Below are 46,281 nucleotides of genomic sequence, written 5' to 3'. Positions count from 1 at the left end.
CAACAGCACGAGAGCGGCGGCCAGCGCCGCGGCTGCGCGGAGCAGCGCTGCGCGCCGCGGCGAGCCGCGCGGCAGCGCGGAGCGGGTGGCCGGAAAGCGCGGCAGCCTCATCCGTGCCCTTCCGCACCGCGCCCGAGTGCGAGGACCAGCTCGGCCTCGGCGAGGGTGATGCCGCAGCGCACGGCGATCATCTCGGCGTTAAGCCCCTGCCTGGCGAGCACCATGGCTTCGGAGTATTCGGGCGAGCTGGCGACGGACGACGCCTGGGCGTCCAGTTCGTCGCGCAACGCGGCGATGTCCTCCACCAGACGATCGATCTCGGTCTGCTGCAGCGCCACCAGGTCCCGCTGCGCCTGCAGTGCCTGGCGCAGCCGGGAGTTCTCGAGCTCGAGCTCGAAGCGCGCTGCGGCGGCCGCCTCGGCCTCGGCGGCGCCGGAAGAGGCGGCAGGAGCGGAGGTGGGGGCGGAAGGCGCAGCGCCTGCAGGCGCCGCGGAGGAAACGGAGGAAGGCAAGGGTGCATAGGCGAGGAAGTCGTCATCCTCGTCATCTCTCGCGTCGTGGGCTGCCGCGGCCGCCGCCGTCCGCGTCCCCGTGACGGGCTGCGGCCCGACGGCAAGCCCGGACGCCCCTTCGCGCGGCAGGCGCAGCGCGCGCAGGAACTCGAACGCGGCATAGGCCGCCAGCAACAGGGCCAGCGACCACAAGGCCTCACGCATGAGCGGCGATCCTCCACGAGGCACGGTCACCCACGCGGAATCGGCAGCGATCTCGCAGCGGGCGACGGCGGGAGTTCAGGAGAGGGCGCATGAGGGCAACAGAGGCTCGATGCACCGATAATACTTGGCCGCGGCAGCCGCCGCCAAACCCGCCCCGACCGACCATGGAACTCGACCCCGACACCCTGCTCTTCTGGCTCAAGAAGCTGGTCGCAGTGCTCGCGCTGCCACCGGTGCTGCCGCTGCTGCCGATCGTGATCGGCCTGATCACCCTGCGCCGACGGCCTCGGCTCGGCCTGGCGCTCGCGTGGGCGGGCGTGGCGCTGAACCTGCTGCTGATCTTCCCGCCGAGCGTGGGGTGGCTGGTGGCGCGCGTCGAATATCCGCAGATGCTCGATCGCGCGCGGGCGCGCGAGGCGCAGGCGATCGTGGTGCTCGGCGCCGGCAAGCGCACGCACGCGCCCGAGTTCGGCGGCGAGACGGTCAACCGGCTCGCGCTCGAGCGCCTGCGCTACGCTGCCGCGCTCGCACGCGAGACCCGGCTGCCGGTGCTGGTGAGCGGCGGCGCACCGGCCGGCGACACCCCCGAGGCCTACCTGATGGAGGCCTTGCTGCGCGACGAATACGGCGTGCCGCCGCGCTGGGTGGAATCGGCCTCGCGCGACACGCGCGAGAACGCACGTTTCTCGGCGGTTCATCTGCAGGCTGCGGGGGTGAAGCGGATCCTGCTGGTGACCCACGCGATGCACATGGAGCGCGCGCGCCCCGAGTTCGAGGCCGCCGGACTCGACGTGATCCCGGCTCCGACGGCCTGGCTGGGCGGCGGCGACAGCCCCGGCGACGCCCAGCCCCTGCCTTTCGCGCCAAGCCAGAACACCGCCTACGCGGCCTGGTTCGCGCTGCACGAGCTGCTGGGCCGGCTCGCCTACCGCTGGTCGCGCTGAGACCTGCGGGGAGGTCAGAACACGACGACCGCCCCGTCGTACCGCAGGGCGCCGGCAGACCGTCTCGCCGTTCATGAAAAAACCCGCGCCCGTCTCTGAAGGCGGATGCGCGGGCGGGTGCGGTCGCGGATGCGGCAGCCTTCAGCCGCCGAAGTCGTCGAGCATGATGTTCTCGCGCTCGACACCGAGGTCGAGCAGCAGCTTGATCACCGCGGCGTTCATCATCGGGGGACCGCACATGTAGAACTCGCAGTCTTCGGGGGCCGGGTGGTCCTTGAGGTAGTTCTCGTACAGCACGTTGTGGATGAAGCCGGTGTAGCCGGTCCAGTTATCCTCGGGCAGCGGGTCGGAGAGCGCGAGGTGCCACTTGAAGTTGGGGTTCTCGGCAGCGAGCTTGTCAAACTCCTCGACGTAGAAGGCCTCGCGCATCGAGCGCGCGCCGTACCAGAAGCTGATCTTGCGCTTGCTGTGCAGACGCTTGAGCTGGTCAAAGATGTGCGAGCGCATCGGCGCCATGCCCGCGCCGCCGCCGACGAAGACCATCTCGTGGTCGGTGTCGCGCGCGAAAAACTCGCCGAAGGGACCGTACACCGTGACCTTGTCGCCCTTCTTGAGGTTGAACACCCAGGACGACATCTTGCCGGGCGGGACATCGTCGCGCCCCGGCGGGGGCGAAGCCACGCGGATGTTGAACTTCACCACACCCTTTTCGTCGGGGTAGTTCGCCATCGAGTAGGCGCGGATCGTGGTCTCGTCGACCTTGGAGACGAAGCGCCACAGGTTGAACTTGTCCCAGTCGCCGCGGTACTCGTCCTGGATGTCGAAGTCCTTGTAATTGACCACGTGGGGCGGGCACTCGAGCTGCACGTAGCCGCCGGCGCGGAAGTGCACGTCCTCCCCTTCGGGCAGGCGCAGGGTGAGCTCCTTGATGAAGGTGGCGACGTTGGGGTTGGACTCGACGGTGCACTCCCACTTCTTGACCCCGAAGACCTCTTCCGGGACCTCGATCTTCATGTCCTGCTTGACCGGGGTCTGGCAGGACAGACGCCAGCCTTCCTTGGCGTCGCGCTTGGTGAAGTGGGACTCCTCCGTGGGCAGCATCGAGCCGCCGCCTTCCATGACCACGCACTTGCACTGCGCGCAGGTGCCGCCGCCGCCGCAGGCCGAGGGCAGGAAGAGACCGTTGCCGGCGAGCGTCTGCAGCAGCTTGCCGCCGGCGGGGACGACGATCTTCTTCTCGCCGTTGATGTCGATGGTGACGTCGCCCGACGAAACCAGCTTGGAGCGGGCAGCGATGATGAACACGGCCAGTGCGAGCACGATGGCGGTGAACATCCCGATGCCGAGGATGATTTCGGTATTCATCGTTGCACGGTCTCCTTAGAGCTGCACGCCCGAGAACGACATGAAGCCGAGCGACATCAGGCCGATGGTGATGAAGGTGATGCCCAGGCCCTGCAGGCCCTCGGGCACGTCGCTGTACTTGAGCTTCTCGCGGATGCCGGCGAGCAGCGCGATCGCCAGCGCCCAGGATGCGCCCGAGCCCACGCCATACACCGCGCTTTCAGCAAGCGTGTAGTCGCGTTCGACCATGAACAGCGAGCCGGCCATGATCACGCAGTTGACCGTGATCAGCGGCAGGAAGATGCCGAGCGCGTTGTAGAGGCTGGGCATGTACTTGTCGAGCAGCATCTCGAGGATCTGCACGATCGCCGCGATCACGCCGATGTAGGACAGCAGGCCGAGGAAGGACAGGTCGACCTCCGGCAGCCCCGCCCACGCCAGCGCGCCTTCGCGCAGCAGCAGGTTGTACATCAGGTTGTTGGCCGGCACGGTGATCGCCTGCACGACGACGACCGCCACGCCCAGGCCGATCGCGGTCTCGACCTTCTTGGAGATCGCGATGAACGAGCACATGCCGAGGAAGAAGGACAGCGCCATGTTCTCGATGAACACGGAGCGCACGAACAGGCTGATGAGGTGTTCCATTTCAGTAGGCCTCCTTTTCCACGACCTGCGGCGCCATCCGGAAGGCAGGCTTCTCGACCTGCTCCTTCTTCCAGGTGCGCAGGCCCCAGATGATCAGGCCGATCAGGAAGAAGGCCGAGGGCGGCAGCAGCAGCAGCCCGTTGGGCACGTACCAGCCGCCGTCCTTGGCGAGCGCGATGATCTCGATGCCGAACAGCTTGCCGGCACCGAAGAGCTCGCGGATCACGCCGAGCGTGATCAGCATCGCGCTGTAGCCGAGACCGTTGCCGATGCCGTCCATGAAGGACAGCAGCGGCGGGTTCTGCATCGCGAAGGCTTCCGCACGGCCCATCACGATGCAGTTGGTGATGATCAGGCCGACGAACACCGAAAGCTGCTTGGACAGGCTGAAGGCGTAGGCGCGCAGGAGCTGGTCCACCACGATGACCAGCGAGGCGATGATCACCATCTGCACGATCATGCGGATCGAGCTCGGGATCTGGCTGCGGATCATCGAGATGAACATGCTCGAGCACGCCGTCACCAGGGTCAGTGCGATCGACATCACGACCGCGGTCTTGAGGTTGGAGGTGACCGCGAGCGCCGAGCAGATGCCGAGGATCTGCAGCGCGATCGGGTTGTTGTTGAGGATGGGGTTGAGGAGGACTTCCTTGACGGTGGGCTTGGACATGATCAGACCCCCTGGGTGCGGAGTTTGGCGAGATAGGGGCCAAAGCCCTGTTCGCCGAGCCAGAACTGGAGCAGCCGGTCGACGCCGTTGCTGGTCAGCGTGGCACCGGCGAGGCCGTCGACCTGGTGCTTCGCGTCGGGGCTGGCCGGATCGACCCCGCCCTTGACGATGTGGATCGCGGGCTTGCCTTGCGCGTCGAACAGCACCTTGCCGGGCCACAGCGCCTTCCACTTCGGGTTGTCGACCTCGCCGCCGAGGCCCGGTGTCTCGGCGTGCTGGTAGAAGCCGAGGCCGACCACGGTGTTGAGGTCGCCCTTCAAGGCGACGAAGCCATGCAGCGTGGACCACAGGCCGTAGCCGCGCACCGGCAGGATCAGCGATTCGAGCTTGCCGTCCTTCTCCACCATGTAGACCGTGGTGAAGCGCTCGCGGCGCTTGATCAGCGCGATGTCTTCCTCGCCGTCGAGGGCGTCGGAGAGCTTGGGATCGCGCGCAGCCTTGAGCGGGTCGAAAAGCTGGGCATCGTGGGCGTCGGTGTATTCGCCGGTCTGCAGATCGACCACGCGCGCCTTGATGCGCCCGGCGAAGAGATCCTTGACCTCGCGCGAAGACATCTCGGCATCGCCCAGGCCGGCAATCGAAAGGATGCTGCGCTGCTTGTCGAGCAGGCGGTTTTCCACCTGCACCGGCTTCAGCGACACCGCCGCGCCGGCGACGAAGACCGAGCTCACCAGACTGACCGCGAGCGCCACCATCAGCGTTCGGCTTGTGGATTCTCTATTGGACATTGCGCGCAAGCCTCCGCTTGATGTTGGCCGTGACCACGAAGTGGTCGATCAGCGGCGCACAAAGGTTGCCGAACAGGATGGCGAGCATGATGCCTTCGGGGAAGGCGGGGTTCACCACGCGCACCAGCACGGTCATGATCCCCACCACCGCACCGAAGATCCATTTGCCGGTGTTGGTCATCGAGGCCGACACCGGATCGGTGGCCATGAACATCATGCCGAAGGCGAAGCCGCCCATCACCAGGTGCCAGTGCCAGGGCACGGCGAACATCGGGTTGGTGTCGGAGCCGATCGCGTTGAACATCAGGCTGGTGGCGACCATGCCCAGCATGACGCCGGAGACGATGCGCCACGAGGCGATCTTCATCACCAGCAGCACCGCACCGCCGATCAGGATGGCGAGCGTGCTGGTCTCGCCGATCGAGCCGTGCACCGTACCGAGGAAGGCGCGCATCCAGTCGATGCCCGCGCCGGTCACCGCCTCGATGCCGCCGGCGGCGCCGAGCGACAACATGGTGGCGCCGGTGAAGCCGTCGACCGCGGTCCACACCGCGTCGCCCGACATCTGCGCCGGGTAGGCGAAATACAGGAAGGCGCGGCCGGCGAGCGCCGGGTTGAGGAAGTTCTTGCCGGTGCCGCCAAAGACTTCCTTCGCGATCACCACACCGAAGCTGATGCCCAGCGCCACCTGCCAGAGCGGGGTGTCGGGCGGCAGGGTGAGCGCGAACAGCACCGAGGTGACGAAGAAGCCCTCGTTGACCTCATGCTTGCGGATCGAGGCGAACAGCACCTCCCAGAAGCCGCCGACGATGAAGGTCGTCAGGTAGATCGGCAGGAAGTAGGTCGCCCCGTGCAGGAAGTTGGCCCACAGGCTCGCGGGATCGAGCCCGGCCAGCGCGCTGGTGAGCGCGATGCGCCAGCCTTCCTGCGCGGCCATCAGCTCGGGGCTGCCGGCGAGGATGGTGTTGGCCTGGTAGCCGACGTTCCACATGCCGAAGAACATCGCCGGGAAGGTGCACAGCCACACCGTGATCATCATGCGCTTGAGGTCGAGACCATCGCGCACATGGGCGGTGTTGCGGGTGACCAGGGGCGGCTTGTAGAGCGCGGTGTCCACGGCCTCGTACAAGGCGTAGTACTTCTCGTACTTGCCGCCCTTCTCGAAATGATGCTCGATGCTGTCGAGCCAGGAGCGCAGACTCATGCTCAACCCTCCTTCTCGATGCGGGTCAGGTTGTCCCGCAGGATGGGACCGTATTCGTACTTGCCCGCGCACACGTAGGAACACAGCGCGAGGTCTTCCTCGTCCAGCTCGAGACAGCCGAGCTTCTGCGCCATGTCGGTGTCGCCCACGATGAGCGCGCGCAGCAATTGCGTGGGCAGGATGTCGAGCGGCATCACCTCTTCGTAGTTCCCGATCGGCACCATCGCGCGCGGCGAGCCGTTGGTCGAGGTGGTGAAGTCGAACAGCCTGCCCGGCGAGAGCTTGGAGATGTAGAGGTTCATCACCGAGTGCTTGTTCGCCCCGGCGCGCAGGTAGTGCAGCATCTCGCGCTCGGAGCCTTCTTCCAGGCAGGACACCTGCAGGTGGTAGCGCCCGAGGAAGGCGCAGGCTCCGCGCGAGGTCCGCCCGCCGAACACCGAGCCGGAGATCACGCGCACCTTCTTGCCGGTCTTCAGTTCGCCGGCGACGAGCTCGTCGAGGTTGGCGCCGAGGCGGGTGCGCACGAGGCGCGGCTTCGCGGCCATGGGGCCGGCGATCGACACCACGCGCTCGGTCCACAGGCGGCCGGTGGAGAAGAGCTTGCCGATCGCGATCGCGTCCTGGTAGTTGAGCGACCACACCGACTTCTCGGCATGCACCGGATCGAGGAAATGGATGTGCGTGCCGGCGAGGCCGGCCGGATGCGGGCCGGCGAAGGTCTCGGTGCGCACGTCGGCCAGCCCGGAACAGGGCATCCGGGTCCCATCGGCGTGGCACACGACGACCGGCGCGATGCGCGCGAGCACACGCACGCCGCGAGCGAAGTCGTCCGTGTGCTCGGCGATCACTACGGTCGGGTCGGCGGCGAGCGGATGGGTGTCGATCGCGGTGACGAAGATCGAGTGCGGATTCGCGTCGATCGCCGGCACCTTGCTGAAGGGCCGCGCGCGTAGTGCGGTCCACAGTCCGGAGTCGATCAGCTTGCTGCGCACCGTCGCGTCGTCGAGCCTGTCGAGTTCGGCGTCCGTGTAGCGCGTGAATTCGACCGCATCATCGCCGTCGAGGTCGATCACCACCGACTGCAGCACGCGCTGCTCGCCGCGATGGATGGCGCTGACGGTGCCGGCACCCGGCGCGGTGAAGACCACACCGGGCGTTTTCTTGTCGGAGAACAGGACCTGGCCGAGCTTCACCCGGTCACCGACCTGCACCGCCATGGTCGGTTTCATGCCGTGATAGTCGAAGCCGACGACGGCCACGCTGCGCACCGGCCTGCCGGCCTCGATGCGCTGCTCGGGCGCGCCGGCGATGGGCAGGTCCAGACCGCGTTTGATTCTGATCATGCGCTTCTCGCCCGTTGATTCCACTGGAGGCACGGGCGCCGTCAACGCATCCGGGAGCGCCAGGCGTCCGGACGCCGGAGGCGGTCCCGCGTCGATAAACGCGCGGATTATAAAAGATTGTTACCAGACGATCACGCCGGGGAATACCCGAAGGCAGCGAACTAGGTGAAATCCACAATACGCCGAGCGCGCCATCAACCGGCCAAGAAATTCCGTTCGCATGAGAATGCTGCAAATGGGATGCGCTCCCGAAGCACGCGAGGCGCCCTCCAAAACGACAGCTCACGCTCAGCATGGTAGAAGCTCGGCGCAAGGGAAGTCGGGGATGGACTTCCCGTGCGCCGGTCACGCTCACACGCGCTCGAACACCCCCGCCGCACCCATGCCGGTGCCGATGCACATGCTGATCATGCCGTAGCGCAGGCCGGGGTCGCGCTGCATCGCCGCCATCAGGGTGGCGGTGCGGATCGCGCCGGTGGCACCGAGCGGGTGGCCGAGGGCGATCGCCCCACCGAGCGGGTTGACCTTCGCCGGATCCATCCCGAGCTGGCGCATCACCGCCAGCGCCTGCGCGGCGAAGGCCTCGTTGAGCTCGGTCCAGCCGATGTCGGCCAGCGCCACGCCGGCACGCGCAAGCGCACGCGGGATGGCCTCGACGGGGCCGATCCCCATGACCTCGGGCGGCACGCCGGCGACCGCGAAGCTGGAAAAGCGCGCGATCGGGGTCACGTCGTAGCGCTTTAACGCGGTCTCGCTCATCAGCAGCACCGCCGCGGCGCCGTCGGACATCTGCGAGCTGTTGCCCGCGGTCACCGAGCCGCGTGCGGCGAACACCGGCTTGAGCTTGCCGAGCCTGTCGGCAGCGGCGTCCGGACGCGGGCCCTCGTCGTGCTCGACCAGGCGCTCGGTGATGCGCACCGTGCCGTCGACACCCGGGGCATAGGACTTCACCGCATAGGGCAGGATCTCGTCCGCGAACTGGCCGGCGGCGATCGCGGCGCAGGCGCGCCGGTGCGACTCGACGGCGAACGCATCCTGGTCCTCGCGGCTCACCTTCCACTGCTGCGCGACCTTCTCGGCGGTGAGGCCCATGCCGTAGGCGATGGAGAGGTTCTCGGCACGCGCGAAGATCTCGGGGTTGAGGCTGACCTTGTTGCCCATGATCTGCGGCATCGCGCTCATGCTCTCGGTGCCGGCGGCGATCATCACGTCCGCCTCGCCGAGGCGGATGCGGCTGGCGGCATCGGCCACGGCCTGCAGGCCGGAGGCGCAGAAGCGGTTGATGGTGATGCCCGGCACGCTGTCGGGCAGCCCGGCCAGCAGCAGGCCGATGCGTGCCACGTTCATGCCCTGCTCGGCCTCGGGCATCGCGCACCCGGTGACGACGTCGCCGATCTCGCGCGCGTCGAGATTCGGCACCTTGGCGACCACCTCGCGCAGCACCCTGGCCAGCAGGTCGTCGGGGCGCACGGCGCGGAAGGCACCGTTGCGCTTGGCGACCGGCGTGCGCACCGCGGCGACGATGTAGGCGTCCTGGATCTGTTTGCTCATTGTCTGTTCTCCCTCAGTTGCGCAGGGGCTTGCCGGTTTCCAGCATGTGCGCGATGCGCTGCTGGGTCTTCTCGGTCTTGAGCAGTTCGACGAACTGCGCGCGTTCGACCTCGAGGATCCACTGCTCGCTCACGCGGCGGTTGGTGTCGACCTCGCCACCGCACAGCGCGGTGGCTGCGGCCTTGGCGACGCGGTAATCGTGCGCCGAGATGAAACCGCCCTCGGCCATGTTCACCAGCATCATTTCGCAGGTCGCGATGCCGTTGCGTCCGGCCACGGTGACCGCCGGATTGACCAGCGCCGGCCGCCAGGCCGACTCGGCCAGCGCGCGCGCGCGGCGGATCGCGGCGTAGAGGATCTCGTTGGCGTTGAAGAGGATGTCGTCGCCGGTGCGGCCGAAGCCGAGCTGCACCGCCTCCTGCGCGCTCTTCGCCACGGTGGCCATGGCGATGGTCTGGAAGGCGTTCTGGATGTAAGGGAAGACGTCGCCCCCGGCCGCGCGCTGCGCCAGCGCATGCGCCTGCAGGGCGAACTCCTTGCTGCCGCCGCCCGCCGGGATCAGGCCCACGCCCGCCTCGACCAGGCCGACGTAGCTCTCGAGCGCGAACACCCGATGCGCCGCGTGCATCACGAACTCGCAGCCGCCGCCCAGCGCCATGCCCTGCACCGCGGCCACGACGGGAACCTGCGCGTGCTTGATCGTCATCGAGGTGCGCTGGAACTTGGCCACCATCCTTTCCAGCAGCTCGAACTGCCCGGCACGGCAGGCCTCGCCCACCTGCTGCAGGTTGGCGCCGACCGCGAAGGGCGCCGGCTGCCAGATCACCAGGCCGTCGAGATCCGTCTCGGCGCGCGCGATGGCCTCGAGGAGGCCATCCATGACCTCCTCGCCCACCGCGTGCATCTTCGAGGTGATCGACACGATGCCGATGCGCGCGTCCTGGTCGGCGCGCCGCCACAGGCGTACGCCGGCGTTCTCCCACAGTGTCTCGCCGCGATCGTCCGGCGCCTCGCCGAGCACGCGGTCGGGGTAGAGCTGGCGCTGGTACACCGGCAGCGCGGAGCGCGGCTTGAGCGAGTCCTCGGCCGCGCTGTAGGAGCCGGCCGGCGCATGCACGCCGTCGCGCTCGAACACCCAGGCCGGCAGCGGCACCGCGGACATGGCGCGGCCATGCGCGATGTCGTCGCGGATCATTTCGGCGACTGCCCTCCAGCCCGCAGCCTGCCAGGTCTCGAACGGCCCCTGCGCCCAGCCGAAGCCCCAGCGCATCGCGAGGTCGATGTCGCGCGCGCTGTCTGCGATGTCGCCCAGATGCACCGCGCAGTAGTGGAACACGTCGCGAAAGATCGACCACAGGAACTGCGCCTGCGGATGAGGGTGCGCGGCGAGCTGGGCGAACTTCTCCGCCGGGTTCTTGAGCTTGAGGATCTCGGCCACCTCGGGGAGCACCTCGCCGCCGCTCTCGCGGTAGTCCTGCAGATGCAGGTCCAGCACCTGGATCTGCCTGCCCTGCTTGCGGTAGATGCCGCATTTGGTCTTCTGGCCGAGCGCGCCCTTGGCGATCAGCGCCTGCAGCCACTCGGGCGTCCTGAAGTGCGCGCACCAGGGGTCGTCGGGCAGCGTCGCCTGCATGGTGCCGAGCACATGCACCAGGGTGTCGAGGCCAACCACGTCGGCGGTGCGGAAGGTGGCGCTCTTCGGACGGCCGATGCGCGGGCCGGTGAGCAGGTCCACCTCGTCGAAGGCCAGCCCGAGGCGGGCGGTGTGGTGCAGCACGGCGAGGATGGAGAACACGCCGACGCGGTTGGCGACGAAGTTGGGCGTGTCCTTGGCACGCACGATGCTCTTGCCCAGGTGCGTGGTCAGCCAGGCCTCGAGGCCGTCAAGCAGCGCCGCGTCGGTGGCGGCAATGGGGATCAGCTCCACCAGCGGCATGTAGCGCGGCGGGTTGAAGAAGTGGATGCCGCAGAACTGGCTGCGGCGATCGGCCGGCATGCCCGTGGCGAGCGCCTCGATCGACAGTCCGGAGGTGTTGGAGGCGAAGATCGCCCCCGCCTTCAGGTGCGGCGCGACCTTGGCGTAGAGGTCGAGCTTCCACTCCATCTTCTCGGCGATCGCCTCGATCACGAGGTCGCACTCGCCCAGGCGGGCGAGGTCGCTGCCGTAGTTGGCGGCCTCGACGTACTGCGCGCGGTCCTTGGCGGCGAAGGGCGCGGGGTCGAGCTTCTTCATGCCGGCGAGCGCCTTGTCGACGACGCCGTTGGCCGGGCCTTCTTTGGCCGGCAGATCGAACAGGATCACCGGCACGTCGGCGTTGGCGCAATGGGCGGCAATCTGCGCCCCCATGACACCGGCGCCCAGGACGGCGACTTTACGGATGATGAGACGGCTCATGCGGTTCTCCTGACAGGACACGGCCGGACCACCCGGCCCGGCCGCGCCCTACTCGGCGAGTCAGAAATTGTGGTTGTACTGAACAGAAAGGAGATCGGCGCTCACGTCGAACTTGCCTTTGATCTGCTGGATGGGCGTACTGCCGTTGTAGACGATGCGCTCGGTCGGCCCTTCCTTGAAGAAGATGTGTGCATAACCGACGTCGATCGATGCGTTCTTGTTCAGCGTGTAACGCGCACCCAGCGCCAGCCAGGTGCGATCCGTATCAGGCAGGGTCATCGTGCGATCAGCCGCCGAACGAACAGGCGCCTCGTCGAATGCGACGCCAGCCCTGAGCTTCCACAGGTTGTTCATCTGGTAGCCGACACCCAGACCGACACGCCAGGTGTCCTTAAAGTGATAGGGCAACTCGGGGTTCGTACCACCACGGACCTTGATGGATTCGATGGAGCTCCAGCCAGTCCACGTCAGGTCGGCGAGCAACTCGAGTTTCGAATCGACGGCATGGTGCATGCCAAACGAGAACTGATCGGGAGTCTTCAGCTTGGCTTTCACGTCGAAGGTGCGAACGCCGGAAATCTCCTGAGTCCCTTTCAGATCGAAACTGAGTTCCGAGCGATAAGTGACGCCGACGCGAGTCGCAGGTGTCGCTTGAATCATCAGGCCAGCATTCCAGCCGAACGCGGTGTCGTCTCCCTTGATGGTGACGGGGACGCCAATCGGAAAGCCTCCGGCAAGGGGCGCCATTTGTTTGAATTCGGTTTCGTTCTTGGCGAAATTGAGACCGAATCCCAAGGCGACCATGTCATTCACGCGGTAGGCGATCGACGGATTGATGTTGATCTGTTTGATCTCGGCAAAATACCCGGAGAAGCGCCCGATGAAATTCCGGTCGAACTCGGTCTTGTTGCCGAAGGTCGGCCCAACGCCCAGACCAACGGCCAGATCGGGACTGACCGCATACGACCAGTAAGCCGCCGGCACGATCGCGAGACTGCCGCCATCGCCACCGTCGCTACCCAGAGCAAAGCGCCCCAAGGGAGCCGTTCCACGATCGGAAAACTCCACGCTTCGGTCGAGGAAAGTGACGGCACCGGTAATGTTGTGCCCCTTGGGCAACAGCAGCATCCCTGCCGGATTGAAATAGACGGTCGAAGCATCTTCGGCCGCAGCGGACGCGCCAGCAAAGGCGTTCCCCGTCCCCGCACCGTTCTGGTTCTGCAGTGCGAAACCCGCAGCCATGGCGTTGCCGCCCGCGAGTGCGAGCGTTGCGCCAAGGATGTTGATCGCAAGTTTGTTCATCTGCATGAGTCGTCTCCTCGCCTTGTCGTCGATTACGGGGTAGCCCCGCGTTGGTCAAAAACTGAGTCCCGAACCGGACCGCTCCAGTTCGGATACCGAATGTCGTCGGCGGGGAATCCGGTCCGCGTCGCGGACACTGCCTGCCACGACGACACTTGCTCTTCCCCGAAGCCTCGGCCTATTCGGGCCGCCCTTTTACCTTGCAGCAGTGCAGCGGCCCGCCGGTATGCGGTGCGAACCCGGTGCCGAAGATCACGCCGGCATCGGCGAGATCCGCATCGCCCACCACGCCGAGCTCCACGCAGCGCCGCGTGGCCGCCAGCAGCGGCGCGAGCACGCGCTCGGCGAGCCCGGCGGGGATGGGCGGTGGCGGCGCGGGCCTGCGCTTGCGCCAAAGTCCACCCTTGCGTTCGTCCTCGTCGCCGGCCTTGACCGCCTTGCCATCCACCCAGCGGTAATAGCCTTCGCCGCTCTTGCGTCCGAGCTTGCCTTCACCGACCAGCTTCAGCAGCCGCGCCGGCGGCTCGGCGCCTTCGCCCGCCAGGGCCTTGCCCGCGGCCACGGCGATGTCCAGGCCCACGGTGTCGACCAGCTCGACCGGCCCCATCGGCATGCCGAAGGCGACCAGCGCGGCGTCCACCATCTCGGGCGCGACGCCTTCCTCCACGCAGCGCAGGGCTTCGAGCATGTAGGGGCCGAGCACGGAGTTGACCAGGAAGCCGGGCGCGCTCTTCACCGGCAATGGCAGCTTGTCGATGCGGCGCACGAAGCCGGTGGCGCGGCGCAGCACCTCGGCGTCGGTGGCCTCGCCCTGCACCACCTCGACCAGCGGCAGCATCGGCACCGGGTTGAAGAAGTGGATGCCGACCAGGCGCGACGGGTCCTTCAAGGCCGTGGCGATGTCTTCCAGGCGCAGGCTGGAGGTGTTGGTGGCGAGCACCGCGTCGGGCTTCGCACGCGCCTCGAGCTCGGCAAACAGGCTGCGCTTGACCTCGAGGTTCTCGAAGATGGCCTCGATGATCACGTCGGCGCGCGCCGCGCCCTCGCCCTTGGGGTCGGGGATCAGGCGGTCGAGGGTGAAGCGCACCTGTCGGGCGTCGCCCTTGTGGCGGCGCTCGAACAATTTGGCGGCGCGGGCGATCGCGGGCGCGATGCGCTCGACCGACTGGTCCTGCAGCGTCACCGTCATGCCGCGCAGCGCGCACACCGCGGCGATGTCGCCGCCCATCACGCCGGCGCCGACCACATGCACATGGCGCGGCGTGAAGTCGCTGTCCTTGCCGAAGGCCTTCAGGCGCTCCTGCAGGTGGAAGACGCGCACCAGGTTGCGCGCGGTGGGCGAACTGAAGATGGTGTCGAGCGAGGAGCGATCGCCCGCCGGAACGTCGAGCGCGTTGCCGCCGTGTCTTTCCCAGATATCGACGATCGCGAAGGGCGCCGGATAGTTTTCGCGCCCGACCTTGCGCGCCGCCTGGGCGCGCGCCTTGTCGGCGACCTTGGCGCGCGCGGGGCCGTTCATCGCCCAGCGCAGCGCGCGCTCCTTGAACGGCAGGGGCTTCTTCGCCACGCCGGACAGCGCCAGGATGCGCGCGGCGGACTCCATGACCCGCGGCGGAACGCAGTCGTCGGCGAGGCCGAGGCGTTTCGCCTTCTTCGCATCGACGCTCTTGCCGGTCAGCATCAGGTCGAGGGCCGCCGCAGGGCCGATCAGCGCGGGCAGGCGCAGCATGCCGCCCCAGCCGGGGACGATGCCGAGCATGACCTCGGGCAAGGCGAGTTTCGTACCCGGCTCGTCGACCACGATGCGATGGCGGCAGGCGAGCGCGAGTTCCAGACCGCCTCCCATGCAATGGCCGCGGATCAGTGCCAGCGTCGGGTAGGACACCGCGGCGAGGCGGTTGAACAGCAGCCAGCCGCGCTCGACCAGCATGCGCGCGGCGAGCACCGAATCCAGCCGCGAGAACTCCTCGATGTCCGCCCCGGCGATGAAGCCGGCCGGCTTGGCCGAGGCGATCACCAGCGCCTTGGGTGGCACGGCGTCGAGCACGTCGAGCACGCCGGCGAACTCGGCGAGTACATCGGCGGACAGCACGTTCGCGCTCGCCTCCGCCTTGTCCAGATCCAGCCAGGCCAGGCCGGTCTCCTCACGGCGCAGGCGCCAGTGTTTCCAGTCTTGTTGCATGTTCGCGCTCATAACACGGTCTCCACCAGCATCGCCCCGCCCTGCCCGCCGCCGATGCAGATCGACGCCAGACCGCGCCCGCCGCCCTTGCGGCGCAGCACTTCGAGCAGGTGAAGCACGATGCGCGCACCGCTCGCCCCGACCGGGTGGCCGAGCGCGACCGCGCCGCCATCCACGTTCAGCCGCGCGGCATCGGGCGCACCCGGCGCATCGACGCCGAAGTGCGTGCGGCAATAGTCGTCGTCCGCGAAGGCACGCAGGCAGGCGATGACCTGGGCGGCGAAGGCCTCGTTGAGCTCCCAGGCGTCAAGGTCGTCGGGGGCGAGACCGTGGCGCTGCAGGATCGGCATCGTGGCGTGCACCGGACCGAGCCCCATCTGGTCGGGCGCGAGACCCGCCCATTGGCTGTCGACAATGCGCCCGAGCGGCTGCAGCCCGTGGCGCTCGACCGCCTCCTGCGAGGCCAGCACCAGCCAGGCGGCGCCGTCGGTGATCTGCGAGCTGTTGCCCGGGGTGACACGGCCGTATTTCCTGTCGAAGAAGGGCTTCAGCTTGGCCAGGTTGGCCATAGAGGAGTCGCGCCGCACGCCGTCGTCGGCCGCGTAGACCTGGCCGTCGCGGTCGATCAGCGGGACGATCTCTTCGGCGTAGTGCCCGGCGTCCTGGCCCGCGCACACGCGGCGGTGGCTCTCGACGGCGAAGGCGTCCATGTCCTCGCGCGTGATGCCGAACTTCCACGCCAGGTTCTCGCCGGTCTGTCCCATCAGCTGGCCGACGATCGGGTCGGTGAGGCCCTTCATGATGCCGATCACCGGGGCAAGATGGCCGAGGCGGAAGGTCCTGAGCATGGCCAGCCTGTCGCCGGTGCTGCGCGCCGCATACCAGCCGGCGAGCCAGCGCACCATCTTTTCGGAGAACAGCAACGGCGCGTGCGAGAGTGCATCGACGCCGCCGGCGAGCACGAGCTGGCTGCGGCCGCACTGGAGGTTGGCGATCGCGGAGTCGATCGCCTGCATGCCCGAGGCGCAGTTGCGCATCACCGTCCACCCCGGCACCTTGTTGCCGCACCCCAGGCGCAGCGCGACCACGCGGCCGATGTTGACCTCGTCCGCGGAGGGGCTGGCGCAGCCGAGGATGACCTCGTCGAGCTGGTCGGGCGCGAAGGGCTGACGCATCAGCAGCGCACTGCCCGCCGCGGTGGCGAGATCGGACGCGGTGAAGGGGCCGGGCGCGTTCTTCGCCTTCAGGAAGGGCGTGCGTGCGCCATCGACGATGTAGATCGGCTTTGGCACCGGGCTACCTTCCTTTTTCCCTGCGGGACGCGAGCGCTTCCCGTCGGAATGCCGTGCGGTCGCGTTCATGCGCTCACCTGTTGCGCCGGCGAGCGCTCGGGCATGGCCCGGACGGCAGCACCGAGGTCGAGGTCGTAGGGGAAGTCGTCGACGCGGATCACCTTGTTGCGGAGTTGATTGCGGCGCTCGACCAGAGCGAACTCGCGCTCGTCGATCACGCCCGCGTGCAGGGCAACGCGCCAGATCTCGTCCACATCGCCGGAAGCGAGGTTCCTCGGATCGAAACGCCCTTGGCGACGCGCGTCCTTCAGCTTGGCCTCGACCGGCTCGGCGGCGATGGTGGCGGCGAGCGCGGCTTCGAGCGCGCCGACCGGCTCCTCGATGTCGGTGGGCAGATGCACGTCGGAGGTCAGGCGGTCGCGCGTCGGCGAGGGCTCGAGCAGCAGCGCGGCGACCTTGTGGCCGAGCCTGTCCGAGGGCACGACGTAGGGGCGGCCGAGCGGGAACACCACGACGCGGCGCAGCACGAAGGCGAAGAGTTTGTTGGGGAAGTTCGCGATCACCCCCTCGAAGGCCTGCTGGATGCGGAACATGCAGTCCCAGATCGCCCAGTGCATCAGCGGCGCGTCGGCGCCATGGCGGCCTTCGGACTCGAAGCGCTTGAGCGTGGCGCTGGCAAGGTACATCAGCGACAGGATGTCGCCGAGGCGGGCGGAGAGCTTCTCCTTGCGCTTGAGCGCGCCGCCCATGGTGCCCATCGAGAGGTCGGCGATGAAGGCGAAGGCGGCCGAGAAGCGGGTGAGCTGCTGGTAATAGCGCCGCGTCTCGGGCGCCACGTCGCCGGGCACCTTGACGAAGTGCGAACCGGTGAGGCCCATGATCAGCGCGCGCGCGGCGTTCGACACGGTAAAGCCGACGTGGCCCCACAGCGCCTTGTCGAAGGCCTTCATGTCGCCCTTCTGCGCGGAATGCATCTCGGCGAGCACGTAGGGATGGCAGCGGATCGCGCCCTGACCGAACAGGATCAGGCTGCGGGTGAGGATGTTGGCGCCTTCCACGGTGATGCCGACCGGGATCTGCTGGTAGGCGCGACCGAGGAAGTTCTGCGGGCCGAGGCAGATGCCCTTGCCGCCGATCACGTCCATGCCGTCGTTGACCGTCTGGCGGGCGCGCTCGGTGACGTGGTACTTGACGATCGCCGACACCACCGAGGGCTTCTCGCCGAGGTCGATCGCGCCGGCGGTCATCACACGCGCCGCGTCGCTCAGGTAGGTGTTGGCGCCGATGCGGGTGAGCGCCTCTTCCACGCCCTCGAAGCGGCCGATCGCGGTCTTGAACTGGTAGCGCACGCGGGCATAGGCGCCGACGGCGCGCGCCACCATCTTCTGCATGCCGGTGTTCGAGCCGGGCAACGAGATGCTGCGCCCGGCCGCCAGGCACTCCATCAGCATGCGCCAGCCCTGGCCCGCCATCTTCGGCCCGCCGATGATGAAATCGAGCGGCACGAACACGTCCTTGCCGCGCACCGGGCCGTTCATCCACACCGCGTTGAGGGGGAAGTGGCGACGACCGATGTCCACGCCGGGATGGTCGTGCGGGATGAGCGCGCAGGTGATGCCGAGCACTTCGTCACCACCGAGCAGGCGCTCAGGGTCGTGAAGATGGAAGGCCAGCCCGAACACGGTGCACACCGGGGCGAGCGTGATGTAGCGCTTGTCGAAATTGACCCGCATGCCGAGCACTTCCTCGCCGTTCCACATGCCCTTGCACACCACGCCGGCGTCGGGGATGGAGGCGGCGTCCGAGCCCGCCCATGGACTGGTGAGCGCGAAGGCCGGAATCTCCTGGCCGGTAGCCAGGCGCGGAAGGTAGTGCCGCTTCTGCTCGGGCGTGCCGTAGTGCAGCAGCAACTCGGCCGGGCCGAGCGAGTTCGGCACCATGACGGTGACCGCCGGCGCCGACGAGCGCGTAGACAGCTTGGTCACCACCTGGGAGTGCGCATAGGCCGAGAAGCCCTTGCCGCCATATTCCTTGGGAATGATCATGCCGAGGAAGCCCTTGGCCTTGATGTACCGCCAGACTTCGGCGGGCATGTCGCCGTGCCGGGTGCATTCCCAGTCATGGGTCAGGCGGCAGAGCTCGTCGGTCTCGTTGTCGAGGAAGGCTTGCTCCTCGGCGCTCAGCGTCGGCCAGGGATAGGCCTGCAGCTTCTTCCAGTCCGGCTTGCCGGCGAAGAGCTCGCCTTCCCACCACACCGTGCCGGCTTCCAGCGCGTCCTTCTCGGTCTGCGACATGGTGGGCAGGGTGGCGCGGAAGGCGCCGAAGATGCGCGAAGTCAGCCACTTCATGCGCAGCGAATCGACCAGGAAGACGCTCAGCACGCCGGCGAACACCGCCATCGCGAACAGCGTCAGCCAGAAACCCCAGCCGGCGGCGATGCCCACCGCCAGCAGCCAGGCCAACCCCGCCCCGAGCCAGGCAAAAAGTGGCGCTCGCCCGTAGGCGAGCGCACCTGCCAAGGGAGGGAGGGAAAACAGCAGAATCCAGGTCATCATCTTCATCTCCTCTTGCCGGCGCGCCGGAGGGCGTACCGTTCGAAATCGTCGTCAGCCTTGCAGACCACTGTCGGGCAGGGGCGCACGCAGGCCGCCGAGCAGGAAACTCATCAGGCGCGGCAGCAGCCGGGCGGGATCCTCGTCCTGCGGCCCCACTTCCATCAATTCGCTCAATCCGCCGAGTCCGGCGATCGCAAAGGCCATCGCACCGATCATGAAGTGGAAGCGCCACAGGATCTCTGCGCGCGGCACCTCGGGCAGGGCGCGGAAGAGCGCGCCAAGGAAGCGATCCATCACCTCGGCGTACTCCTCTGCGAGGAACTGGCGCACGAAGGCGTTGGGCTCATTGTAGGTACGCGCGAGCAGGCGCATGAAGGTGCGCCCGCCGTGCTCGGTGTCGGCGGCGAGTTCCAGCGCGGTGCCGAAGAAGGCCTCGACGATGCGGCTGGGCTTGAGCGGGGCTCCCGCGGCCTCGGCCTCCAGGCGGTCGAGTTCGTCGAGGCGGCGCGCGTTGAGGGCGGCGAGACGGCGGCGGAAGACCTCCTGCACCAGCGCGTCCTTGCCGCCGAAGTGGTAATTGATCGCGGCGAGGTTGGCGTTCGCTGCGCCGGTGATCATGCGCATCGAAGTGCCGTCGAAGCCGTTCTCCACGAAAAGGCGCTCGGCTGCATCGAGGATGCGGTCGCGGGTGTCGTTGGTCGGCGCGGGCGGGGTCGAAGTCATCGAGATCAGCATGTTTCAAACGTTTGTTTGAATCATACGTTTTCTTTATCGCCTGTCAAGCCGGGCTGATTCTGGAGCCTGCCGTTTGACTCGCAGCAGGGCTGCGCAACAGAATCGGGCGCCTTCCACGCACCGGCAGACCTCCGATGAGACGCGCCCCCTCCGCCGCCCTGCCCGCCCCCGCCACCGGCGAGCGCCACGACTGGCAGACGCTCAAGAGCCTGTTCCCCTTCATCTGGGCCTACAAGGGCCGGGTGCTCTTTGCGCTCGCCTGCCTGGTCGCGGCCAAGGGCGCCAACGTGTCAGTGCCGATCGTCTTCAAGCACCTGATCGACGGCCTCACGATCACGCCCGAGCAGGCCTTCATCGTGGTGCCGGCGGCGCTGCTGCTGGCCTATGGCGCGCTGCGCTTCTCCACCTCGCTGCTGACCGAACTGCGCGAGGTGGTGTTCGCACGCGTGACCCAGCAGGCGGTGCGCGAGATCTCGCTGCGCGTGTTCCGCCACCTGCACGCGCTGTCGCTGCGTTTCCACCTCGAACGCCAGACCGGCGGGCTCACGCGCGACATCGAGCGCGGCACGCGCTCGATCGGCTCGCTGATCAGCTACACGCTGTACTCCATCCTGCCCACGCTGATCGAGATCGGCATGGTGATCGGCATCCTGCTGGTCAACTACGACGCGGTGTTCGCGCTCATCACGCTGAGCGCGCTCACCATGTACATCGTGTTCACGGTGAAGGTGACGAACTGGCGCACCGCGCTGCGGCGCGAGGCGAACGAACTCGATTCCGCCGCCAACGCGCGCGCGATCGACAGCCTGATCAACTACGAGACGGTGAAGTATTTCAACAACGAAGAGTTCGAGGCCCGGCGCTACGACGAGCAATTGCAGAAGTGGACCAAGGCCCAGGTCACCAACCAGTACTCGCTGTCGGCGCTGAACGTCGGCCAGGCGGCGATCATCGCGGTCGCGGTGACGGCGATGATGTGGCAGGCGGCCGATCGCGTGGCCAGCGGCGAGATGACGATCGGCGACATCGTGCTGGTCAACGCCTTCATGATCCAGCTCTACATCCCGCTCAACTTCCTCGGCGTGCTCTACCGCGAGATCCGCCAATCGCTCACCGACATCGAGCGCATGTTCGGCCTCATGCACACGCACCGCGAGATCGCCGACGCCCCCGACGCCCGCACCCTGCCCACCGGGCCGGCGAGCGTGCGCTTCGAGAACGTCAGCTTCGCCTACGATGCCAAGCGCCCGATCCTCTTCGACGTCGATTTCGACATCCCCGCCGGCAGCACGGTGGCGGTGGTCGGCCACTCCGGCTCGGGCAAATCCACGCTCGCCCGCCTGCTGTATCGCTTCTACGACGTGCAAGGCGGGGCGCTGCGCATCAACGGCCACGACCTGCGCAGCCTGACCCAGGACAGCCTGCGCGCGGCGATCGGAATCGTCCCGCAGGACACGGTGCTGTTCAACGACACGCTGTACTACAACATCCACTACGGCCGCCCCGGCGCCAGCCGCGAGGAGGTCGAGGCCGCCGCGCGCGCCGCACAGCTGGAGGACTTCATCCGCCAGCTGCCCGAGGGCTACGAGACCCGGGTCGGCGAGCGCGGCCTGAAGCTCTCCGGCGGCGAGAAGCAGCGCGTGGCGATCGCACGCGCGCTATTGAAAAATCCGGCGATCCTGATTTTCGACGAAGCCACCTCGGCGCTCGACTCCCGGACTGAGAAGGCCATCCAGGCGCAGATCGAGTTGGCAGCAGAGGGGCGTACCGCGCTGGTAATCGCGCACCGGCTGTCGACGATCATGAACGCCGACGAGATCATCGTGCTGGACAAGGGCCGCATCGTCGAGCGCGGCCGCCACGCTCCGCTGCTGGCGCAGGGTGGCGCCTATGCGCAGATGTGGCTGCTGCAGCAGCAAGAGGAAGGCGCCGGCGAGGCCGCGTAAACGCGAACCGGCCGGCGCGCACGGATGCGGACCGGCCGGTGGATCGAACAGGGGCGCTCAGGCAGCGCGTGCGCGACGCCTGCGCAAACCCGCGACCCCGGCGAGCGCCAGACCGGCGAGGGCGAGCGTGCCGGGCTCCGGCACGGGGGCGCCGCCACCGTTGGTGGTCTTCACGGTACCGCTCACGGTGGCGATCTTGACGTAGTCGTAAGTCGCATTCGTGGTCTCACGAAGATTTACGCCCGTGCCAGCAGCGAAATTACCCGCGCCAATCAGCCAGAAGCTGGAGTAGGTGTTCGCGAAGGTGCCCGAGGTGGTCCCGAGACTGCGTTCCGTTGTGCCGATACCGCCGAGGTTGCTGACCAGTGTCCAGCCCCGGCTGGCGAGCGTCTTGAAATCACCCCCATCAAGGGCTGCACTCGCGGAACCGCTACCGGTGTACGCCATGACGAACACGTCCGAGTCCGTCTGCGTCCAGCCCGCCTTGACCGACTCGAGTCGCACCTGCTGATTGAAGCCGAGTAGCGCGACCTCGTAGCCATTGTAGTTGTCAAGGGAGTGCTGTCCGTCACTCGACGACTCCCCACCGATACCGATCCCGTTTCCGCTCCAGAAGTCGACGGAGGTGCTGTAGATGTCGGTGGTGTTGCTACCCGACTTCCAGCCGGTCACCAGCGGATTGTTGGCTGAAGAGTCGGTCAACGTCCAGGTCGCGGCCGAAACGGAAAGGGAGCAGAAGGCAAGGCTGCCGGCAAGCGCGGCCCGAAGGATCGATGGATTCATGATTTTTCTCGTTTCACTGCGGTATTCTCTACTCAGCAAAGAATATGCCTGTTTTTTGAATAAACATTAAATCAATGCCTTGCGAAAATTCACCGGAGCGAGCGGAAGGCAAGCGTAAAAACTTCCGACATCAGGGCAGGCGGCGGAGCAGGTCGCGGGCGGCCTCGACCCACTCGCCGCTCGGGTGCCCCTGCAATCCGCTCTCGAGCTCGGCGCGCGCTTCGCGGGATCGCCCCTGCTTCGCGAGGACCTCGGCCAGATGCCAGCGGATCTCGCCGTTTTCCGGCGCACGCAGGCGGGCATCGCGCAGGTGCCGGAGCGCCTCGTCCAGCCGCCCCGTCTGCGCGAGCACCCACCCGAGCGTGTCGAGGACGCGCGCATCCTCCGGCGCGAGCGCATAGGCCTTTTCCGCGGCCTGCAGCGCATCGCCCTTGCCGAGCGCGAGCCGGATATTGGCCAGGTTGTTGTAGACCCGCGCGCCGGCCTCGCCCGCGCCGATGATCCGCTCGTACTGCTCCGCCGCCGCCGTCATCCCGCCCGCTTGCATGTGCAGCTCGGCGAGCATCTCGCGCACGGTGGCGTCCTCACCACGCTCGCTCAGCCAGCGCTCCAGCTGCGGCATCGCGGCCCGCGGGGCACCACGCGAGACGGCCAGCGTGGCGATCCGGGCCAGCAGCACCTGCGAGGGCGCACGCGCATGCGCCTCGACGTAGAAGCGCTCGGCTTCGGCATGACGCTTCGCCCTCAGGGCCAGATCCCCCGAGAGCCGCAGCGCGTCGGCGGACGACGGATGGGCGGCGCGCAGCGCGGCGACCGCAGCCTCCAGCGCACGCGGGTCGACCTCGGGATCCGCCGCCATCGCATCCGCCTCCAGCACCATCGCGATTTCGTGCCCGGGCGAGGCCTGCAGGATCTTGCGTGCCGCGTAGGCGGCGCCTACCGGATTGCCGGCCCGCATCTGCAGCGCGCCGACGTGGAGAAGGCGCCGGGCATCGAAATCAGCCAGCCGGGTCATCTCGGCCAGGGTCTGCCGGGCCGCCCTCTCCTCGCCGGCCTCGATCTGCGCCTCGGCCAGCGCGGCCAGCGCGGCGCCATTTCCCGGATGCCGCGCACTCGTCGCCTTGGCGACGTCGAGCGCCGAGGCGCGCGCCCCCGCCACCGCGTGGAGACGGACCAGCGCAAGGCCGAAATCGAGCGATTCGGGACGTTCGGCGACCGCCTTCTCGAGCCAGCGCTGCGCCTCGGGGAGGTTGCCCGCACGCTGCTCGAGCAGTGCGGACTCGTGCATGGCCACCGCGTCGCGCCGGTTCTTGCGCAGCATCTCGGCGTAGGTCGCGCGTGCGGCATCGAAGCGGCCCTGCGCGACATCCACGCGGGCCAGGTTCAGGCGTGCGGGGGCGAAGCCCGGGTCGCGCCGCAGGGCCTCCTCGAATTCGAGCCGGGCGCCGGCAAGATCGCCCGCGGCCTGCCGCATGCCGCCGAGGAGGTTGAGCGCCACCGGATTGCCTGCGAGCGCCCGGCTCGCGCGCTCGGCGACAGCGACCGCCTCCTGGGCCTTGCCACGGCGCGCCAGCAGGTTCGCCAGCGCGCTGGCGACCACCAGATCCTCGGGCGAGCGCTCGAAGCTCGCCGAAAGGTCGGCCATCCCGCGCGCCTCGTCGCCCCTGCCCAGCCGGCTGAAGCCGAGAGCCGCGAGCGCTCCGCTCGCGCCCTCGCGGGCGGCCTGCTCGAGCAGCTCGCTCGCACGCACATAGCGCCGCCAGGAAAGCTGGATCCGGCCCAACAGGAAAAGCGCCTGCGCATCGTCTGGCGCGAGGCGAAGCACGTGCTCGAGCAATTCGGCCGAGCGCGCGGCATCGCCGAGCTCGTACAGCACCGCGGCCAGCAGGCGGCGACCGCCGAGGTTGTTCGGGTAGCGCGCGACCAGCGTCTCGAGGTAGCCGCGCGCCTTCTCGTTCTGGCGAGTGGCGTGATGGGCGAGTCCGCCGACCATCAGCAGCTGCTCGCGGCTCGCGAGCCATTCCGCAGGCAGCGCGTCGACCAGCGTCGCCGCGTCGGCAAGCAGACGCGCGGCACGCGCCGGATCCCCCTCGCGTTCGGCGAGCAAGGCGAGCAGGTAGGAGGCCCTCGGCTCCGTCGGTCCTTGCTCGAAACGCTTCAGTACCGTGCGCGCCTCCTGCGCACGGCCGAGATCGACGAGGATCCCCGCACGCGCGATCGAAGCATCGAACAGCCCCGGATCGAGTTCCTCGGCGCGGCTGTAGTCGGCCAGCGCGGCATCGAGCTCGCCGGCCGCGTGCGCGACCGAGGCGCGCGCGTTGTAGGCACCCGCGTCCTTCGGCCCGAGGCGCACGGCCTCCTCCGCAAGTTCGCGCGCGAGCACGCGCTCTCCCACGGCGATGAGTACGGGGACTTCGGCAACGAGCGGGACGGCGGACGCAGGATCGAGTGCACGCGCCAGGGCGAAGCTCTCGCGCGCATCGGCGATGCGGCCGAGCATCTGGTAAGCCTTGCCACGCAGCACCAGCAGCTCGACACGCACAGCGACCGGCAGGTCGTGGGACGCCGCGATACGCAGCACATCCTCGGCCTTGCCGCGCATCAGCAGGATCTGCGCCAGCGGCACCACCACCTCGGCGGTCGCGACCCCGAGCCGCTGCGCCTCGGCAAAGGCCACCTCGGCGGCACCGAGTTCACCACTGCGTAGGTAGGCGCGCGCCAGCAGCAGGCGGCCGGCGAGCATGTTGCCATCCTCGCGGAGTGCATTGTTGAGCTGGACGATCGCCCCCGCGGCATCACCGTCATCGTATCGGCGCAGCGCGTCTTCGTAGTAGCGGCTGGCGGCAGCGGGGTCGGCCAGCGCCGACGTGGAACACAGGAAGGTCGCTGCAGCGACGACGAGGGAGTGGACCAGCCTGGGGGGTTTCATTCGAGCCTTCGTTGGAGGAGCGCCTTCAGCGTCGCGAGTATAGAAGCAGCTGGCATGCCGCTCCTGTGCAATCCGCCCGCATCGACGGACGAGAGCGCGCCATGCCGCGAGGCAAATTCCACGGACGGGCGCTCGCGGCGGACTGGAAGTGCGCTCGTGGCGTAAACTGATCGGATGCGCCGTATACGAACGTGCTGATGGACACCCACGACAGCTTTCCCTTCCTCAAGGAAATCATCCTCTTCCTCGCGCTGAGCGGTGTGCTGATGCCGCTGCTGTCGCGCCTGAAGATCAACCCCGTGCTCGGCTTCCTGTCGGTCGGGGTGCTGCTCGGCCCCTACGGCCTCGCCTCGCTCGCAAAGGCCTGGCCGCCGCTGTCGTGGCTCACCTTCGCGCGCCCCGACCAGGTGGAGTTCCTCGCCGAGCTCGGAGTCATCTTCCTGATGTTCATGATCGGCCTGGAGATGTCGGTCGAGCGCCTGTGGTCGATGCGCCGGCTGGTATTCGGGCTCGGCGGCCTGCAGGTCGCGCTCTCGGCAGCGGCGGTCGGGGGGCTCGCGCTGTGGTTCGGCAACGGCATCGAGGCCGCGGTCATACTCGGCGTGGTGCTGGCCTTCTCGTCCACCGCGATCGTCATGCAGTTGCTGATCCAGCGCCACGAACTCGGCACGCCGCTCGGCCAGGCCTCGTTCGCGATCCTGCTGTTCCAGGACCTCGCGGTGGTGCCGCTGCTGGTGCTGATCAGCATCCTCGGTGCCGCCTCGGGCGAGGGCAGCTTCGCGAGCCTGCTCGGCCTCGCGATGCTCAAGGGCGTGCTCACCGTGGTGGGCATCTACCTCGTCGGTCGCCGCGTGGTCCGTCCGCTCTTCCACCAGATCGCAGTCGACAAGCAACCCGACACCTTCACCGCCCTCACCCTGCTGACCACCTTGGGCGTGGCGGCGCTGACCTGGGTGGCCGGCCTGTCGATGGCGCTCGGCGCCCTGCTCGCCGGGCTGATCATTGCCGAGACCGAGTTCCGCCACGAGGTGGAGATCACCATCGAGCCCTTCAAGGGCCTGCTGATGGGCCTGTTCTTCATGTCGGTGGGCATGGGCATCGACCTGCGCGCGCTGCTCGCCGAGCCCTTGTGGATTCCGCTCTCGGTGGTCGGTCTGCTGGCCATGAAGGCGCTCATCGTGTTCGTGCTGCTGCGCGTTTTCGGCCTGTCCTGGGGGCGCTCCGCCGAGGGCGGCCTGCTGCTCGGCCAAGGCGGCGAGTTCGCCTTCATCGTGATCGGCATGGCGCTCACGCTGGGCCTGCTCGAACGCGATGTGGGCCAGTTCATGCTGATCGTGGTCGGCGTGTCGATGCTCGCCGCGCCGGTGATCGCGCGCCTCGGGCAGAGCCTGGGCGACCGCATCGACCGCCGCATCGCGCCGCCTGCCGAGGCGGACGACGCCGAGCTCGGCGAGCTCGGCGGGCATGTGATCATCGCCGGCTACGGCCGCGTCGGCCAGCTGGTCGGGCAGATGCTGGAAGAGCAGGGCGTGGGCTACGTCGCCATCGAGAACAATGCCCAGCTCATCGCCCACCAGCGCAAGGCGGGGGTGCCGCTGGTGTTCGGCGACGCCAGCCGCCCGGAGCTGCTGCGCAAGCTGCGCCTCGACCAGGCGCGCGCGGTGGTGCTGACCATGGACCACACCGCCGCCGCGATCCACGCGGTGCACGGCATCCGCCGCATGGTGCCGATGATGCGGATCATCGCCCGCGCGCGCGACGAGAAGCATGCCCTGCTGCTGCGCGAGGCCGGCGCCTCGGTGGTGGTGCCCGAAACCCTCGAGTCCAGCCTCAAGCTCACCGGCTGGGTGCTGGAGACCCTCGGCATACCCCCCGATGCCGCGCTACGCCTGGTCGAGCTGGAACGCGAGCGGCGCATCGTCGCGCTGCGCGACACCGGCAACGCCTGACCGCCCCCTGACGAATCCCGCCCACATGATCCCGCAGCACAACGCCCTCCAGATCCTGCGCAAGCCGCGCATCGCGCTCCTCGCCACCGGCGGCACCATCGCCGGCACGGCCGGCTCGGCCACCGACACCCGCGATTACACCGCCGGCCAGCTCGGCCCCGCGGCGCTGCTCGCCGCCGTGCCCCAGTTGGCCGAGCTCGCCCGCATCGACGCCACGCAGATCTTCAGCGTCGACAGCAAGGACATGACGCCACAGCACTGGCTGGTGCTGTCGCGCCGGGTGCAGAGGCTGATGGACGACCCCGCGGTCGACGGCATCGTCATCACCCACGGCACCGACACGCTGGAAGAGACGGCCTGTTTCCTCAACGTCACCGTCGCCACCACCAAGCCGGTGGTGATGACTGCGGCGATGCGCCCGGCCACCGCGCTATCGGCCGACGGCCCGCTCAACCTCTACCAGGCGGTCGAGCTCGCCTGCCGCCCGGCGGCCGCACGCTCGGGCGTGCTCGCGGTGGTCGGCGACCGCATCCTGCCAGCCGCGGCCCTCGCCAAGCGCCACCCCTCGGCGGTCGATGCGTTCTCGTTCGAGGGCGCGCTCACCACGCTCGCCAGCGACGCCGCGCTGCACGCGCTCGCGCCCTCGCGCTACAGCCGTGTCGTGCTGCCGGACGAGTTGCAGCACCTGCCGCCGGTGGAGCTGCTCACCGTCGCTGCGGGCAGCTCGCCCGCACTCGCCTCGGCGGTGGCGCGCGCGCTCGCACGCGCCCAGCTGCTCAATGGCGCCGCAGGCCTGGTGCTGGCCCTGCCCGGCAACGCCAGCCTGCCCGAGGCCTGGCGACCCGCGCTGGAAGAACTGCCCAACGCGGTACCGGTGGTGCTCGCCAGCCGCTGCGGCGGCGGCGTACGGCGGCACCATGGCAACGCCCCCGCCAACTGGCTCGACGCCGGCGCGCTCGACCCGCTCAAGGCGCGCGTGCGCCTGATCGCGGGCCTCGGCGCCGGATTGCGCGGCGCACGCCTGCGGCGCTGGTTCGAGCGCGCCTGACGCGGCAGTGCTTGCGTCGCCCCGGCGCGCCCCTCACAGCCCCGGATCGGTGCCGCCGCCGGCGAGCGCGGTCTCGACCATGCGCCGCGACAGATGCGGCGCGAAGCCCTCGATGAAGGCGTACACATAGGCGCGCAGCCAGGCGCGACGGCGCAGGCCGATCCGTGTCGTGCTCGACTCGAACAGGTGGGCCGCATCGACCATGCCGAGCCTGCGATCCTCCGCGGGGTCGTAGGCCATGCGCGCGAGGATGCCGATGCCCAGGTCCATCTCGACATACTTCTTGATCACGTCCGAGTCGATCGCGGTGAGCACGACCTTGGGCTTGAGGCCGCGACCGAGGAAGGCCTTGTTGATCTGGCCGCGGCCGGTGAAGGCGTCGTCGTAGGTAATCAGCGGATAGCGCGCGATCGCCTCGAGCGTGAGCGGCGCGGCCTGCAGGATGGGGTGGCGCGGGGTGGCGACCACGCAGCGGTTCCACTGGTAACAGGGCAGCATCACCAGCTCGTCGTACTCGGCGATGGCCTCGGTGGCGATCGCGATGTCGGCGCTGCCGTCGAGCACCATCTCGCAAACCTGGCGCGGATTGCCCTGGTGCAGCTCGAGCTTGACCTGCGGGTAGCGCTGCATGAAGCGGCGGATCACGTCGGGCAGCACGTAGCGCGCCTGGGTATGGGTGGTCGCAATCGACAGGCGGCCCACGGCCTCGTTGGCGAATTCGTCACCCACCTGCTGCAGGTTGTCGAGGTCGCGCAGCACGCGCTCGGCGATCGCCAGCACCGCCCGCCCCGGCTCGGTGACCGCCACCAGGCGCTTGCCGTGGCGAGTGAAGATCTCGATGCCGAGCTCGGACTCGAGCTGGCGGATCTGCTTGGACACCCCCGGCTGCGAGGTGAACAGCGCGTCGGCCGCCTCGGAGACATTGAGCCCGCGACGGGCGACTTCATGCACGTAACGCAGTTGCTGCAGGTTCATGGCGCGCTAGATATAACAACCAGTTCTTAAAGTCTAACTGCAAACCGCTTCTTGCGCTTAACTGAAGTCCTTACGATGCGCCGCAACATCCAGGAGCGCGTTACATGGACTTCGCCTACACCATCGCCGGGTTCGCAGTCGGTGCCATCGTCGGTCTGACCGGCGTTGGAGGCGGATCCTTGATGACGCCGCTGCTGGTGCTGATGTTCGGCATCCACCCCTCGGTCGCCGTCGGCACCGACCTGCTCTACGCCGCGATCACCAAGGCCGGCGGCACCCTGGCGCACGGACTCAAGGGCACGGTGGACTGGAAGATCACCCGCCTGCTCGCCACCGGCAGCATTCCCGCGGCGGCGATCACGCTGGCGCTGATCGGACACTTCGCGCCCGGCGGCATCGAAGGCGCGGCCCACCTGATCCAGGTCTCGCTCGGCGTCGCCTTGGTGCTGACCGCGGTGGCGCTGATCTTCCGCAAGCGCATCCAGGCCTATGCCGCGACGCGCTCGGGTGGCCGCCCCGCCGATCCGGCGCGCACCGCCCGCCTGACCGTGCTCACCGGCGCCGTGCTCGGCGTGCTGGTATCGATCTCCTCGGTGGGCGCCGGCGCGCTCGGCGTCACCGCGCTGTTCTTCCTCTACCCGGCGATGCCGGCGCTACGCATCGTCGGCTCGGACATCGCCCACGCCGTGCCGCTGACCGCGGTCGCCGGCATCGGCCACTGGTTTCTCGGCAGCGTCGACTGGCTGCTGCTGGGCAGCCTGCTGGTCGGCTCGCTGCCCGGCATCTGGCTCGGCAGCCACATTTCCACCAAGGTACCCGACCGCGTCCTGCGCCCGATCCTGGCGACGATGCTGGTGCTGGTCGGCGCCAAGCTGATGGCGCACTGAGCCGCAGCGACCAAGCACGCGACGCCCCTCCCCGGCCCGAATCCACGCATACGACAGAGAGAGCCCATATGTACCAATACGACGAACACGACCAGCGCCTGCTCGACCAGCGCGTCGCCCAGTTCCGCGACCAGATGCGGCGTCACCTGGCCGGCGAGCTCTCGGCCGACGAGTTCCGTCCGCTGCGCCTGCAGAACGGGCTGTACATCCAGCGCCACGCGCCGATGTTCCGCATCTCGGTGCCCTACGGCCACCTCGCCAGCCGCCAGCTGAGGAAGCTCGCCCACCTCGCGCGCAGCTACGACCGCGGCTACGCCCACTTCACCACCCGCACCAACGTGCAGTTCAACTGGCCGAAGCTGGAAGACGTGCCGGAGATGCTCGCCGAACTGGCCAGCGTGCAGATGCACGCCAACCAGACTTCGGGCAACTGCATCCGCAACATCACCGCCGACCCCTTCGCCGGCGTGGCCGCCGACGAGGTCGCCGATCCGCGCCCCTTCGCCGAGATCCTGCGCCAGTGGGCGACCTACAACCCGGAATTCGCCTTCCTGCCGCGCAAGTTCAAGATCGCCTTCAACAGCGCCGCCGAAGACCGCGTGGTGCTGCGGGTGTACGACATCGGCCTCGACCTGGTCCGTAACGAGGCCGGCGAGCTCGGCTTCCGCGTGCTGGTGGGCGGCGGCCTCGGCCGCACCCCGATCCTGGGCGAGGAGATCAAGCCCTTCCTGCCCTGGCAGCACCTGATCAGCTACTGCGAGGCCATCCTGCGCGTCTACAACCGCTGGGGCCGCCGCGACAACCTGTGGAAGGCGCGCATCAAGATCCTCGTCAAGGCGCTCGGGCCGGAAGAGTTCGGCCGCCAGGTGGAGGAAGAATGGGCCAACGGCAAGGACGGCCCCAACACCATCACCGCGGCGGAGCTGGCGCGCGTGTCGGCCCACTTCGCCCCGCCTGCCTACGAGACCCTGCCCGCGCAGGACGCCGCCTTCGACGAACTCCTCGCCGGCAACAAGGCCTTCGCCACCTGGGTCAAGCGCAATGTGCGCGCCCACCGCCAGCCCGGCTACGCGGCGGTGGTCCTGTCGCTGAAGAAGACCGGCACCGCCCCGGGCGACGTCACCGCCGAGCAGATGGACCTGATCGCCGATCTCGCCGACCGCTTCAGCTTCGGCGAGGCGCGCATGCTGCACGAGCAGAACGTCGCGCTCGCCGACGTGCGCCGCACCGACCTCTTCGAACTGTGGCAGGCGGCGCGTGCCGCCGGCCTGGCGACGCCGAACATCGGCCTGCTGACCGACATCATCTGCTGCCCCGGCGGCGACTTCTGCAGCCTCGCCAACGCACGCTCGATCCCGATCGCCGACGCCATCCAGCGCCGCTTCGACGACCTCGACTACCAGCACGACATCGGCGAGATCGACCTCAACATTTCCGGCTGCATGAACTCCTGCGGCCACCACCACGTCGGCCACATCGGCATCCTCGGCGTCGATAAGAACGACGAGGAGTGGTACCAGGTCAGCATCGGCGGCACACAGGGCAACGGCACCACGCTCGGCAAGGTGATCGGTCCGTCCTTCGCCCTCGACGAGATCGTGGGCGTGATCGAGAAGCTGCTCGAAACCTACGTCGAACTGCGCCATGAGGACGAGCGCTTCATCGACACCGTACAACGCGTCGGCACCGAGCCCTTCAAGGTACGCGTGTATGCCGACCGCCAGCCGCAAAGGAAAGCCGCCCATGTCTGACAAGATCATCAAGAACGGCCGCGTCGTCGCCGACGACCGCCTGACCGTGAGCCTCGCCGAAGGCGAGGTGCCCGCCGACATCGCGGTGCCCGCCGGCCCCGTGCTGGTGCCGCTCGCCGTATGGCAGGCGCGCCGCGAAGAGCTGCTGGCGCGTGCGCGCAGCGGCGAGGTGGGCGTGTGGCTGGCCGCGGGCGAGGACGTCGCCGCACTCGCTGACGACCTCGGGCTGCTGCAGATCGTCGGCCTGCACTTCCCCAAGTTCACCGACGGCCGCAGCTACTCCGCGGCAACCTTGCTGCGCACCCGCTACGGCTACCAGGGCGAACTGCGCGCGATCGGCCAGGTCCTGCGCGACCAGTTCAACTACATGACGCGCTGCGGCTTCGATGCCCTGCAGCCGCAAGCCGAGCGCTACACCGACGAACAGCTCGAGGCGGCGGTGGCCAGCATCGACGACTTCACCCAGCCCTACCAGCGCTCGGTGAAGGACCCGCTGCCGCTGTTCCGCCGCGTCGAACGCGGCACCGGCCGCGAGGTGCAGCAATGAACGCCGCCGTCAGCCTGCTGCGCCCCGCCCCGACCAACGCCGCCACCCGCCCGCAGCTCACCGACGCACTGCGCGCCACCGTGGGTGCCAAGTCCGCAGCCACGCTCGCACTGCTGCGCGAGGCCGTCGCCGAGTTCGGCGCGCACGGCGAGCTCGCCTTCGCCAACAGCTTCGGCGCCGAGGACATGGTGCTGACCGACCTCATCCTGTCGAACGGCCTGCCGATCACCATCTTCTCGCTCGACACCGGGCGGCTCCCCGCCGAGACCTACAGCCTGATCGGCGAAGTCGAGCGCCGCTACGGCACGAAGCTCGAGATCTACTTCCCCGACGCGGGCGCGGTCGAAACCTATGTGCGCAGCCACGGCATCAACGCCTTCTACGACACGGTCGAGCTGCGCAAGGCCTGCTGCGGCGTGCGCAAGATGGAGCCGCTGCGTCGCGCGCTCACCGGCCGCAAGGCCTGGATCACCGGCCTGCGCGCAGCCCAGTCGGTCACCCGCTCCGGCCTGCCGGTACGCGAGACCGACACCGCCAACGGGCTGGAGAAGCTCAACCCGCTGTCGGACTGGAGCGAGACCGAGGTGTGGGCCTACATCCGCCTCGCCGAGGTGCCCTACAACGCCCTGCACGACCAGTTCTACCCCAGCATCGGCTGCGCCCCCTGCACCCGCGCGATCGCGGTCGGCGAGGACGTGCGCGCCGGACGCTGGTGGTGGGAAAACCCGGAGACCAAGGAGTGCGGTCTCCACGTCAAGGCGAGCTGAGCCATGAACGGCAAGCACCCCGCCCAGGGCACGCACAGCCCCGCGATCGGTGCCGGCCGCCGCAGCCTGCAGCAGCGCCTGCTCGCGCTGCGCGCCGGACTCAGGGCAGCGCTGCGCGCCTTCAGAACCCATCCGATCAAGCATCCGCAACGGTAACCGCACCATGTCCACGCTGACCAAACAGACGCTGTCCCACCTCGACTGGCTCGAGGCCGAAGCCATCCACATCCTGCGCGAAGTCGCCGGCCAGTGCGCCAACCCGGTGTTGCTGTTCTCCGGCGGCAAGGATTCGATCTGCCTGCTGCGCCTGGCCGAGAAGGCCTTTCGCCCGGGCCGCTTCCCCTTCCCGCTGATGCACATCGACACCGGCCACAACTACAAGGAAGTCACCGACTTCCGCGACCGGCGCGCCGCCGAACTGGGCGAGCGCCTGATCGTGCGCTCGGTGGAAGACTCGATGGCGCGCGGCACCGTGGTGCTGAAGCACGCGGGCGAGTCGCGCAACAAGCACCAGTCGGTGACGCTGCTCGAGGCGATCGAGGAGTTCGGCTTCGACGCCTGCATCGGCGGCGCCCGCCGCGACGAGGAGAAGGCGCGTGCCAAGGAACGCATCATGAGCTTCCGCGACGAGTTCGGGCAGTGGGACCCGAAGAACCAGCGTCCCGAGCTGTGGAACCTGTACAACGCGCGTAGCCACAAGGGCGAGAACATCCGCGCCTTCCCGATCAGCAACTGGACCGAACTCGACGTGTGGCAGTACATCCAGCGCGAGCAGCTGGAACTGCCATCGATCTACTTCGCCCACACCCGCCCGGTGGTGCGCAAGAACGGCCTGCTGCAGCCGGTGACCGAGCTGACGCCGGCGAAGGATGGCGACGTCGTGGAGGACGTGCGGGTGCGCTTCCGCACCGTGGGGGACATCACCTGCACGGCGCCGGTGGAATCCGACGCGGACACCGTGGAGAAGATCCTCGCCGAGACGGCGACCACCACGATCACCGAGCGCGGTGCGACGCGGATGGACGACCAGACCTCGGAGGCGTCGATGGAGCAACGCAAGAAGGAAGGCTACTTCTGAGCGCATCCGCGCTCGTCGCAGCCCCCACCCCCCACTCTTCGCACCTCACGCCTGACCTTTGCACGGAATCATGACCATGTCCGCCCTCGAGCACCTCCCCGAAATCGACAACGGCTTGCTGCGCTTTCTCACCTGCGGCAGCGTCGACGACGGCAAGAGCACCCTGATCGGCCGCCTGCTGTTCGACACCAAGACCATCCTCGCCGACACCCTCAACGCCATCGAGAAGACCTCGGCCAAGCGCGGCATGAGCGCGGTCGACCTGTCGCTGCTGACCGATGGCCTGCAGGCCGAGCGCGAGCAGGGCATCACCATCGACGTCGCCTACCGCTACTTCTCCACCGGGCGGCGCAAGTACATCATCGCCGACGCCCCCGGCCACGAGCAGTACACCCGCAACATGGTGACCGCCGCGTCCACCGCCAACCTGGCGATCATCCTCATCGACGCGCGCAAGGGCGTGCTGACCCAGACCCGCCGCCACTCCTACCTCGCCAGCCTGGTCGGCATTCCCCATCTGGTGGTCGCGGTCAACAAGATGGACCTGGTCGACTACGACCAGGCGGTGTTCGAGCGCATCAAGGGGGAATACCTCGAATTCGCCGCCAAGCTCGGCATCCGGGACGTGCGCTTCATCCCGATCTCGGCGCTGGAGGGCGACATGATCGTCGACCGCGGCGAGCGCCTGTCCTGGTACGACGGCCCGACCCTGCTCGACATCCTCGAGAACGCCCCCGCAGCCCACACCGAACAGGCCGAGGACTTCCGCTTCCCGGTGCAGTTCGTGTGCCGACCGCAAGAGTCCGCCAACCCCGAACTGCACGACTATCGCGGCTTCATGGGCCGGGTCGAATCGGGCGAGGTCGCGGTGGGCGACGCGGTCACCGTACTGCCCTCGGGCGCCAGCAGCCGGGTCAGGAAGATCGAGCTCGGCGGCGTCGCGCTGCCGCGCGCCATCCACGAGCAGTCGGTGACCCTGCTGCTCGAAGACGAGATCGACATCTCGCGCGGCGACCTGATCGTGAAATCCGCCGAGGCGCGGGAGCCGGTCAAGCAGATCGAAGCCACGGTGTGCTGGCTGTCCGAGACCCCGCTGTCGCCTGCACGCACCTACCTGGTACGCCACACCACGCGCGAGGTGAAGGCCAAGCTCGCGAAGATCGACTACCGCCTGGACGTGAATACCCTGGAACAGGAGGCCACCACCGGGCTGGCGATGAACGACATCGCCCGCGTCACGCTCAAGCTCGCCCAGCCGATCATCGCCGACCGCTACACGGAGAACCGCGCTACCGGCGCCTTCATCATCATCGACGAGAGCACCAACAACACCGTAGGCGCGGGCATGATCGGCTGATCGCCGCCCGCCCTCCGCAGCGAGCGAACCCCGGCCCCCGCAAGGGCGCCGGGGTTCTCCATTTTGGGGACGAAGAAATTCCTACCGCATCACAGAACATGACAATCGGGCATCAAATTTTCTATAATGAAATTCCATACGACTGTTTTCAGGTCTTTTCAGCACCTGCAAGAGTCATCCCCGGATCGCACCGAAACCCGCCGCCTGCCATCTTCATCCGTCCTCGAGGAGGTCTCCCGATGCTCAAGCGAATCACCCTCGTCACCGTCGCCACCTTGGTCCTCGCCGGCTGCGCCGCCACCCACGTCGCCATCAGCAAGCGCGACCTCGATGTGCAGACCAAGATGTCCGACACGGTCTTCCTCGACCCGGTCGGCCCTGACAAGCGCACCATCTTCCTGCAGATCCGCAATACCTCCGACAAGCCCGACCTTGCGGTGAATGACGAGATCGCCGCCGCGCTGCAGACCAAGGGTTACACCCTGCTGCAGGACCCGGAGGCGGCGCACTACGTCCTGCAGGCGAACATCCTGCAGGTCGGAAAATCGGCACCCACCGCGATCGAGGCGGCGATCGACCAAGGCTACGGGGTAGCCGCCTCGGGCGGCCTGGTCCTGGGGGCGGGAGCGGCATACGCCGGCGGCGCCAGCGGCCGTGGCATCGCCGCCGCCGGCCTGATCGGCTCGCTGGCCGAAGGCATCGCCGGCGCCGCGGTCAAGGACGTGTATTTTTCGATGATCACCGACCTGCAGATCAAGGAGCGCATCCGCGGTGCCGGCAAGGCAAGGGTGAGTTCGAACCACAGCCTGCGCCAGGGCAACAGCGGTGGTTCGCAGGTGTCGTACGACGAAGAGTCGTCCTACAAGACTTATCAGACCCGCATCGGCTCGACCGCGAACAAGGTCAACCTCGCCTTCGAGGAGGCGCTGCCCGAGTTGAAGAAAGGCCTGATCAATTCGATCTCCGGGCTGTTCTGAACGCTCGCGGGCTTCATCTGCCCCAGCACGCCGCCGGGTGTTCGATAATCACGGCGGCGCCTTGCCAATCCGGCGCCCTTCGACCGAGCGCCACCATCATGACCGACCGCAATCCCTCCGACACCGCGCGTACCCGCCTCGACAAGTGGCTGTGGGCGGCACGTTTCTTCAAGCACCGTACGGGCGCAACCGAGGCGGTCGATGGAGGAAAGGTCAAGCTCAACGGAATGGCGGCCAAACCGGCACGCGAACTCAAGGTCGGTGACCGCCTCGACATCACGATCGGCGAGGATACGCGCACGGTGATCGTGCGCGCGATCGCGGACAAGCGCGGCTCGGCCGCCGTGGCGCAGGCGCTCTACGAGGAGACCGCGGAAAGCATCGAGGCGCGCGAACGCGCCCGTGAATTGCGCAAGTTCGCCGCCGCGCCCGGCACCGACCTGCACGGCCGGCCGACCAAGCGCGACCGCCGCAGGATGGACCGCTTCGGGGGATGCTGAGCTCGCGTCCCCAAGCGCGAGCCCTCGCGGTGCCCGATCCGTACCGGCTCCGCTCCGACTCCCGTGCCTCAGTCGAGTACCAGCGCCAGCGCGATCGGCAGGAAAACCACCGCAGCGAGGTTGCCGATCAGCACCATCGAGGCCACCTTGTCGGGCTCCTGGTCGTAACGCTCGGCGAACATGTAGTTCAGCACCGCCGGCGGCAGGGCGCCGAACACGAGCAACAGCGCCTGCTCGCGCGGCGGAAGCTCGAGCATCTGCAGCAGGGCCCAGGCCAGCGCCATGCCCACCACCGGGCGTAGCACCGCACCGAAGAGGCCGAAGCCGACGGCGCTGATGCGCGAATCGGCCAGGCGCACGCCGAGCGCGAACAACATCAGGGGGATCGAGATGTCGCCGACCATCTCGATCGACATCAGCAGCGGCGGCCACACCTCGATGCCGAGGAAGCCGACCGCCAGGCCCGCGATCGTCGCCAGGATGGAGGGCGAGCGCCACACCGTGGTCAGCTTGGTATGGTGGTCCAGCAGCCAGGCGCCGTAGGAGAAGTGGATCACGTTCGACACCACGAACATCACCACCGCCGGAGCCAGCGCCGACTCGCCGAAGGCGAGCACCGCCAGCGGCAGGCCGAGGTTGCCGCAGTTGTTGAACATCATCGGCGGCACCAGCGTCTTGGTGGCGATCCCGGCCGCACGCGCGACCAGCCAGCCGGCCACACCGGAGCCGACGATGATCACCACGGTCGCGAACAGCAGCGGCAGGTATTCGCCGAGGCGGAAGTCCTTACCGACCAGCGCACCGAACACCAGCGCGGGCACGAAGACATCCATGTTCAGCTTGTTGGCGTGCGACAGGTCCGGCTTCATGCGCCGGCCGACGAAATAGCCCAGCGCGGTGATCGCGAACAGCGGGAACAGGATGGAGACGATTCGGATCAGCATTCAGGGCAAACCGGGAGCGGACTGAAGGGGGTGCGACGGATGCGGTCACGGACAAGCCCGTCGTCGCGCGGTCCCCGCGGACGAAGCGAGCTTGTCCGCGAACGGACGCGAGCCGGGATCAAAGCACGTAACGCGCCAGATCCTCGCGCTGGGCGAGCATGACGAGCCGGCTGTCGACATAGGCGGCGTCGACTACCACGGTCTGCTCCGCACTGCTGCGCCCGGCCTCGAAGGAAACCTCTTCGAGCAGCTTCTCCATGACGGTGTACAGCCGGCGCGCGCCGATGTTCTCGGTCTTCTCGTTCACCTGGTAGGCGATCTCGGCCAGGCGGCGGATGCCGTCGTCGGCGAACTCCAGCTTCACCCCGTCGGTGGCGAGCAGCGCCTCGTACTGGCGCGTGAGGCAGGCGTCGGTGCTGGTGAGGATGCGGGCGAAGTCCTCCACAGACAGCGACTCCAGCTCGACGCGGATCGGGAAACGCCCCTGCAGCTCGGGGATCAGATCCGAGGGCTTGGACAGGTGGAAGGCGCCGCTGGCGATGAACAGGATGTGATCGGTCTTGATCATGCCGTACTTGGTGGAGATCGTCGTGCCCTCGACCAGCGGCAGCAGGTCGCGCTGCACGCCCTGACGGGAGACATCTGCGCCCTGCACGTCGCTGCGCGCAGCGATCTTGTCCACCTCGTCGAGGAACACGATGCCGTTCTGCTCGACCGCGCGCACGGCCTCGAGCTTGACCTCCTCGTCGTTGATCAGGCGCGCGGCCTCCTCGTCGGCGAGCAGCTTCATGGCCTCGCGGATCTGCAGCTTGCGCTGCTTCTTCTTGCCGCCGCCGAGGTTCTGGAACATGCCCTGTATCTGCTGGGTGAGTTCCTCCATACCCGGCGGGGCGAAGATCTCGGCCTGCATCGAGGGCGCGGCGACCTCGATCTCGATCTCCTTGTCGTCGAGTTCCCCCTCGCGCAGCTTCTTGCGGAATTTCTGCCGGGTGGACGAATCCTGCGCCGGCTCGGGCTCGGCGTTGAAGCCGACCGGGCGCGCCGGCGGCAGCAGGGCGTCGAGCACGCGGTCCTCGGCGGCATCCAGCGCGCGGTCGCGCACCGACTTCATCGCACGCTCGCGCCCGTCCTTGACCGCGATCTCCATGAGGTCGCGGATGATGGTGTCGACGTCGCGGCCGACATAGCCGACCTCGGTGAACTTGGTCGCCTCGATCTTGATGAAGGGCGCGTTGGCCAGGCGCGCCAGGCGGCGCGCGATCTCGGTCTTGCCGACGCCGGTGGGGCCGATCATGAGGATGTTCTTGGGGGTGATCTCGCTGCGCAGCGGCTCTTCCACCTGAGCGCGCCGCCAGCGGTTGCGCAGCGCGATCGCCACGGCCTTCTTGGCCTTGTCCTGGCCGACGATGTGCTTGTCGAGTTCGGAGACGATCTCCGGCGGGGTCATCTGGGTCATGCGGTCAGCCTCAATCCAGCACTTCGATGGTGTGGTGGTGATTGGTGTAGATGCACAGGTCGCCGGCGATGGAAAGCGCCTTGGACACGATTTCCCTGGGCTCGAGCTCGGTATTCTCGAGCAGTGCGCGCGCGGCCGACTGCGCGTAGGCGCCGCCGCTGCCGATGGCCACGATGCCCTGCTCGGGCTCGAGCACGTCGCCGTTGCCGGTGATCACCAGCGAATGCTCGCGATCGGCCACCGCAAGCATGGCCTCCAGCCGGCGCAGCATGCGGTCGGTGCGCCAGTCCTTGGCGAGCTCGACCGCGCTGCGCAACAGGTTGCCCTGGTGCTTGTCGAGCTTGGCCTCGAAACGCTCGAACAAGGTGAAGGCGTCGGCGGTTCCACCGGCGAAACCGGCGAGGATCTGACCGTTGTAGAGCGTGCGCACCTTGCGCGCGGAGGCCTTGATGACGATGTTGCCAAGGGTGACCTGGCCGTCGCCGCCGAGCGCGACGCGGTTGCCGCGCCGCACCGACAGGATGGTGGTGCCGCGATACTGTTCCATGAAGGATTCTCCGTCCCCGCGGAAATCGGGGCTGGTGTGTTGTTCAATGACGCAGGGTGACGTGAGCCACCTTGTCGACGCTCATGACCCGCAGCAGGCCGGCGACCATGGCGTTCACGTCGCGAAGACAGACGAGTTTACCTTGAGCCTGCAACGTGGCGAGAATATTGAAGAGCGTGCCGGCGCAGACGAAATCGAGCCGGCGCAGGTGCCGGCAATCGATCCGGACCTCGCGGCGCTCGACCGCGAAGGCGGCGAGGCGCCGGAGGGTATCGTTGGCAGCCCCGCAGAGCTCGCCCTCGAACGCGAACGCCTCCGGATCGGTCGGCTGCGCCTCGTCCGCCTGCGCCGCGCGCGCCGTGGGAGCGTCGCCGCGCCCCTCCCAGGACGGCGGGGACTCCTCGAAGGTCACCGCATAGTCGACCGCGACATCCTCGAAGCGCGCCTGGTCGCCGGCGTACTGCAACAGCTCGAGCAGCATCAGCCAGGTATCGCGCGCCTGCGCCCTCCCGGGGGATACGGCCTGCGACAGGATGTCGGCGAGCGCGCGCACATTGACCAGCCTCACCTGAAGCCGCTCGGCCGCCAGCCCGGCAAGCAGGCCGCGCCAGACGGCGCAGCCCGCATCGTCCACCCCGCGCACCTTGGCGACGTCGATGCGCACCCCGCCGCTGCGGCGCGCGATCTTGGCGAGCTGGGCGAACTGGCGCTCGGCGGCTGCCGAGAGCTGCCCGCTCAGGTTGACCAGCGGCAGCTCGGTGCCCGCCGCCTTGCCCGCCACCCGCGACAGATCCTCCCAGGGCGGCGGCGAGCGCTCGAAGCGGGTGGCGTAATCGAGCACGCGCGACTCGAAGCGCTGGCGCTCCCCGCGCAGGCGGTAGAGATCGAGCAACATCAGCCAGGCACCCTCACCGCCCTCGCCACCTTCCGCGCCGACGGCGGCCTCGAGCACGGCGAGCGCGTCGTCGTCGCTACCGTTCGCATACAGCACCGCAGCCTCCTCGAAGGCCGCGCCGATCCCGCTTCCGCACTCGCGCACCTCGACCTGCCCGGCCACGCGTGCGAGCGCGCGCCCGTGGTCGGTGCCGGTGAAGTCGAGCGCGGACAACTCGGTAGGCGGGGGACGCTCGTCGCGCAGGGCGTCCGCTCCCGGCCCGGCTCGCGCGTCGCGCGGTGCGCCGGGCGCGGGCGAAACGGGTTTCTTGCCGAAGAAGGGGAGCGCCACGTCCGTATTCCGATATCGCGGACGCCCCATGCGAGCCGCCGCAACCAACGACATTCACAGAAAAGCGCTTTTGCAACAAGCAATAAGCGCGAGAAAAATCCATCGATCAAGAACGCGACAGACGTGCATTCGGTGCCGCGGCTCGGCTAGAATGCTGCAATGCAACCGAAAACCGTTTCCGACGCGGGCGGCGAATCGCTCCCCGCGTCGTCGCGTTTTTCCCTGTCCGTCCGAGTCTATTACGAAGACACCGACGCAGGGGGTGTCGTCTATTACGCAAACTATCTCAAATTCTGCGAGCGCACGCGCACCGAATGGCTGCGTGCGCTCGGCGTCGCCCAGCACGCCTTGCTCGACGAGCAGGGCGTGGGTTTCGTGGTGCGCTCGGTGCAGGCCGACTACCGCGCTCCGGCACGCCTGGACGACGCGCTCGAGGTGAGCGCCCGCATCGCCAGCCGGCGCCGCGCGAGTCTCGTGTTCGACCACGAGATCCGCCGCGGCGGCGAACTTCTCTTCACCGCGCAGGTCCTCGTGGCTTGCGTGGACATGCGGCGCATGAAGCCCGCAGCCCTCCCCGCCTCCCTGCACGCCCTTCTCGAAAGCCCAGCATGACCGTCACCCACGACCTCTCCATCCTCAGCCTGATCTCCCAGGCGAGCGTCCTCGTCCAGCTCGTCATGGCGCTGCTGGCAAGCCTGTCGCTCGTCTCCTGGTACTGGATCTTCCGCAAGGCCTTCCAGATCCGCCAGGCGCGTGCACAGACCGACGAGTTCGAGCGCGACTTCTGGAGCGGCGGCGACCTCAACACCCTCTACGAGTCGGCTGGCCGCCACCAGTCCGAAGGCATGGAGCGCATCTTCGAGGCCGGCTACCGAGAGTTCACCAAGCTGCGCGGCAAGGGCCACGACCACGGCGCCACGCTCGACGGCGCCCGCCGCGCCATGCGCGCCACCTACCAGCGCGAGATCGACGACCTCGAGGCCCACCTCGCCTTCCTCGCCTCGGTGGGGTCGGTGTCGCCTTACATCGGCCTGCTCGGCACCGTGTGGGGGATCATGAACTCCTTCCGCGGCCTCTCCAGCGTCGGCGCCGCCACCCTCGCGCAGGTCGCGCCCGGCATCGCCGAAGCCCTGGTCGCCACGGCGATCGGCCTGTTCGCGGCGATCCCGGCGGTGGTGGCCTACAACCGCTTCGCGCACGACATCGACCGCCTCGGCATCCGCTTCGAGAGCTTCATGGAAGAGTTCTCCAACATCCTGCAACGCAACCTGCGCTGACCCGGACGGAGTTCCAACGATGCGCCAACGCCGTCTCATGAACCAGATCAACGTCGTGCCCTACATTGACGTGATGCTGGTGCTGCTGGTGATCTTCATGGTCACCGCGCCGATGATCCAGCAGGGCACGATCAACGTGCCCTCCGCCGGCGCCGGCACGCCGCCGTCTCAGTCCGAGGCCATCTTCATCGAGGTCAAGGCCGACGGGGCCTATGCGCTGCGCGCCAGCAACAGCGGGAGCTCGCGCCCGGTGCGCCGCGACCAGCTGTCGACCGCGCTCAAGGACGCCCTCGCGAAGAACCCCGAGCAGCCCTTCCTGGTCGCCGCCGACAGCAAGCTCGACTACCAGAAGGTGATCGACGTGCTCGAGACCGCGCGCGACGCCGGAGTGCGCAAGATCAGCCTGGTCACCCAGAGCGCGACTTCGCAGAAATGAGGGACCGCCCCGCACCGCACCGCCGCGAGCCGCCTGGCAAGTGGCAGTCCCTCGGGTTGACCGTGGCGGTCCACCTGGGATTGTTCCTGTTCCTGTTCTTCGGCATCCGCTGGCAGAGCCCGCCGCCCGCGGCGCTCGAGGTCGGGCTGGCTTCGGCACCGGAGCGCAGCGCGCCAGCCGCAGCGCGCCCGCAGCCGGCGCCGGAGCCCCGGCCGGAGCCGAAACCCGAACCGAAGCCCGAGCCCAAACCCGAACCGAAGCCCGAGCCCAAACCGGAACCGAAGCCGGAACCGAAGCCGGAACCCAGACCTGAACCGCCCAAGCCCCAGGCCAAGCCCGAGATCGTCGCCAAGGCGCCCGAGAAGAAGCCGGAGCCGCCCAAGCCCGAGCCACCGAAACCCGAACCCAAACCACAACCGAAGCCGGAGCCCAAGCCTGAACCGAAGCCCGAGCCCAAGCCCCAACCCAAGCCGGAGCCGAAACCCGAGCCCAAGCCGCAGGCCAAGCCCGAACCCAAGCCCCAGCCCAAGCCGGACACCAAGCCGATCGACGACTACATGGCGCAGCGCCTCGCGCAGGAGACCCAGCGCGCCGAGCAGGCCCGCCTGTCCAGCCTGATGGCGCAGGAAGGTGCGCGCGCGGCCGCGGCCGGTCCGAGCCGCCAGGGTCCGCCCGGTGGCGACATCGACAAATACCGCGCGGCGATCGCTGCCAAGGTGCGCGGCAACCTGTTGCGCCCGCCCGGCCTGTCCGGCAACCCGGAGGCGGTGTTCGAGGTCGACCAGCTGCCGAGTGGCGAAGTGCTCAATGTCCGCCTCAAGCGCTCGTCCGGCGTGCCCGCCCTCGACGAGGCCATCGAGCGCGCGATCCGGCGCTCGAGCCCGCTGCCGCTGCCGGACAACAAGAACCAGTTCGAGCGTACCCTCGAACTGAAATTCCGTCCGCTGGCGGACGATTGAGTCCGTCATGTCTATAATCCGCGGCTGGAGAAAACCCCGCATGATCAAAACACTGCACGCATTCCGCCTCTTCCTCGCCGGCCTGCTCGCCAGCCTCGCGCTGGGTGCGCACGCCCAGCTCTCGATCGAGATCACCGGCACCGGCGCCTCGCGCTTTCCGGTCATCATCCCGATCTTCGAGAACGAGGGTCGCCTGCCGCAGAGCGTCACCGACGTCGTGCGCGCCGACCTCGAGCGCAGCGGTCTGTTCACCCTGATCGACACCGGCCCGCTGCCGATGCCCGAATCGGTGGCGCCCGACCTCGCCGCGGTGCGCAGCCGCGGCGCCGACGCGGTGCTCACCGGCAGCCTGATCCCGATGGCCGACGGGCGCTACGACGTGCGCTTCCGGCTCTTCGACGCGCAGAAGCAGCAGGAACTCGGCGCCATGTCGCTGCCGATGAGTCCGGCGCAGAACCGCCTGGTCGGCCACCGCATCGCCGACTTCGTGTACGAGAAGCTCACCGGCCTGCCGGGTTACTTCGCCACCCGCATCGCCTACGTGATCAAGTCCGGTCCCAACTTCGAGCTCCAGATCGCCGACGCCGACGGCATGAACGCCGCCACCGCGCTGCGCTCGCGCGAGCCGATCATCTCGCCTTCGTGGTCGCCCGACGGCCAGCGCCTGGCCTATGTGTCCTTCGAGCAGAAGAAGCCGATCGTCTACGTGCACACACTCGCCACCGGCCAGCGCCGCGTGGTCGCCAACTTCAAGGGCTCGAACTCCGCGCCGAGCTGGTCGCCCGACGGCAGCCAGCTCGCGGTCGTGCTCACCAAGGACGGCCTGTCGCAGCTCTACGCGATCGGTGCCGACGGCTCCGGCGTGCGCCGCCTCGCGCAATCCTCCGGCATCGACACCGAGCCCTTCTGGGGCGCCGACGGCCACATCTACTTCACCTCGGATCGCGGCGGCAGTCCGCAGATCTACCGTATTCCTGCCAGTGGCGGCAGCGCCCAGCGGGTGAGCTTCGAAGGCAACTACAACGTGACGCCGCGCCTGTCGTTCGACGGCAAGTTGCTCGCCTTCATCACCCGCAATGCCGGCCGCTTCCAGGTGGCCGTGCAGGACGTCGCCACCCGGCAGACCACCATCCTCACCGATTCGGCACGCGACGAATCGCCCAGCTTCGCCCCCAACGGCCGCATGATCCTCTACGCCACCGACACCGGTGGCCGTGGCGTGCTGTCGGCGGTGTCGACCGACGGGCGCATCCGCCAGCGGCTCACGGTGCAGGCCGCCGATGTCCGCGAACCCGCCTGGGGTCCGCAGATCCGGTAACCATGAAGCGGCAACAAAGCCGCATACCCCTCTCTGCTGTCATCAACACTCGTACTGGAGCATCACCCATGAAGAAACTCGTCCTCCCCGCGCTGCTCGCCCTGACCCTGGCCGCCTGCTCGAGCACCGGCCCCGAGAACGGCGCCGCCTCCGTCCAGGACCGCGGCACCGGCGTCGCCACCGTGACGGCCGGCAGCGCCAAGGGCAGCGGCATCGCGGCGCTCACCGACCCCAACAACATCCTCTCCAAGCGCAGCGTCTTCTTCGACTTCGACAGCTTCGTGATCAAGCAGGAAGCCCGCCCGCTGATCGAAGCCCACGCCCGCTTCCTGGTGCAGAACCCGCAGATGAACATGCTCGTCCAGGGCAACACCGACGAGCGCGGCAGCCGCGAATACAACCTCGCCCTCGGCCAGAAGCGCGCCGACGTCGTCAAGCAGGCCCTCATGCTGCTCGGCGCCAAGGAATCGCAGATCGAGTCCGTGAGCCTGGGTGAAGAGAAGCCGCGCTGCGAAGACCGCACCGAGAACTGCTACGCCGAGAACCGCCGCGGCGACATGCTCTACACGGGCGAGTTCTAAGAGAGTCCCGACATGAAACGCCTTCTGCCGCTCGCCGCAGCGTTCGTCCTCATCCCGAGCGCCCCGGCGCACGCCCAGCTCTTCGGGGGTGACACCGAGGCCCGCAACCAGATCTTCCAGCTCCGGCAGGACGTTCAGGGGCAGATCGAGACCACCAGCCGCGGCCAGCTCGAGCTCGCCATGCAGAACGAACAGATGCGCGCCGAGCTGGCGCGCCTGCGTGGCCAGATCGAACTGCTGACCAACGAGGTGGAGACGCTCAAGCAGCGCCAGAAGGATTTCTACGTCGACCTCGACGCCCGCCTGCGCCGGTACGAATCCGGTGCGGCGGGCGCCGCCTCCGCCGCCCCGGCCTCCGGGGATGCGGCGCCGGCGGCA

At 68.2% G+C, this 46,281-nt stretch carries 41 protein-coding genes; 20 read left to right on the top strand and 21 right to left on the bottom strand.

Annotated features, from left to right (window positions below; translation table 11 throughout):
- Positions 1-107: 107 nt before the first annotated feature.
- A complete protein-coding gene (locus C665_RS04270; protein WP_004300947.1) occupies positions 108-716 on the bottom strand; it encodes a DUF2802 domain-containing protein in 609 nt (202 codons plus the stop codon).
- 164 nt (positions 717-880) lie between these two features.
- Between C665_RS04270 and C665_RS04265 the strand changes: the two genes are divergently transcribed.
- Complete coding sequence (locus C665_RS04265) at positions 881-1,660, top strand: YdcF family protein (RefSeq protein WP_004300946.1); 780 nt, start codon at positions 881-883, stop codon at positions 1,658-1,660.
- A gap of 141 nt (positions 1,661-1,801) precedes the next feature.
- Here the strand turns inward: C665_RS04265 and nqrF are convergent, their stop codons facing one another.
- From nqrF to C665_RS04200, 13 genes are all read right to left on the bottom strand, one after another.
- On the bottom strand, positions 1,802-3,025 hold the full coding sequence (gene nqrF / locus C665_RS04260; RefSeq protein ID WP_004300944.1) for an NADH:ubiquinone reductase (Na(+)-transporting) subunit F: 1,224 nt from the start codon (positions 3,023-3,025) through the stop codon (positions 1,802-1,804).
- A 15-nt stretch (positions 3,026-3,040) separates the two neighbouring features.
- Entirely contained in the window at positions 3,041-3,649 is a 609-nt protein-coding gene (gene nqrE / locus C665_RS04255) for an NADH:ubiquinone reductase (Na(+)-transporting) subunit E (protein ID WP_004300942.1), read from the bottom strand.
- 1 nt (position 3,650) lies between these two features.
- On the bottom strand, positions 3,651-4,319 hold the full coding sequence (locus tag C665_RS04250; RefSeq protein WP_004300940.1) for an NADH:ubiquinone reductase (Na(+)-transporting) subunit D: 669 nt from the start codon (positions 4,317-4,319) through the stop codon (positions 3,651-3,653).
- Positions 4,320-4,321: 2 nt separating this feature from the next.
- Entirely contained in the window at positions 4,322-5,107 is a 786-nt protein-coding gene (locus C665_RS04245; RefSeq protein ID WP_012584651.1) for a Na(+)-translocating NADH-quinone reductase subunit C, read from the bottom strand.
- A complete protein-coding gene (locus C665_RS04240) occupies positions 5,097-6,311 on the bottom strand; it encodes an NADH:ubiquinone reductase (Na(+)-transporting) subunit B (protein WP_004300936.1) in 1,215 nt (404 codons plus the stop codon). The genes C665_RS04245 and C665_RS04240 overlap by 11 nt, the downstream gene beginning before the upstream one ends.
- A gap of 2 nt (positions 6,312-6,313) precedes the next feature.
- On the bottom strand, positions 6,314-7,654 hold the full coding sequence (locus C665_RS04235; RefSeq protein WP_004300934.1) for a Na(+)-translocating NADH-quinone reductase subunit A: 1,341 nt from the start codon (positions 7,652-7,654) through the stop codon (positions 6,314-6,316).
- Positions 7,655-8,005: 351 nt separating this feature from the next.
- Positions 8,006-9,205: an acetyl-CoA C-acyltransferase gene (locus C665_RS04230; protein ID WP_004300932.1), complete on the bottom strand. Its 1,200-nt coding sequence runs from the start codon at positions 9,203-9,205 to the stop codon at positions 8,006-8,008.
- Between the two features lie 13 nt (positions 9,206-9,218).
- Positions 9,219-11,600, bottom strand: a complete 2,382-nt coding sequence (locus tag C665_RS04225) for a 3-hydroxyacyl-CoA dehydrogenase/enoyl-CoA hydratase family protein (RefSeq protein WP_004300931.1) — start codon at positions 11,598-11,600, stop codon at positions 9,219-9,221.
- Between the two features lie 60 nt (positions 11,601-11,660).
- Positions 11,661-12,908, bottom strand: a complete 1,248-nt coding sequence (locus C665_RS04220) for an OmpP1/FadL family transporter (RefSeq protein ID WP_004300929.1) — start codon at positions 12,906-12,908, stop codon at positions 11,661-11,663.
- Between the two features lie 172 nt (positions 12,909-13,080).
- Entirely contained in the window at positions 13,081-15,096 is a 2,016-nt protein-coding gene (locus C665_RS04215; protein WP_004300927.1) for a 3-hydroxyacyl-CoA dehydrogenase NAD-binding domain-containing protein, read from the bottom strand.
- Positions 15,093-16,376 carry an acetyl-CoA C-acetyltransferase gene (locus tag C665_RS04210; protein WP_004300924.1) on the bottom strand — a complete coding sequence of 428 codons (1,284 nt, stop codon included), beginning with the start codon at positions 16,374-16,376 and terminating at the stop codon, positions 15,093-15,095. The genes C665_RS04215 and C665_RS04210 overlap by 4 nt, the downstream gene beginning before the upstream one ends.
- Before the next feature lie 65 nt (positions 16,377-16,441).
- Positions 16,442-18,928, bottom strand: a complete 2,487-nt coding sequence (locus C665_RS04205) for an acyl-CoA dehydrogenase (protein ID WP_040828542.1) — start codon at positions 18,926-18,928, stop codon at positions 16,442-16,444.
- A 54-nt stretch (positions 18,929-18,982) separates the two neighbouring features.
- Complete coding sequence (locus C665_RS04200; protein WP_004300921.1) at positions 18,983-19,666, bottom strand: TetR/AcrR family transcriptional regulator; 684 nt, start codon at positions 19,664-19,666, stop codon at positions 18,983-18,985.
- A 134-nt stretch (positions 19,667-19,800) separates the two neighbouring features.
- On the opposite strand from C665_RS04200, the gene C665_RS04195 reads away from it, so the two are divergent.
- The gene (locus tag C665_RS04195; protein WP_004300920.1) at positions 19,801-21,612 is read left to right on the top strand and encodes an ABCB family ABC transporter ATP-binding protein/permease; all 1,812 of its coding nucleotides are present in this window, start codon (positions 19,801-19,803) and stop codon (positions 21,610-21,612) included.
- A gap of 57 nt (positions 21,613-21,669) precedes the next feature.
- Here the strand turns inward: C665_RS04195 and xdp1 are convergent, their stop codons facing one another.
- On the bottom strand, positions 21,670-22,395 hold the full coding sequence (xdp1, locus tag C665_RS04190; RefSeq protein WP_004300916.1) for an exosortase-dependent surface protein XDP1: 726 nt from the start codon (positions 22,393-22,395) through the stop codon (positions 21,670-21,672).
- A 130-nt stretch (positions 22,396-22,525) separates the two neighbouring features.
- On the bottom strand, positions 22,526-25,324 hold the full coding sequence (gene prsT / locus C665_RS04185; protein ID WP_004300915.1) for an XrtA/PEP-CTERM system TPR-repeat protein PrsT: 2,799 nt from the start codon (positions 25,322-25,324) through the stop codon (positions 22,526-22,528).
- A gap of 197 nt (positions 25,325-25,521) precedes the next feature.
- Here prsT and C665_RS04180 point away from each other — a divergent pair, with 197 nt between their 5' ends.
- Together C665_RS04180 and C665_RS04175 are read left to right on the top strand one after the other, a co-directional pair.
- Positions 25,522-27,273: a cation:proton antiporter domain-containing protein gene (locus C665_RS04180; protein WP_004300913.1), complete on the top strand. Its 1,752-nt coding sequence runs from the start codon at positions 25,522-25,524 to the stop codon at positions 27,271-27,273.
- Between the two features lie 25 nt (positions 27,274-27,298).
- On the top strand, positions 27,299-28,321 hold the full coding sequence (locus tag C665_RS04175) for an asparaginase (protein ID WP_004300911.1): 1,023 nt from the start codon (positions 27,299-27,301) through the stop codon (positions 28,319-28,321).
- 33 nt (positions 28,322-28,354) lie between these two features.
- On the opposite strand, the gene cysB is transcribed toward C665_RS04175, so the two are convergent.
- Positions 28,355-29,296, bottom strand: coding sequence for an HTH-type transcriptional regulator CysB (gene cysB / locus C665_RS04170; protein ID WP_004300909.1), 942 nt, complete (start codon positions 29,294-29,296; stop codon positions 28,355-28,357).
- A 104-nt stretch (positions 29,297-29,400) separates the two neighbouring features.
- Between cysB and C665_RS04165 the strand changes: the two genes are divergently transcribed.
- The 9 genes from C665_RS04165 (at position 29,401) to C665_RS04130 (ending at position 37,160) form a co-directional block, all read left to right on the top strand.
- Complete coding sequence (locus tag C665_RS04165) at positions 29,401-30,183, top strand: sulfite exporter TauE/SafE family protein (RefSeq protein WP_004300907.1); 783 nt, start codon at positions 29,401-29,403, stop codon at positions 30,181-30,183.
- 68 nt (positions 30,184-30,251) lie between these two features.
- Positions 30,252-31,934, top strand: a complete 1,683-nt coding sequence (locus C665_RS04160) for a nitrite/sulfite reductase (protein WP_004300905.1) — start codon at positions 30,252-30,254, stop codon at positions 31,932-31,934.
- Entirely contained in the window at positions 31,927-32,481 is a 555-nt protein-coding gene (locus C665_RS04155; RefSeq protein ID WP_004300903.1) for a DUF934 domain-containing protein, read from the top strand. Before C665_RS04160 ends, C665_RS04155 begins: the two co-directional genes overlap by 8 nt.
- Positions 32,478-33,248, top strand: coding sequence for a phosphoadenylyl-sulfate reductase (locus C665_RS04150; protein ID WP_004300901.1), 771 nt, complete (start codon positions 32,478-32,480; stop codon positions 33,246-33,248). Before C665_RS04155 ends, C665_RS04150 begins: the two co-directional genes overlap by 4 nt.
- A gap of 3 nt (positions 33,249-33,251) precedes the next feature.
- Positions 33,252-33,404, top strand: coding sequence for a hypothetical protein (locus C665_RS20855; protein ID WP_004300900.1), 153 nt, complete (start codon positions 33,252-33,254; stop codon positions 33,402-33,404).
- Between the two features lie 7 nt (positions 33,405-33,411).
- The gene (gene cysD / locus C665_RS04145) at positions 33,412-34,326 is read left to right on the top strand and encodes a sulfate adenylyltransferase subunit CysD (RefSeq protein WP_004300898.1); all 915 of its coding nucleotides are present in this window, start codon (positions 33,412-33,414) and stop codon (positions 34,324-34,326) included.
- A gap of 76 nt (positions 34,327-34,402) precedes the next feature.
- Positions 34,403-35,683 carry a sulfate adenylyltransferase subunit CysN gene (gene cysN / locus C665_RS04140; protein WP_004300897.1) on the top strand — a complete coding sequence of 427 codons (1,281 nt, stop codon included), beginning with the start codon at positions 34,403-34,405 and terminating at the stop codon, positions 35,681-35,683.
- A gap of 239 nt (positions 35,684-35,922) precedes the next feature.
- Positions 35,923-36,660 carry a complement resistance protein TraT gene (locus C665_RS04135; RefSeq protein ID WP_004300896.1) on the top strand — a complete coding sequence of 246 codons (738 nt, stop codon included), beginning with the start codon at positions 35,923-35,925 and terminating at the stop codon, positions 36,658-36,660.
- 98 nt (positions 36,661-36,758) lie between these two features.
- Positions 36,759-37,160: an RNA-binding S4 domain-containing protein gene (locus C665_RS04130; protein ID WP_004300894.1), complete on the top strand. Its 402-nt coding sequence runs from the start codon at positions 36,759-36,761 to the stop codon at positions 37,158-37,160.
- A gap of 68 nt (positions 37,161-37,228) precedes the next feature.
- On the opposite strand, the gene C665_RS04125 is transcribed toward C665_RS04130, so the two are convergent.
- From C665_RS04125 to C665_RS04110, 4 genes are all read right to left on the bottom strand, one after another.
- Entirely contained in the window at positions 37,229-38,104 is an 876-nt protein-coding gene (locus C665_RS04125) for an AEC family transporter (protein WP_004300892.1), read from the bottom strand.
- 118 nt (positions 38,105-38,222) lie between these two features.
- Entirely contained in the window at positions 38,223-39,560 is a 1,338-nt protein-coding gene (gene hslU / locus C665_RS04120; protein WP_004300891.1) for an ATP-dependent protease ATPase subunit HslU, read from the bottom strand.
- Between the two features lie 10 nt (positions 39,561-39,570).
- Complete coding sequence (hslV, locus tag C665_RS04115) at positions 39,571-40,107, bottom strand: ATP-dependent protease subunit HslV (protein ID WP_004300889.1); 537 nt, start codon at positions 40,105-40,107, stop codon at positions 39,571-39,573.
- Between the two features lie 43 nt (positions 40,108-40,150).
- Positions 40,151-41,332, bottom strand: coding sequence for an STAS domain-containing protein (locus tag C665_RS04110; protein WP_004300888.1), 1,182 nt, complete (start codon positions 41,330-41,332; stop codon positions 40,151-40,153).
- A 159-nt stretch (positions 41,333-41,491) separates the two neighbouring features.
- Here C665_RS04110 and ybgC point away from each other — a divergent pair, with 159 nt between their 5' ends.
- The 7 genes from ybgC to C665_RS04075 form a co-directional block, all read left to right on the top strand.
- Positions 41,492-41,944 (top strand): tol-pal system-associated acyl-CoA thioesterase, encoded by a 453-nt coding sequence (ybgC, locus tag C665_RS04105; protein WP_004300887.1) that lies wholly within the window; start codon positions 41,492-41,494, stop codon positions 41,942-41,944.
- Positions 41,941-42,609, top strand: coding sequence for a protein TolQ (gene tolQ / locus C665_RS04100; protein WP_004300886.1), 669 nt, complete (start codon positions 41,941-41,943; stop codon positions 42,607-42,609). The genes ybgC and tolQ overlap by 4 nt, the downstream gene beginning before the upstream one ends.
- Before the next feature lie 19 nt (positions 42,610-42,628).
- On the top strand, positions 42,629-43,045 hold the full coding sequence (gene tolR, locus C665_RS04095; protein WP_004300885.1) for a protein TolR: 417 nt from the start codon (positions 42,629-42,631) through the stop codon (positions 43,043-43,045).
- Positions 43,042-44,004, top strand: coding sequence for an energy transducer TonB (locus C665_RS04090; protein ID WP_012584637.1), 963 nt, complete (start codon positions 43,042-43,044; stop codon positions 44,002-44,004). The genes tolR and C665_RS04090 overlap by 4 nt, the downstream gene beginning before the upstream one ends.
- A 40-nt stretch (positions 44,005-44,044) precedes the next feature.
- On the top strand, positions 44,045-45,322 hold the full coding sequence (tolB, locus tag C665_RS04085) for a Tol-Pal system beta propeller repeat protein TolB (RefSeq protein ID WP_004300883.1): 1,278 nt from the start codon (positions 44,045-44,047) through the stop codon (positions 45,320-45,322).
- 68 nt (positions 45,323-45,390) lie between these two features.
- Complete coding sequence (gene pal, locus C665_RS04080) at positions 45,391-45,903, top strand: peptidoglycan-associated lipoprotein Pal (protein WP_004300882.1); 513 nt, start codon at positions 45,391-45,393, stop codon at positions 45,901-45,903.
- 12 nt (positions 45,904-45,915) lie between these two features.
- Positions 45,916-46,281 (top strand): YbgF trimerization domain-containing protein (locus C665_RS04075; RefSeq protein ID WP_004300881.1); only part of this gene is annotated, 366 nt, incomplete at its 3' end.

The sequence above is a fragment of the Thauera aminoaromatica S2 genome (assembly GCF_000310185.1).
Taxonomy (GTDB): Bacteria; Pseudomonadota; Gammaproteobacteria; order Burkholderiales; family Rhodocyclaceae; genus Thauera; species Thauera aminoaromatica.
This window is presented reverse-complemented; position numbering and strand designations above follow the sequence as displayed.

Excerpts from the sequence above, each read along its gene's own strand:
- nqrF (WP_004300944.1), bottom strand. The coding sequence starts at position 3,025 with ATGAATACCGAAATCATCCTCGGCATCGGGATGTTCACCGCCATCGTG.
- C665_RS04125 (WP_004300892.1), bottom strand. The coding sequence starts at position 38,104 with ATGCTGATCCGAATCGTCTCCATCCTGTTCCCGCTGTTCGCGATCACC.
- C665_RS04130 (WP_004300894.1), top strand. The coding sequence starts at position 36,759 with ATGACCGACCGCAATCCCTCCGACACCGCGCGTACCCGCCTCGACAAG.
- C665_RS04160 (WP_004300905.1), top strand. The coding sequence starts at position 30,252 with ATGTACCAATACGACGAACACGACCAGCGCCTGCTCGACCAGCGCGTC.
- C665_RS04205 (WP_040828542.1), bottom strand. The coding sequence starts at position 18,928 with ATGACCTGGATTCTGCTGTTTTCCCTCCCTCCCTTGGCAGGTGCGCTC.
- xdp1 (WP_004300916.1), bottom strand. The coding sequence starts at position 22,395 with ATGAATCCATCGATCCTTCGGGCCGCGCTTGCCGGCAGCCTTGCCTTC.
- C665_RS04165 (WP_004300907.1), top strand. The coding sequence starts at position 29,401 with ATGGACTTCGCCTACACCATCGCCGGGTTCGCAGTCGGTGCCATCGTC.
- hslV (WP_004300889.1), bottom strand. The coding sequence starts at position 40,107 with ATGGAACAGTATCGCGGCACCACCATCCTGTCGGTGCGGCGCGGCAAC.
- C665_RS04270 (WP_004300947.1), bottom strand. The coding sequence starts at position 716 with ATGCGTGAGGCCTTGTGGTCGCTGGCCCTGTTGCTGGCGGCCTATGCC.
- C665_RS20855 (WP_004300900.1), top strand. The coding sequence starts at position 33,252 with ATGAACGGCAAGCACCCCGCCCAGGGCACGCACAGCCCCGCGATCGGT.
- tolB (WP_004300883.1), top strand. The coding sequence starts at position 44,045 with ATGATCAAAACACTGCACGCATTCCGCCTCTTCCTCGCCGGCCTGCTC.
- C665_RS04175 (WP_004300911.1), top strand. The coding sequence starts at position 27,299 with ATGATCCCGCAGCACAACGCCCTCCAGATCCTGCGCAAGCCGCGCATC.
- C665_RS04250 (WP_004300940.1), bottom strand. The coding sequence starts at position 4,319 with ATGTCCAAGCCCACCGTCAAGGAAGTCCTCCTCAACCCCATCCTCAAC.
- C665_RS04265 (WP_004300946.1), top strand. The coding sequence starts at position 881 with ATGGAACTCGACCCCGACACCCTGCTCTTCTGGCTCAAGAAGCTGGTC.
- tolQ (WP_004300886.1), top strand. The coding sequence starts at position 41,941 with ATGACCGTCACCCACGACCTCTCCATCCTCAGCCTGATCTCCCAGGCG.
- tolR (WP_004300885.1), top strand. The coding sequence starts at position 42,629 with ATGCGCCAACGCCGTCTCATGAACCAGATCAACGTCGTGCCCTACATT.
- C665_RS04180 (WP_004300913.1), top strand. The coding sequence starts at position 25,522 with ATGGACACCCACGACAGCTTTCCCTTCCTCAAGGAAATCATCCTCTTC.
- C665_RS04135 (WP_004300896.1), top strand. The coding sequence starts at position 35,923 with ATGCTCAAGCGAATCACCCTCGTCACCGTCGCCACCTTGGTCCTCGCC.
- C665_RS04235 (WP_004300934.1), bottom strand. The coding sequence starts at position 7,654 with ATGATCAGAATCAAACGCGGTCTGGACCTGCCCATCGCCGGCGCGCCC.
- cysB (WP_004300909.1), bottom strand. The coding sequence starts at position 29,296 with ATGAACCTGCAGCAACTGCGTTACGTGCATGAAGTCGCCCGTCGCGGG.
- C665_RS04245 (WP_012584651.1), bottom strand. The coding sequence starts at position 5,107 with ATGTCCAATAGAGAATCCACAAGCCGAACGCTGATGGTGGCGCTCGCG.
- nqrE (WP_004300942.1), bottom strand. The coding sequence starts at position 3,649 with ATGGAACACCTCATCAGCCTGTTCGTGCGCTCCGTGTTCATCGAGAAC.
- C665_RS04240 (WP_004300936.1), bottom strand. The coding sequence starts at position 6,311 with ATGAGTCTGCGCTCCTGGCTCGACAGCATCGAGCATCATTTCGAGAAG.
- pal (WP_004300882.1), top strand. The coding sequence starts at position 45,391 with ATGAAGAAACTCGTCCTCCCCGCGCTGCTCGCCCTGACCCTGGCCGCC.
- C665_RS04090 (WP_012584637.1), top strand. The coding sequence starts at position 43,042 with ATGAGGGACCGCCCCGCACCGCACCGCCGCGAGCCGCCTGGCAAGTGG.
- cysN (WP_004300897.1), top strand. The coding sequence starts at position 34,403 with ATGTCCGCCCTCGAGCACCTCCCCGAAATCGACAACGGCTTGCTGCGC.
- C665_RS04200 (WP_004300921.1), bottom strand. The coding sequence starts at position 19,666 with ATGCTGATCTCGATGACTTCGACCCCGCCCGCGCCGACCAACGACACC.
- ybgC (WP_004300887.1), top strand. The coding sequence starts at position 41,492 with ATGCAACCGAAAACCGTTTCCGACGCGGGCGGCGAATCGCTCCCCGCG.
- C665_RS04220 (WP_004300929.1), bottom strand. The coding sequence starts at position 12,908 with ATGCAGATGAACAAACTTGCGATCAACATCCTTGGCGCAACGCTCGCA.
- cysD (WP_004300898.1), top strand. The coding sequence starts at position 33,412 with ATGTCCACGCTGACCAAACAGACGCTGTCCCACCTCGACTGGCTCGAG.
- prsT (WP_004300915.1), bottom strand. The coding sequence starts at position 25,324 with ATGAAACCCCCCAGGCTGGTCCACTCCCTCGTCGTCGCTGCAGCGACC.
- C665_RS04195 (WP_004300920.1), top strand. The coding sequence starts at position 19,801 with ATGAGACGCGCCCCCTCCGCCGCCCTGCCCGCCCCCGCCACCGGCGAG.
- C665_RS04150 (WP_004300901.1), top strand. The coding sequence starts at position 32,478 with ATGAACGCCGCCGTCAGCCTGCTGCGCCCCGCCCCGACCAACGCCGCC.
- hslU (WP_004300891.1), bottom strand. The coding sequence starts at position 39,560 with ATGACCCAGATGACCCCGCCGGAGATCGTCTCCGAACTCGACAAGCAC.
- C665_RS04215 (WP_004300927.1), bottom strand. The coding sequence starts at position 15,096 with ATGAGCGCGAACATGCAACAAGACTGGAAACACTGGCGCCTGCGCCGT.
- C665_RS04230 (WP_004300932.1), bottom strand. The coding sequence starts at position 9,205 with ATGAGCAAACAGATCCAGGACGCCTACATCGTCGCCGCGGTGCGCACG.
- C665_RS04225 (WP_004300931.1), bottom strand. The coding sequence starts at position 11,600 with ATGAGCCGTCTCATCATCCGTAAAGTCGCCGTCCTGGGCGCCGGTGTC.
- C665_RS04155 (WP_004300903.1), top strand. The coding sequence starts at position 31,927 with ATGTCTGACAAGATCATCAAGAACGGCCGCGTCGTCGCCGACGACCGC.